This is a genomic window from Allobosea sp. P4_H5 (genome assembly GCF_056400825.1).
Genome location: NZ_JBFUKM010000003.1, coordinates 55,745 through 112,053, shown reverse-complemented (window position 1 = coordinate 112,053; position 56,309 = coordinate 55,745). Strand labels below are relative to the sequence as shown.

Annotated in this window: 51 protein-coding genes and 2 tRNA genes (2 of these 53 running past the window's edge); 29 read left to right on the top strand and 24 right to left on the bottom strand. The window is 65.4% G+C overall.

Going from position 1 to position 56,309, the window contains the following annotated elements; genetic code table 11:
• The 11 genes from AC1DS0_RS07015 to AC1DS0_RS06965 all read left to right on the top strand — a co-directional run.
• Positions 1-283, top strand: the 3' portion of a protein-coding gene (locus AC1DS0_RS07015) for a ketopantoate reductase family protein (RefSeq protein WP_476813657.1). Its footprint begins 641 nt before the window's first position; the window shows 283 of its 924 coding nt (coding positions 642-924); the start codon falls outside the window, past its left edge; its stop codon occupies positions 281-283.
• 51 nt (positions 284-334) lie between these two features.
• The gene (locus AC1DS0_RS07010) at positions 335-883 is read left to right on the top strand and encodes a TRAP transporter small permease (protein WP_476813656.1); all 549 of its coding nucleotides are present in this window, start codon (positions 335-337) and stop codon (positions 881-883) included.
• Positions 880-2,214 carry a TRAP transporter large permease gene (locus AC1DS0_RS07005; RefSeq protein WP_476813655.1) on the top strand — a complete coding sequence of 445 codons (1,335 nt, stop codon included), beginning with the start codon at positions 880-882 and terminating at the stop codon, positions 2,212-2,214. The genes AC1DS0_RS07010 and AC1DS0_RS07005 overlap by 4 nt, the downstream gene beginning before the upstream one ends.
• Positions 2,215-2,275: 61 nt before the next feature.
• Positions 2,276-3,337 (top strand): TRAP transporter substrate-binding protein, encoded by a 1,062-nt coding sequence (locus AC1DS0_RS07000; RefSeq protein ID WP_476813654.1) that lies wholly within the window; start codon positions 2,276-2,278, stop codon positions 3,335-3,337.
• Positions 3,338-3,411: 74 nt separating this feature from the next.
• A complete protein-coding gene (locus AC1DS0_RS06995) occupies positions 3,412-3,579 on the top strand; it encodes a hypothetical protein (protein ID WP_476813653.1) in 168 nt (55 codons plus the stop codon).
• A gap of 320 nt (positions 3,580-3,899) precedes the next feature.
• Complete coding sequence (locus tag AC1DS0_RS06990; RefSeq protein ID WP_476813652.1) at positions 3,900-4,112, top strand: hypothetical protein; 213 nt, start codon at positions 3,900-3,902, stop codon at positions 4,110-4,112.
• Between the two features lie 262 nt (positions 4,113-4,374).
• Positions 4,375-6,993, top strand: a complete 2,619-nt coding sequence (locus tag AC1DS0_RS06985; RefSeq protein WP_476813651.1) for an ATP-binding protein — start codon at positions 4,375-4,377, stop codon at positions 6,991-6,993.
• A 373-nt stretch (positions 6,994-7,366) separates the two neighbouring features.
• The gene (locus AC1DS0_RS06980; protein ID WP_476813650.1) at positions 7,367-7,789 is read left to right on the top strand and encodes a GFA family protein; all 423 of its coding nucleotides are present in this window, start codon (positions 7,367-7,369) and stop codon (positions 7,787-7,789) included.
• Between the two features lie 187 nt (positions 7,790-7,976).
• Positions 7,977-8,996: an OmpA family protein gene (locus AC1DS0_RS06975; RefSeq protein ID WP_476813649.1), complete on the top strand. Its 1,020-nt coding sequence runs from the start codon at positions 7,977-7,979 to the stop codon at positions 8,994-8,996.
• A gap of 179 nt (positions 8,997-9,175) precedes the next feature.
• Positions 9,176-9,658, top strand: coding sequence for an Hcp family type VI secretion system effector (locus tag AC1DS0_RS06970; RefSeq protein ID WP_476813648.1), 483 nt, complete (start codon positions 9,176-9,178; stop codon positions 9,656-9,658).
• 582 nt (positions 9,659-10,240) lie between these two features.
• Positions 10,241-10,924: a Crp/Fnr family transcriptional regulator gene (locus AC1DS0_RS06965; protein ID WP_476813647.1), complete on the top strand. Its 684-nt coding sequence runs from the start codon at positions 10,241-10,243 to the stop codon at positions 10,922-10,924.
• A 32-nt stretch (positions 10,925-10,956) separates the two neighbouring features.
• Here AC1DS0_RS06965 and AC1DS0_RS06960 read toward each other — a convergent pair whose 3' ends face one another.
• The 4 genes from AC1DS0_RS06960 to AC1DS0_RS06945 form a co-directional block, all read right to left on the bottom strand.
• Positions 10,957-12,693: a cache domain-containing protein gene (locus tag AC1DS0_RS06960; RefSeq protein WP_476813646.1), complete on the bottom strand. Its 1,737-nt coding sequence runs from the start codon at positions 12,691-12,693 to the stop codon at positions 10,957-10,959.
• 34 nt (positions 12,694-12,727) lie between these two features.
• Entirely contained in the window at positions 12,728-13,738 is a 1,011-nt protein-coding gene (locus tag AC1DS0_RS06955) for an ABC transporter substrate-binding protein (RefSeq protein WP_476814017.1), read from the bottom strand.
• 247 nt (positions 13,739-13,985) lie between these two features.
• A complete protein-coding gene (locus AC1DS0_RS06950; protein WP_476813645.1) occupies positions 13,986-14,828 on the bottom strand; it encodes a class I SAM-dependent methyltransferase in 843 nt (280 codons plus the stop codon).
• A gap of 92 nt (positions 14,829-14,920) precedes the next feature.
• Complete coding sequence (locus AC1DS0_RS06945; RefSeq protein ID WP_244624158.1) at positions 14,921-15,286, bottom strand: DUF1127 domain-containing protein; 366 nt, start codon at positions 15,284-15,286, stop codon at positions 14,921-14,923.
• 173 nt (positions 15,287-15,459) lie between these two features.
• On the opposite strand from AC1DS0_RS06945, the gene AC1DS0_RS06940 reads away from it, so the two are divergent.
• Positions 15,460-15,612, top strand: coding sequence for a hypothetical protein (locus tag AC1DS0_RS06940; RefSeq protein ID WP_476813644.1), 153 nt, complete (start codon positions 15,460-15,462; stop codon positions 15,610-15,612).
• 283 nt (positions 15,613-15,895) lie between these two features.
• Here AC1DS0_RS06940 and AC1DS0_RS06935 read toward each other — a convergent pair whose 3' ends face one another.
• Positions 15,896-17,338: a DUF1254 domain-containing protein gene (locus AC1DS0_RS06935; RefSeq protein WP_476813643.1), complete on the bottom strand. Its 1,443-nt coding sequence runs from the start codon at positions 17,336-17,338 to the stop codon at positions 15,896-15,898.
• Positions 17,339-18,090: 752 nt separating this feature from the next.
• Between AC1DS0_RS06935 and AC1DS0_RS06930 the strand changes: the two genes are divergently transcribed.
• Positions 18,091-19,617 (top strand): hypothetical protein, encoded by a 1,527-nt coding sequence (locus AC1DS0_RS06930; RefSeq protein ID WP_476813642.1) that lies wholly within the window; start codon positions 18,091-18,093, stop codon positions 19,615-19,617.
• A 169-nt stretch (positions 19,618-19,786) separates the two neighbouring features.
• Here AC1DS0_RS06930 and AC1DS0_RS06925 read toward each other — a convergent pair.
• Positions 19,787-19,861 (bottom strand) — tRNA-Gln (locus AC1DS0_RS06925).
• A 178-nt stretch (positions 19,862-20,039) separates the two neighbouring features.
• On the opposite strand from AC1DS0_RS06925, the gene AC1DS0_RS06920 reads away from it, so the two are divergent.
• Positions 20,040-20,116, top strand: a tRNA-Pro gene (locus AC1DS0_RS06920).
• Between the two features lie 164 nt (positions 20,117-20,280).
• Here the strand turns inward: AC1DS0_RS06920 and AC1DS0_RS06915 are convergent.
• Together AC1DS0_RS06915 and AC1DS0_RS06910 are read right to left on the bottom strand one after the other, a co-directional pair.
• Positions 20,281-21,738 (bottom strand): methyl-accepting chemotaxis protein, encoded by a 1,458-nt coding sequence (locus tag AC1DS0_RS06915; RefSeq protein WP_476813641.1) that lies wholly within the window; start codon positions 21,736-21,738, stop codon positions 20,281-20,283.
• Positions 21,731-22,048, bottom strand: coding sequence for a hypothetical protein (locus tag AC1DS0_RS06910; protein ID WP_476813640.1), 318 nt, complete (start codon positions 22,046-22,048; stop codon positions 21,731-21,733). The genes AC1DS0_RS06915 and AC1DS0_RS06910 overlap by 8 nt, the downstream gene beginning before the upstream one ends.
• 322 nt (positions 22,049-22,370) lie before the next feature.
• Here AC1DS0_RS06910 and AC1DS0_RS06905 point away from each other — a divergent pair, with 322 nt between their 5' ends.
• Positions 22,371-22,514, top strand: coding sequence for a hypothetical protein (locus AC1DS0_RS06905; RefSeq protein ID WP_158673395.1), 144 nt, complete (start codon positions 22,371-22,373; stop codon positions 22,512-22,514).
• A 79-nt stretch (positions 22,515-22,593) separates the two neighbouring features.
• On the opposite strand, the gene AC1DS0_RS06900 is transcribed toward AC1DS0_RS06905, so the two are convergent.
• Complete coding sequence (locus tag AC1DS0_RS06900; protein WP_476813639.1) at positions 22,594-23,220, bottom strand: biotin transporter BioY; 627 nt, start codon at positions 23,218-23,220, stop codon at positions 22,594-22,596.
• 109 nt (positions 23,221-23,329) lie between these two features.
• On the opposite strand from AC1DS0_RS06900, the gene AC1DS0_RS06895 reads away from it, so the two are divergent.
• Positions 23,330-24,268, top strand: coding sequence for an MBL fold metallo-hydrolase (locus tag AC1DS0_RS06895; protein WP_476813638.1), 939 nt, complete (start codon positions 23,330-23,332; stop codon positions 24,266-24,268).
• A 4-nt stretch (positions 24,269-24,272) separates the two neighbouring features.
• On the opposite strand, the gene AC1DS0_RS06890 is transcribed toward AC1DS0_RS06895, so the two are convergent.
• From AC1DS0_RS06890 to ilvD, 5 genes are all read right to left on the bottom strand, one after another.
• A complete protein-coding gene (locus AC1DS0_RS06890; protein WP_476813637.1) occupies positions 24,273-25,049 on the bottom strand; it encodes a DUF1499 domain-containing protein in 777 nt (258 codons plus the stop codon).
• Positions 25,050-25,094: 45 nt separating this feature from the next.
• Positions 25,095-26,432 (bottom strand): hypothetical protein, encoded by a 1,338-nt coding sequence (locus tag AC1DS0_RS06885; protein ID WP_476813636.1) that lies wholly within the window; start codon positions 26,430-26,432, stop codon positions 25,095-25,097.
• A 9-nt stretch (positions 26,433-26,441) separates the two neighbouring features.
• Positions 26,442-28,490, bottom strand: a complete 2,049-nt coding sequence (locus tag AC1DS0_RS06880) for a caspase family protein (protein WP_476813635.1) — start codon at positions 28,488-28,490, stop codon at positions 26,442-26,444.
• A gap of 102 nt (positions 28,491-28,592) precedes the next feature.
• Positions 28,593-29,492, bottom strand: coding sequence for a DMT family transporter (locus tag AC1DS0_RS06875; RefSeq protein ID WP_476813634.1), 900 nt, complete (start codon positions 29,490-29,492; stop codon positions 28,593-28,595).
• A gap of 29 nt (positions 29,493-29,521) precedes the next feature.
• The gene (ilvD, locus tag AC1DS0_RS06870; RefSeq protein WP_476813633.1) at positions 29,522-31,363 is read right to left on the bottom strand and encodes a dihydroxy-acid dehydratase; all 1,842 of its coding nucleotides are present in this window, start codon (positions 31,361-31,363) and stop codon (positions 29,522-29,524) included.
• A gap of 75 nt (positions 31,364-31,438) precedes the next feature.
• Here ilvD and AC1DS0_RS06865 point away from each other — a divergent pair, with 75 nt between their 5' ends.
• From AC1DS0_RS06865 to AC1DS0_RS06850, 4 genes are all read left to right on the top strand, one after another.
• Entirely contained in the window at positions 31,439-32,359 is a 921-nt protein-coding gene (locus tag AC1DS0_RS06865; RefSeq protein ID WP_476813632.1) for a LysR substrate-binding domain-containing protein, read from the top strand.
• 472 nt (positions 32,360-32,831) lie between these two features.
• Positions 32,832-35,036 (top strand): methyl-accepting chemotaxis protein, encoded by a 2,205-nt coding sequence (locus tag AC1DS0_RS06860; protein WP_476813631.1) that lies wholly within the window; start codon positions 32,832-32,834, stop codon positions 35,034-35,036.
• 101 nt (positions 35,037-35,137) lie between these two features.
• Positions 35,138-35,923 (top strand): alpha/beta fold hydrolase, encoded by a 786-nt coding sequence (locus AC1DS0_RS06855; protein ID WP_476813630.1) that lies wholly within the window; start codon positions 35,138-35,140, stop codon positions 35,921-35,923.
• A gap of 186 nt (positions 35,924-36,109) precedes the next feature.
• Positions 36,110-37,684 (top strand): EAL domain-containing protein, encoded by a 1,575-nt coding sequence (locus AC1DS0_RS06850; RefSeq protein ID WP_476813629.1) that lies wholly within the window; start codon positions 36,110-36,112, stop codon positions 37,682-37,684.
• A 73-nt stretch (positions 37,685-37,757) separates the two neighbouring features.
• On the opposite strand, the gene AC1DS0_RS06845 is transcribed toward AC1DS0_RS06850, so the two are convergent.
• Both AC1DS0_RS06845 and AC1DS0_RS06840 read right to left on the bottom strand, forming a co-directional pair.
• Positions 37,758-38,543, bottom strand: a complete 786-nt coding sequence (locus tag AC1DS0_RS06845; RefSeq protein ID WP_476813628.1) for a bestrophin-like domain — start codon at positions 38,541-38,543, stop codon at positions 37,758-37,760.
• A gap of 98 nt (positions 38,544-38,641) precedes the next feature.
• On the bottom strand, positions 38,642-39,391 hold the full coding sequence (locus AC1DS0_RS06840) for an SDR family NAD(P)-dependent oxidoreductase (RefSeq protein WP_476813627.1): 750 nt from the start codon (positions 39,389-39,391) through the stop codon (positions 38,642-38,644).
• Between the two features lie 825 nt (positions 39,392-40,216).
• Between AC1DS0_RS06840 and AC1DS0_RS06835 the strand changes: the two genes are divergently transcribed.
• On the top strand, positions 40,217-40,606 hold the full coding sequence (locus AC1DS0_RS06835) for a hypothetical protein (RefSeq protein WP_476813626.1): 390 nt from the start codon (positions 40,217-40,219) through the stop codon (positions 40,604-40,606).
• Between the two features lie 36 nt (positions 40,607-40,642).
• On the opposite strand, the gene AC1DS0_RS06830 is transcribed toward AC1DS0_RS06835, so the two are convergent.
• Entirely contained in the window at positions 40,643-42,265 is a 1,623-nt protein-coding gene (locus AC1DS0_RS06830; RefSeq protein ID WP_476813625.1) for a long-chain-fatty-acid--CoA ligase, read from the bottom strand.
• A gap of 117 nt (positions 42,266-42,382) precedes the next feature.
• Here AC1DS0_RS06830 and AC1DS0_RS06825 point away from each other — a divergent pair, with 117 nt between their 5' ends.
• The 3 genes from AC1DS0_RS06825 to AC1DS0_RS06815 all read left to right on the top strand — a co-directional run bounded on the left by AC1DS0_RS06825 (position 42,383) and on the right by AC1DS0_RS06815 (position 45,274).
• Positions 42,383-42,859 carry a MarR family winged helix-turn-helix transcriptional regulator gene (locus AC1DS0_RS06825; RefSeq protein ID WP_476813624.1) on the top strand — a complete coding sequence of 159 codons (477 nt, stop codon included), beginning with the start codon at positions 42,383-42,385 and terminating at the stop codon, positions 42,857-42,859.
• A complete protein-coding gene (locus AC1DS0_RS06820; protein WP_476813623.1) occupies positions 42,859-43,707 on the top strand; it encodes a patatin-like phospholipase family protein in 849 nt (282 codons plus the stop codon). The genes AC1DS0_RS06825 and AC1DS0_RS06820 overlap by 1 nt, the downstream gene beginning before the upstream one ends.
• Positions 43,708-43,810: 103 nt before the next feature.
• The gene (locus AC1DS0_RS06815; protein ID WP_476813622.1) at positions 43,811-45,274 is read left to right on the top strand and encodes an amidase family protein; all 1,464 of its coding nucleotides are present in this window, start codon (positions 43,811-43,813) and stop codon (positions 45,272-45,274) included.
• Positions 45,275-45,276: 2 nt separating this feature from the next.
• Here AC1DS0_RS06815 and AC1DS0_RS06810 read toward each other — a convergent pair whose 3' ends face one another.
• Genes AC1DS0_RS06810 through AC1DS0_RS06800 form a run of 3 tightly spaced genes read right to left on the bottom strand, consistent with a single transcriptional unit; the run spans position 45,277 to position 47,270 of the window.
• Positions 45,277-46,305: a DmpA family aminopeptidase gene (locus AC1DS0_RS06810; RefSeq protein WP_476813621.1), complete on the bottom strand. Its 1,029-nt coding sequence runs from the start codon at positions 46,303-46,305 to the stop codon at positions 45,277-45,279.
• Between the two features lie 18 nt (positions 46,306-46,323).
• A complete protein-coding gene (locus AC1DS0_RS06805) occupies positions 46,324-46,722 on the bottom strand; it encodes a VOC family protein (RefSeq protein WP_476813620.1) in 399 nt (132 codons plus the stop codon).
• Between the two features lie 17 nt (positions 46,723-46,739).
• Positions 46,740-47,270 carry a hypothetical protein gene (locus AC1DS0_RS06800; RefSeq protein ID WP_476813619.1) on the bottom strand — a complete coding sequence of 177 codons (531 nt, stop codon included), beginning with the start codon at positions 47,268-47,270 and terminating at the stop codon, positions 46,740-46,742.
• Between the two features lie 367 nt (positions 47,271-47,637).
• Here AC1DS0_RS06800 and AC1DS0_RS06795 point away from each other — a divergent pair, with 367 nt between their 5' ends.
• From AC1DS0_RS06795 to AC1DS0_RS06785, 3 genes are all read left to right on the top strand, one after another.
• Positions 47,638-49,020 carry an aminotransferase gene (locus tag AC1DS0_RS06795; protein WP_476813618.1) on the top strand — a complete coding sequence of 461 codons (1,383 nt, stop codon included), beginning with the start codon at positions 47,638-47,640 and terminating at the stop codon, positions 49,018-49,020.
• 87 nt (positions 49,021-49,107) lie between these two features.
• Positions 49,108-49,524, top strand: a complete 417-nt coding sequence (locus tag AC1DS0_RS06790) for a hypothetical protein (protein WP_476813617.1) — start codon at positions 49,108-49,110, stop codon at positions 49,522-49,524.
• A gap of 27 nt (positions 49,525-49,551) precedes the next feature.
• A complete protein-coding gene (locus tag AC1DS0_RS06785) occupies positions 49,552-50,448 on the top strand; it encodes a metallophosphoesterase (RefSeq protein WP_476813616.1) in 897 nt (298 codons plus the stop codon).
• Between the two features lie 111 nt (positions 50,449-50,559).
• Here AC1DS0_RS06785 and AC1DS0_RS06780 read toward each other — a convergent pair whose 3' ends face one another.
• Entirely contained in the window at positions 50,560-51,156 is a 597-nt protein-coding gene (locus AC1DS0_RS06780; RefSeq protein ID WP_476813615.1) for a L,D-transpeptidase, read from the bottom strand.
• 233 nt (positions 51,157-51,389) lie between these two features.
• Here AC1DS0_RS06780 and AC1DS0_RS06775 point away from each other — a divergent pair, with 233 nt between their 5' ends.
• A complete protein-coding gene (locus tag AC1DS0_RS06775; RefSeq protein ID WP_476813614.1) occupies positions 51,390-52,319 on the top strand; it encodes a histone deacetylase family protein in 930 nt (309 codons plus the stop codon).
• Positions 52,320-52,484: 165 nt separating this feature from the next.
• Here AC1DS0_RS06775 and ribB read toward each other — a convergent pair whose 3' ends face one another.
• Positions 52,485-53,771: a 3,4-dihydroxy-2-butanone-4-phosphate synthase gene (gene ribB / locus AC1DS0_RS06770; RefSeq protein ID WP_476813613.1), complete on the bottom strand. Its 1,287-nt coding sequence runs from the start codon at positions 53,769-53,771 to the stop codon at positions 52,485-52,487.
• Between the two features lie 84 nt (positions 53,772-53,855).
• Positions 53,856-55,061 carry a serine hydrolase domain-containing protein gene (locus AC1DS0_RS06765; protein WP_476813612.1) on the bottom strand — a complete coding sequence of 402 codons (1,206 nt, stop codon included), beginning with the start codon at positions 55,059-55,061 and terminating at the stop codon, positions 53,856-53,858.
• Between the two features lie 74 nt (positions 55,062-55,135).
• On the opposite strand from AC1DS0_RS06765, the gene AC1DS0_RS06760 reads away from it, so the two are divergent.
• Positions 55,136-55,759: a TetR/AcrR family transcriptional regulator gene (locus AC1DS0_RS06760; RefSeq protein WP_476813611.1), complete on the top strand. Its 624-nt coding sequence runs from the start codon at positions 55,136-55,138 to the stop codon at positions 55,757-55,759.
• Positions 55,760-55,763: 4 nt separating this feature from the next.
• On the opposite strand, the gene aroC is transcribed toward AC1DS0_RS06760, so the two are convergent.
• Positions 55,764-56,309 carry the end of a chorismate synthase gene (aroC, locus tag AC1DS0_RS06755; protein WP_476813610.1) on the bottom strand. Its footprint extends 573 nt past the window's final position, so the window shows 546 of its 1,119 coding nt (coding positions 574-1,119); the start codon falls outside the window, past its right edge; it ends in the stop codon at positions 55,764-55,766.

Genomic DNA, 56,309 nt, shown 5'->3' with positions numbered 1-56,309 from the left:
AGGGCGCCGGCTCGCCCATGCCGTCGCGAGCGAGGCTCTCGCCGTGGCGCAGGCGGAGGGGCTCGCGGTCCTGCCGGAGCGGACCCATGCGACGATCGACCATGCGCTCGACCATCATGGCGGGCACAAGCCCTCGATGCTGCAGGACCTGCTGGCGAAACGCCCGACCGAGATCGAGACGCTGAACGGTGCGATCGTTCGTGCCGCCGAAAGGCACGGCATCGCCGTTCCGCGGACCGAGACGCTCTACGCATTGGTGAAACTGGCGGAACACGCCGTCTGACGACCGGACGCGAGAAAGCTCGCGGCGGCAGGAATGAGGGGAGAAGCGCAGATGCAGGAACCCGTGCCGGGCGCGCCGGCGAACGATCCGATCGTCTTCGGACCGTCCGGGCGCGCGCTGCTAACCGTCGCGAAAGTCCTGGCAATCGTCGGAGGGCTGCTGTTCGTCGGTCTCGTCGTGATGTCGATCGTCTCGATCGTCGGCCGGAAGCTGTTCTCCGCCCCCGTTCCCGGCGATGTCGAGCTCTTGCAGATGATCGCCGCTGCCGCCTCCGCAGCCTTCTTCGCCTATTGCCATCTCAACCATGGCGACGTGAAGGTCGATTTCTTCACGGCCGCGGCCCCGCCCTGGGTCAATCATGCGCTCGACGCCTTCGGCTCGCTGCTGATCGGGCTCGTCGGCGCGGTCATCACCTGGCGCGTCTATGTCGGCGCGATCGGTGTCCGCGAGGACGGAGAGACCTCGGCGATCCTCGATATCCCGGTCTGGTGGGCGCAGATCGCGATGGTGCCGGGCTTCGCACTGCTGGCGCTAGCCGGCTTCTACATGGCGACACGCCATGCCCAGGAAGCGACGCGCCGCGGGGAGATCCGTCGATGAGCGGGATCTCGATCGGCTTCACCATCTTCGGCTGCCTGCTCGCGCTGATGGCGTTCCGCGTGCCGATCGGCATCGCGATGTTCGTCGCGGGCTCCGGCGGCTATGTCTACCTGATGGATGGCAACTGGGCGCCCTGGCTCAACATCCTGAAATCCATTCCCTATGCCCGCCTGTCGAATTACGACCTGACGGTCATTCCGCTCTTCCTGCTGATGGGCCAGTTCGCCACCCATGGCGGCCTGTCGGCGAGCCTGTTCCGCTGCGTCAGCGCCTTCATCGGCCATCGCCGCGGCGGCGTCGCCATGGCGGCGATCGGCGCCTGCGCCGGCTTCGGCGCGATCTGCGGCTCCTCGCTCGCCACCGCAGCGACGATGGGCCAGGTCGCCCTGCCGGAGCTGCGCCGCTACCGCTACTCGGGCAGCCTGGCGACCGGCGCGCTCGCAGCCGGCGGCACGCTCGGCATCATGATCCCGCCCTCCGTGCCGCTGGTGATCTACGCGATCCTGACCCAGGAATCGATCGGCAAACTGTTCATGGCCGCCGTCCTGCCCGGCCTGATCGCGATGTTCGGCTACATGTTCGTGGTGCAGCTGGTCGTCAGGCGCAATCCGGAGGCCGGCCCGGCCGGCCCGCGCGTACCCTGGCCGGAGCGGCTCAAGGTGCTCGCCGGCGTCGTCCCGGTGATCCTCGTCTTCGTGCTCGTCATCGTCGGCATCTATGGCGGCTGGGCGACGCCGACAGAGGCGGCCGCGATCGGCGCTGCGGCCTGCGGGGCGATCGCGGTCATCAGCGGCGGCATGCGCTGGCGCGGCCTGATCGACAGCGCGCTCGGCACGGCGCAGGCGACGGCGATGATCCTGCTCGTCCTGCTCGGCGCCGACATGCTGAACACGGCGCTGGCCCTGTCGCAGATGCCGGCCGAGCTCGCGGCCTGGGTCAAGGATAGCGGCCTCGCCCCGCTCTTCGTGCTGGCGATAATCCTGGTGATCTACATCCTGCTCGGCTGTGTCATGGATTCGCTGGCGATGATCCTGCTGACGATTCCGATCTTCTATCCAATGATCGTCGGTCTCGATTTCTACGGCATGTCGGTCGAGGACAAGTCGATCTGGTTCGGCATCCTGGCGCTGATGGTGGTCGAAATCGGCCTGGTGCATCCGCCGGTCGGGATGAACGTCTACATCATCAACCGCCTCGCCAAGGACGTGCCGCTGGTCGAGACCTTCAAGGGCGTGATGCCCTTCCTCGCCTCCGACCTCGTCCGCATTGTCGTCCTTGTCGCCTTCCCCTCGATCTCGCTCGTCCTGGTCAAGGCATTCGGCGCGCTGTGAGGCCGTTCACAACCAAGCAGACAACGACAGCACAGGCAGAAAACACACAGGGAGGTGCAGCATGAGCAAGCAGCAGACATCCATCCTCGGCCGGCTCTGCGCCGGTCTCGTCCTCGGCGGGCTGGCGAGCCTCGCCGGCCTCTCGCAGGCGGCGGCGCAGCAGGTCATCATCCGCGTCCACCATTTCCTGCCCTCGACCTCGAGCGCGCAGGTGAAGCTGATCCAGCCCTGGTGCGACAAGATCGCCAAGGAGTCCGGCGACAAGCTGAAATGCCAGATCTACCCGGCGATGCAGCTCGGCGGCACTCCGGCACAGCTCTTCGACCAGGTGCGCGACGGCGTCGTCGACGCGATCTGGACCGTGCCGACCTATGCGGCCGGCCGCTTCGCCAAGTCCGAGGTCTTCGAGCTGCCCTGGATGGTAGTGAGCGCCAAGGCCGGCAGCAGCGCTTTCTGGGACTATGTCGAGAAGAACGCGCAGGACGAGTACAAGGGCGTGAAGCGCCTATTCACGCATGTGCATGACGGCGCGCTCTTCCACTTCACCAGCAAGCAGCCGAAGACGCTTGCCGACATCAAGGGGCTGAAGATCCGGGCCGCGACGCGCGCCAATTCGAAGATGATCGCGGCGCTCGGCGCGACCCCGGTGCAGATGCCGCTGCCGGCCGTGCCGGAATCGCTGGCCAAGGGTGTCGTCGACGGCGCAGCGGTGCCGTGGGAAGGATCGCCAGCGATCAAGCTGGCCGAGATCGCCAAGTATCACCTGAACGTGCCGGCCGGGGCGCCGCGCATCTCGAACACGATCTTCCTGTTCGGGATGAACCAGGCGAAATACGATAGCCTGCCGGCCGACCTGAAGAAGGTGATCGACGCCAATAGCGGACCCGGGACCTCGGCCTGGGCCGGCGAGACTGGCTTCGACGCGGTGGTCGAGCCCTTCAAGAAGCAGGCGGCCGATCTCGGCGGCGTCTTCTATGACCTGCCGCAGGACGAGTACAAGCGCTGGGTCGACGCCACCGCCTCGGTCGAGGAGGAGTGGGTCAAGGAGGTCGGCGCCAAGGGCGCGGACGGCAAGAAGCTGCTCGCCGACGCGCGCGCGCTGATCCAGCAATACGGCAAGTAAGCTGGGGCGAGGTCGCGTCGAGACGCCATCCGAGCAGGCAGACGCACCCGGAAGTCAGGTGCGGCTCCTGCAGGGTGATCAAGCAGACCCCATGGCGCCTGTTGCCGGGCGTCATGGGAAGCGACCGGCTAACGGATCTCGCCGCGCACATGGTCTGCAAGAAATGCGGAACCCGGCCGGATCCCAAGACCGTCAAGCCCCGGCTCGGTCTGACGCCCCGCTATGCCCGCAAGTTCTATTGAGGGGGGCAAAGATCGCGCCGGGCTACACAGAATGCAGATGCGCGCCTGCAGGGACTTCAGGAGAAGGTGGCTGGGACACCAGGATACCCAGCTTGTTTCAGGGCACCAATTTCTTCAAGCGGTTACGACTGCCGGGATGAACGAAACAGGTCGGTTTTGTAGCAACCGATTGTAGCAAACGTGGCAGGAGCTAACGCCCGCCTTCCCCGCGAGCTGGCAGGTAAGGGGCCGTTTCCGGGCGGTTCAGTTCGGGGAGGGCAGCGCAACCGGAACTGGCCCTTGGCTAACGGTCAGCTTATCCGCTTTGCAGCCCTGAACTCATGTTCGACGACGCCGAAACAGCTTCAGAGCCGGCCAAGCCGATTGTCCAGGCCGGCCACGCCGAGGTTCGGCCGGTTTTCCAAATCGGAGCTGTGAAGCATGATTGCTCGCCACGACCTCTTCCAGGCGTGGCGCGTCTCGGCTTCGGCATTGGCAGCTCGTCCAACCTGTCGCCGCCGATCGCCAAACCGGCTAAGGCCGCAGAAGTGTGATGTAGATCACATACAGTGTCGTGATGCCGCTCACATGATGGCACATGCTATCAAGGGTCCCGAACAGATTACAGCCGTGGCGGGCGTTCAAGATGCGGCGCTCGCGACGCCATGGCCTTCTCTCGGACAAGGCGGATCTCAGTGAAGCAGCCGCATCATCTGTCGCCTGGCGCGGCCTGCCCATGGAAGGCCGGGCGTTGAGCCTGGATCCGGGTGCCCATTGAACATTCAACGCATCCACCGCTACCCACCGGGATTGCCGTTGGAGCTGCTCGAACGAGAGGCAGAGCTGGAAGCGCTGGAGGCCGCACGCCGCGAAGCGATCGCCGGTCAGGGGCGGATTGCGTTGATCAGCGGCGAGGCGGGCATCGGGAAGACGTCCCTCGTCGATCGCTTTCTTGCGACCAGCGGTCACGCAATGCGCATACTGAAGGGAAACTGCGATGCGCTTTTCACGCCTTCGCCACTCGGCCCGCTCTACGACATAGCTCCGCAGCTGGGGGGGCGGCTGCTGGCGCAACTGGAGAGCGATACGCCGCGCGCCGCCCTTTTCTCCAACGTGCTCGATCAGATCCGCGATCCGGCGCAGCCTACGCTCCTCTTCATCGAGGATATTCACTGGGCCGATGAGGCGACGCTCGATCTCATCCGGTTTCTCACCCGTCGCCTCGCGCAAACCAGCATTCTCATCGTCGTGACCTATCGCGACGACGAGATTGGCGCACAGCATCCGCTGCAGATCCTTCTGGGCGAACTGGCATCGTCAAGAGCGGCCATCCGCATCGAGTTGACGCGGTTGACGATCGATGCCGTGCGCATCCTGGCGGTGGATCAGCCGCTCGATCCCGCCGCGTTGCACCGGCTGACGTCGGGCAATCCCTTCTTCATCACGGAGGTTCTGGCCAATGCCGGGCGCGGCATACCGAAGACGGTGCGAGACGCCGTCCTGGCCCGAGCCGCGAAGCTGAGTGCGGCCGGCCGCAATGTCCTGGAAGCCGCCGCCGTGATTGGCAGCCGGATCGAGTACAGCCTGCTGGAAGACGTCCTTGGCGGTGCTGCCGAAGGCCTGGCGGATTGCGTCAGGCACGGAATGATCGAGGCCGCAGGATCGGGCATCGCGTTCCGGCACGAGCTGGTCCGCGACGCGATCCTGACCCATCTCGACCCGAGACGTCGTCGCGAGCTCAACCGGTTGGCGCTCGACGGATTGAAAGCCTATGGGGGCGGGCGCGGCGACCTGGCGCTGCTGGCCCATTTCGCCGAGGGTGCCGGCGACACAGAGGCCGTCCTGGAATTCGGGCCCGCTGCGGCCCGCGCCGCCGCCGCTGCCGGCGCTCATCGCGCCGCGGCCGCGCAGTATCTCCGCGTCCTCGACTTCGCCGGCGCTCAAGCGCCCGCCGAACGAGCACAGCTTTTTGAAGCCTATGCCCGGGAATCCGCCACCGTCGATGAGCTGATCGAGGCCAGCGAAGCGCATCGCAAGGCGGCCGAATGCTGGCGGCAGGCGGGCAATCGCCTGAAGGAGGGCGAGAGTCTCGCGGCTCTCGCCTTGCCCCTCGTTCGGAGCGGCCAGAACGCCGCCGCAGAAGCGGCAAGCCGGCGCGCCATCGAGGTGCTGGAGGTGATGCCTCCCACACGCGAGCTGGCAACTGCCTACCAGGTCCAGGCCCATCTGCGGATGCTGAATCGAGAATGCCTGATCGCCATGCGCTGGGGGAAGAAGGCGATCGAGCTCGCTTCCCGCTTCCACGATAAGGCCATCATCGCCGCGGCGGAGAATACCGTGGGGTCGGCGATGCTTGTATCCGGAGACGAGAGAGGCCGTCCGTATATGGACAGAAGCCTCGCCTTCGCCCGCCAGGCCGGGCTCGAAGACCTGATCGGCCACGCCTACACCAATCTGGGCTCGTGCTATGGTGAGCAGCATCAGTTTTTCGAAGCTGAACGACATCTCGTCGAGGGCATCGCCTACGCAGCCGATCGCGACCTGGATCGTGCCAGTCACTACATGGGCGCCTGGCTCGCGATCACGCGGCTCTATCAGGGGCGCTGGAACGAGGCCTGCGACATCGCAACCTCGGTTGTCGAATGCCGCAACATCGCGGCCATAAGCCGGATCGTGGCCTTGGTCGCATTGGGCCGCTTGCGCGCAAGGCGCGGCGATCCCGGTGCGACCGCGGCTCTCGACGAAGCGCTCGAGCTATCGTTGCAGACAAACACCCTGCAGCGCCTCGCGCCGGTTCGTGCGGCGCGCGCCGAGATCGCCTGGCTTGCCGGCGACCATGAGACCGCGAGGGCAGAGGCAATCGCGGTCTACGATCTCGCCACCCGGTGCCGGCACAACTGGTACGCCGGCGAGCTCGCGTTCTGGCGCTGGAGGGCCGGCGGCCCTGTCGTCGCGCCGGAGTACAGCGCACCGCCCTTCCTCTTGCAGATCGAGGGGAATTGGCAGGGCGCAGCCGAAGCATGGCGACGCCTGGGCTGTCCCTATGAGGAAGCTCGCGCTTTGACGGATGGCGACGCGCCGGCACAGCTGGCCGCTCTCGAGATATTCGACAGGCTCGGTGCCGCGCCTGCAGCCGCGATCCTGCGGCAGAAGATGCGCGGCAACGGAATGCTCAGGATTCCGCGCGGCCAAAGAGCGTCCACGCGCCAAAATCCGTTCGCATTGACCAGGCGCGAGATGGAGATTCTCGGCTGCCTCGCCGATGGTTTGAGCAATGGCAGGATCGGCGCGCAGCTGCACATCTCTCCGAAGACCGTCGATCACCATGTTTCCTCGGTGCTCGGCAAGCTCGAGGTCGGGACGCGCGCCGAGGCGGCCCGGATTGCCGGCGAGCAGAAATTGCTGCCGCAGAACAGAGAGAGCGCCGCAAAATAGGAAAAGCGCTTCCGCTGCTCCCGCCCGCCGCGCCACATGGCTTGATCGAGTTGGTGCAGTCCAACGGGATCGAGGCGGGACGCAATGGCTCCTGTCGGAGACGCTCTTGCCGGGCCGTCGTACTCGACCTCGCGGACTGCGCCCGGCACCTCAGGATCATTACGGCTTCCGTTTTCCGGCGCATCTGCCCGGACCGCGATGCGAGGAGCGGCCACTCAGCGGCCCGGTGAGGCAGGGCATCGAACTCATCGTGGCAGCGACAAAATAGGGAGGTTCAAGCCGCAAAATAGGGAGCCCTTCCCGATGCCGCCGCCTGTCAGGGAGCCTAGCGTGATCAGGTTGACAGAGTTCAATCAGCTGAAAACGGGACGCCATGACGCACTTTGGAAAATGCTTTTGCGGCGCAGTCGAGCTTGAGGTCAGCGGCGAGGCGGAGGCGATGGGCTATTGTCATTGCAGCTCCTGCCGCTCGTGGTCCGGCGGTCCCGTGAACGCTTTCACCCTGTGGAAGCCCGAGGCGGTGCGGGTCACATCCGGGGCCGAGCATGTCACGACCTTCCAGAAGACCGCGCTGAGCCAGCGTCAGTACTGTTCGAAATGCGGCGGGCATCTGATGACGAACCATCCGCCCCTGGGGCTCGTCGACGTCTTCGCCGCGACGCTCCCGACGCTGCCCTTTTCGCCCGGCGTCCACGTCAACTACGCCGAGACCGTGCTGCCGATGCGGGACGGCCTGCCCAAGCTGAAGGACTTCCCGGCGGCGTTCGGCGGCTCCGGCGAGGAAATCGCGGAGTAGCCCACGACATCGTCGAAGGCATTCGGGCCGGCGGTGGACGCGACTGCTTCAGCGGCTCAGCCGGCTGATGAATGCCGGGGACGATCGCCGGCGCTGGCAGGCCTCTGCTTGAACGAAATGAATGAGGCGGCCTGAGTATTGTCGTGCAGGCGCGTGAATTTAATCTCCTCGATGCGGAAACGGCGCCATGCAAATTCATAGACCAAACAATTATATTGGAAAAATAAATGTAGATGCAAGCGTCTTAATTATTGGAGATGTTACTCAGGAATTGAATTTTACTGGATATAATGCAATCTTTTTGGCAAGATACTGGCACATAGACTGGCAAAAAGTAAAAGAAATAAAAATTAATATTAATATTGATTACGCGTTGCATGAAGACACGGTTGCAGGCGCCGTCATGGGGGGTGTCATGCAAAGTCCTAAAGTTCAGAAAGATTACCCCAATGCACCCGGGACCGGGCACTATAAATTTTCCGCGTCGTGGCTTGTACACTATGGATCCGATGGACTCACGTTCGATCCGCAAGATCCGGTTGATTTGGGCTCGATCGGTGGATCGGCGGGCATCACCGTTGCCGTCGAACTGGCTCAGAAGCAGAATACGCATGAAGCCGATGCGGCGTTCGTTTCTCTTCTCGTCAAGATGAAGATGGGCTCATCCAGCGATGGTATCGGCTTTGGCATAGGTCCCGTCGGCCTCAGTGGAATCGGCGCTTCGAAGTCGGGCTATTCGATTGATATGCCGCTCAAGGTATTCCTTCACGCGGTCAATCGCCCAAGCAAGGAAAAGCAGGTCACGATCCCCGAGGATCTTCTGTCGTTCTCCGTCCGTTTCGTGGAGAACGAGCGGGTCATCAGCGATGCGCATCTGTCCCGGCTGGACGACTGGATCGGCCGCTTGAAGCGGGATGCGCCGAGCCTGACCGGCGCCATCAAGGGCGGCAAGGTGCCGATCCTGCTGTCGGGCTATGCGAGCACGACCGGCTCGACCAAGGTCAACGACAAGATCAGCCTGGATCGCGTCACCTCGCTGGAAATCGAGATCAAGCGAAAATTCGAGAGCCGGACCATTCGCTTCGTTCGGCAGGCCAAAGGCAACCGCGAAGCGGAGCAGAAGGGCGCCGTGCCGGCCGAGAGGCGGGTCGACATCAAGCTCGATCGCGCGGAGGCGCTCAAGGCCGTCCAGGCCGGCGGGCCTTGAGGCTGGCCGATGCCTGGCGGCGGCGCTTCCGCGCGCTGCCGGTGCTCTAGCTAACCATCGAACTCGTCTGCCCCGCGCCTGCCGCGCGGGCTGAGGAGCCGCACGCCGATGCGACCTGGCGAGCGACGCGCTTCCACCACCGCCCCTCGTCTCATGACGATCAAACACCGGAGATGAAAATGTCCAGCGACTTTCTGCTCGAGATCGATGGAATCAAAGGCGAAAGCCAGGATTCCAAGCACAAGGAAACGATCGAGGTCGAATCCTTCTCCTGGGGCGCGAGCAACTCTGGAAGCCACGCCTCTGCAGGCGGCGGGGGCTCTGGCAAGGTCAGTTTCCAGGATCTGCAATTCACGGCCAATGTCAGCAAGGCGTCGCCGGTGCTGATGCTGAAATGCGCCACCGGCGAGCACATCAAGAAGGCCGTGCTGCATGTCCGCAAACAGGGCAAGGGCCAGCAGGAGTTCTACACGATCACCCTCGAGGATCTGCTCGTGTCGAGCTATCAGTCGGGCGACTCGACCGGTGGTAACCCGGTGCCGACCGACCAGTTCTCGCTGAACTTCGCCAAGATCAAGTATGAGTACAAGCCACAGAACAAGGACGGCTCGCTCGGCTCGACCGTGACCGGCACCTACGACCTGAAAGCAAACAAGGAGTAACATGCCCCCCCGGCCGGCGCCCGCGCGAGCGGACTTCGGCCGGGCCGCCGGCGTTCATCCTCCCGTTTTCTGAGGACCATCGTCATTGGGCGCTTGCGCAGCCCCGTCGTCGCCACGTCAGCAGCCGGACCGAAACGATCCAGGCAGGACAGGGCGGCACTTCCGGGATGATAGCGGCCTCAAGTCGCGGACCCCCATGCGCGACGGGACGATGTCGTTCGGAGTCCTGCCGTCGAGGGGCGCTGCGCCGTAGCGAAAGCGTCGGCTTCCGAGAGCCTGGGCAAGCCCCAGGCGCAGTTTCCGGGCTGCGCGAGATAGTCGCGCCAGGAATGGGCATTTCCGCCCGCGTGCCGCAGGGTCGCCTCTCGTGCAATGGTCGAAGGCCTGATCGCTGCGCGAACCTATGACGGTTCGAGCCGTCCGGCAGTGTGATACTCTCCTCAGGATCGACCGTATATGACCTCAACACAGCCGCGGCAGCCGATCGTCTCGGGTTTCTGCACAATTCCGACCAGGCGTTCTGTGCGCCGGATCACAGAGGCTGCGGAGGGCCCCGTCGCGGTCCAATTCTGGAGGTCACCGATGAGCGACGCCGTTCATCGCGTCGTGAATATCTTGTCCGCGAACCCATTCTTTGCGGGCTTCGAGCCGGACGCCCTCGAGAAGATCGCGGCGGCCTGCAGGCCGCGGCACCTCGCTTCGCGGGAGATACTGTTTCTGAAAGGCGACCCGAGCGACGGACTCTACGCCATCAGGCGCGGCCTGATCCGCATCGGGACAACAGATAATCTCGGCCAGCAGATGACGATGAACGTCCTCGGCGGCGGCGATGTCTTCGGTGAAATCGCGCTGCTCGACGGCCAGTCCCGGACCGCCGATGCCGTGGCGATGGATGAGACCGACATGTTTTTTCTGCCGCGACGCGAATTCTTGAGCCTGCTGGCTCGCGAGCCTTCGATCGCGCAGCAGGTCATCGGCCTCCTCTGCGCCCGGCTGCGCGATGTCATAGACCGCATGGAGGAGACGAGATTCCTGCCATCCGCAATTCGGCTTGCACGACGCATTCTGGTGCTCGCCGCCGACTACGGCACGGATGTCCGTGCGTCTCAGGAGGAACTGGCATCGCTCACCGGCGTGACGCGCGAAACAGTCAACCGCCACCTCCAGTCCTGGAAGCGCAGCGGCGTCATTTCCTTGGGACGAGGACGACTGCTGATCGAGGATATCGACGATTTGCGGCGTCTGGCAAAAGTCGATGCCGGCTAGCAGCGGCGTAAACACTGCGGCAGCTCGAGCGCTTACCCAGCTGCCCCTATGTCAGCGGCGAAAACCCGAACAGGTTGGTCGAACCCCTTCAGAACATGCGCATTCAATTCAACCAGGGGCGCTCGCCCATCGATGGCCTCCGCGGCGACCACATCGATCAGGACTTCGGCATTACCTGCGCTTGCGCATAGGCGCGAGGCGAGGTTCACGACGGTTCCAATCGCGGTGTATTCGAGCCGGCCTTCGGAGCCGATACGCCCCACCGTCGCAGGTCCCATCGCGAGCCCGATCCCGAAGCCAAGTTGGTGGTCGAGGCTCCGTCGATCGTGCAAAAGGGTCTGGACGGTCTTCTGCATGTCCCGCGCCATATTGACGGCGCACAAGGCCGGATCCGCACGGGTCACCGGGGCATTGATCAGGACCATCATCCCGTCACCTGAAAAATGCGTCAGCGTGGCCCCGTGATCGATCACCACCCTGTCCAGAGCATCGTAGTAGTCACTTAGGAAGCTCATGACGATTTCGGGCTCGGCACGCGCCGAGAAGGCCGTGAAACCGCGCAGATCGCCGAAAACGACGACCACCTCGATGCGCCGACCGTCGAGCACGCTGTCGTCGCCAGACCGGTCGACCAGTTCGGCCACCTGCGGTGCGAGAAATCGCTTCAACCGGCCGATCCGCTCCGAGCGCTCCTGCGACACGGCCAGATCGGCGGCCATCTCGTTGAAGCGTGCCGCCAGCCGCTCGAATTCGTCGCCTGTGGCGATGTCGATCCGATGGCCGAATTGCCCGGCGCCGATCCGCGCCACGCCGTCTTCCAGAATGCGGATCGGCTCGATCATGCGCTGGGTGAGCCAGTAGGCGAGCGCCGCCGCGAGGCCGGAACCAACAATGAGGACTGCTCCGGTACGCCACAGAGCGGCATAGATCGGCTCGAAGGCCTCGGCGACCGGTTGCTTGACGACGACGCTCCAGTCGACGCCGGGTATCGGCGCCATCGCGGCCAGAACCATATGGCCGCCGATGTCGCGTCCTGACGTCGCCTGGCCGCTTTGCGCCGCAATGCTCGCTCGAAGAGTCTGGAGCGGCTGGATTGCGGTCTGGTCGGCGCGCAGAACCAGACTGATATCGGGATGAGCGATGAGGCGCCCCGGCTGGTCGAGGACGAATGCTGCTCCCGTTCGGCCGACCCGGATCGCCGAGATGACGTCCCAGATCAGCTTGAGATTGACCTCGGCGACTGCCACGCCGACCGCCGAACGGGTGCCGGCTACGGCAATGGTCAAGAAGGGCTCGGAACCGCCATGGAAGGTCACGGGGCCGTACCAAATGCCGCCCGGGCGGACATTCTGGAGCGCGGGACTGACCGAGTGGTCCGCACCGCCCTCGACCTTGTTGAGTCCCATGCGCGAGACAAATATGCGCTCCCGCCCGGTGGCGTCGACAAGGGCCAGGCTGACGACGGCAGGAACCTGACGCAACAGACGAAAGGCGTCGAGCCTGCGTCTCTCGTCAGCGCTGTCGGACCAGGGCAGCTGGACCGTCCACGCCAGTTGATCGCGGATCCCGTCCAGGAAATCCTGAATTTTCGCAGCGGCGGATCGGGCTTCTGCTTCGAGAAGGTCGTTCAGCCTGGCCTTCTGGTCGCGATGACCAAACCAGGCTTCGCTACCGCCGGCAACGAGAAGGGGCACGACGACAGCCGCGAACAGCGCGATGAAATACTTCGCGAAGAGCGAGCTCCGTGGAGCGGATGGCGATTGAGTCACCGTGGCAGCTCATGCGCCGGTTTTCCGGCCAAGTCTATTCGATCACTACGTCCGCGCTGCTCAAAATTGAAGGCGGCATGGTCAGTCCGAGCTGCTCGGCCGCCTTCAGATTGACGAACAGCTCAAGCTTCGTCACGCGCTGGACCGGCAGATCGGAGGGCTTCTCGCCCTTGATGATCCGGCCGGCATAGATTCCGGTATGGCGGTGGGACTGCCCGAAGTCGCCGCCATAGCTCATCAGGCCGCCGGCGTTCGGGAAATCCCGCGCCTGGGTAATGGCGGGCACTTTGTAACGCATGGCAAGCTCGGCGAGGCGCCGGCTTCGGTAGGCGAAATAAGGATCGGAGGTGAAGACCAGCCCGGGCAGCTGCATCTGGGGTACGGCCGCGAACAGAGCCTCCAGTTCCGGCTCGCTGCTGGCATTGAGGAGGCGCAGCCCCAATCCGAGACTGCCCGCAGCGGCCTGCAGGTTTCTCGATTGCGAAGCCGAGGTCGGGCTCGTCGGATTGACGGCGACGGCAAAGGTCCTGGCGGCCGGAAACAGCTCGCTCATGAACTCCAGCCGTTTCAGCGAGACTTCCACGCTCAGGCTGCTTACGCCGGTGAGATTGCCGCCGGGCCGGGACAGGCTGGCGACCAGCCCCAGCGCGACAGGATCGCCCCCCAACTCGAAGACGATCGGGATCGTCTTGGTGGCGGATCGTGCGGCGAGCGCGACCTCCGCACCGCCTGGCGCGACCATGACAGTGACCTGGCGATCCGCCAGATCCACCGCGAGTGCCGGCAATCGGCTATATTGGCCTTTAGCCCAGCGAAAATCGATCGCGACATTGCGGCCGTCGACATACCCGGCTTCGGCCAGCCCCGCGGCAAAGGCGGCGAGGCGGCTGGCATAAGGCTCGGGCGATTCCGAGCCGAGATAGCCGATGACCGGCGTGGTTTTCTGCTGCGCACGGGCCGAGATCGTGGATGCCGCCATCACGCCGAGCAGAGTGATGGTCTCGCGCCGCGTCGCTGGAACAGCCTGGCGCAAGATGCAGGGCATAGAACGCACGGCCGCTCCCCTTCCGACCGAGATCTGTGCAGGTCGGAAAGCGCCGAACCCGCACAGATGCCCTTATAGCATGCCGGATGAGCCGTGTCGTTGAACCAGTCCGCAGGGGGGCGATCCGAGGGGCCACGAAGGTCGTGGATCCTCGGTTCGAGCGGCCTGGCCTAGTCGATACGAAAGACGCGTTAGCGTGTGGTTGGAGCAGCCGCCCGGGCGCAGGCGCGGACCGAGGCGGCCGAACTCATTTCAGCCCTCGCGTGACGACGACCTCGAGATAGCTGCTCGGCACCACCACGGTTGCATCGCCCGATCGGTTGAACTGTTCGACAAGCGCCATCAGATCCAGCGCCAACGCCGCCTTGGCAGGCTGGTCCAGCGCCCCGAAGACCTTGAGCACCGGTCCGTAGTAGCTGCTGAAAACCTGGAGCCAGTGCTCCGGCGAGCGATAGCGGAAGACGAAGTCGCGCCGCGTCGTCCGGATCGACACGCCGGGCGACCCGAACAGCTCGGCCAAGCGCTCCTCGGTGCCCCAGAGCGCGGGCGAACGCAGCCCGGGAGCCGGTGGGACATGCTTCCCGATCGTTTTGAAGAGCTGGCCGATGAAGCCGTCCGGCGTCCAGTTGGCCAAACCGATCTTGCCGCCATGCCTGCAGACCCGCAGAAGCTCTGCGGCCGCGCGCTCCTGATCGGGCGTGAACATCACCCCGAAGGTCGACATGACCGCGTCGAAATGGCCATTCGCGAACGGCAAGGCTTCGGCATCGGCTTCGCGGAAGGAGATGTCGAGCCGCTCGGCCGCAGCGCGCTCGCGGCCACGATCGAGCAAGGCCGCGACATAGTCCGTGCTGGTGACATCGCACCAGCGGCGAGCTGCGGCGAGGCTGGCATTGCCGTTTCCGGCGGCGACATCGAGCACCGCCTGGCCGCTGTGCAAATCGAGCGCCTCGCACAGGCGTTCGCCGACGATCTGCAGGGTCGTTCCGACGATGGCGTAATCGCCGGACGACCAGGCGCCATGCTGGCGCAGCTTGATCGCTCCGTGGTCGACCTTCTGCGGGGCAGCGGCTTGAAGCATGCTGGACATTGGATGTTTCTCCCTGTGGGTTTTGCTCGGCAGGCTCGAATGAACGGGTGACGCATGGCGCTTCGGGGGGCCTCGCGCCGTGCAGCGAGCTGTCATGGCCGCGGATCGGCGCGCCGAACGCTGAACTCGATCTCCGAACGGCTGATGCCGATATCCTTCAGCATCCTGTCGTCGAGACCCGACAACGCGTTTGCCGCGTGGCGTATCTGCACCCCAAGGGCGATCTTGCGCAGCCGTCCCGACAGCGCCTCGATCAGCCTGGTCGTCAGCGGGCGCCGGGCAGGCTTTTGATGCGGCGGGACGAAGGGGCCGTGGACCTCATAGAGGAACTGATCGCCGAAGATCTGCCCGACCGCCATGCGCCCGACCAGCCGATCGAGCACCGACTTGGTGCGAGGCCGCAGCATGTCGGTCAGGTCGTCGATGTCGTGAAGAAAGTCGCTTCTCAGCGCATACATTGTGCCGCTCCATTGCTTTGTCCGCCGCCTCCTCGGGCGGTGTTGCAGCGTTGTGGCGGTTCGGGGGGCATCTCGTCCGTGAGGTGCCGCACACAATCGACTCAGCATCCCGGCGAGGCCGATTGTGGAACTGTGGGCGATCGGAAAGCCTGCAGACGACGACGGGCGAGGCCTTGCGAGCGAGCGCTCGCGCCAAGGACTGCAAGGTCGGCGCGATCGTATTCTCCCGGACCGGCGCCCCGACCTCCGGCGACTGGGATGATACCGTCATTCATGAGCAGTGGGATGAGACCCCCGCCGGCTTCGAGGACATGGCCGCGGCCTGATGGAGACGGTCGACGACCCCATCGAAGCGGGGAAGACACATCTGGAGATGAGGTGCGGGCCCGGCAGGGTGCTGAAGCAAATTCCATGGCGCCCGTTGCCGGCGTCATGGGGAGTAATCGGCCAACGGATCTCGCCCGGCACCTGGTCTATGAGAAATGCGGAACCCGGCCGGATCCAGCGACCGTCAAACCCCGCGCTCAGTCTGATGCGCCGGGGTATGTGTGCAAGCTCTACTGAGGGCGATCTGCAGGTGGTAGCTTTGGGTGGGGAACTGTCGTTCTATCAGTTTGACTTTTTGACCGCCGGAGGCTCCCATTTGCCTTCTAGGAACTCCTCGCGCGGCGAATAGAGACGCATGAGGAGCGTGAACGGAGCCTTGCTCACGGGCAGCCAGTTGGCCTCCTTGTCCTTCCCGGGAGAGTCGGCCTGGATGTAGAGATCCACCGAGCCGTCGGCGTTCGTGACGAGCTTGTCGCGGTCGCCAATTGCCTGTCGCTTCAGCACATTCGGGATGAAAAACCCATCGCTATCGTAGGCCGTCACTGACCAGAACGCATCGACCGGCGGCAGCTTGCCCTTGTCGAAACGCAGCACGTAGCTCGCGTTACCGTTGAGTGGGCTGCCGTCACTGTCGGTTGAAAGCGCCGGATAGACCGCGTCCTGCGGCAGGTTCTCGCCGAGGCAGCACTGCGCGATTGCCGCGCGGTAGAGGTAGTCTGCACCGTAGGTGCCGCTGCGAGTGGTGTAGATCCAGCCCTTGCCGCCGATGCCCCCCGCTTTCTTGCCCTCTTGCTGCACCATGGCTTTGCCATCGGCATAACCATGCTCGAAAGCCTGACGGATGTTCGCGGGGACCTTGGCGAGATCGAAGCTCTGGCCGACCTTGAAGCCCGCCCGCTCAAGGCGATGGATCATCGGGTAGTCGACCTGGTTCGGCGGATTGTCCTTGAGGAGCTCGGCGAAGCGGGCGAAGAAGGTCGCCGCATCCATGCGGTCGACCACATCCGGTGGGCCAGCCTTCATGTCGACGCCGGGATCAATCTTGCCCTTCGCGGGCACGTAATTTTTCTTGCCCCAGGTGGAAAGCGGCCGGAACTCCATCTTATCCTGGATCTTGTGGACGTTCTCATAGTCGCCGGCACCGTTGGTCTGGGTGCGGCCGATGACCCAGACGTAGCGGGTCGGACTCCTGATAATCTCCAGACCCGCGGGAGCCTTGCCGCGCCATTGCGGCCCTACGACGAGGAAGTTCCGGGCCGTGTTCTTGCCGGTCGTGCGCGGACCGGCCACGGCGAACACGTCCGACCACAGGCTGAGCATCGGCAGCAAGAAATAGCGATCGGTCGCAGGCACCGAAAGGACAACGGGCTCGGCCTTCAGGTCGAGGCTGGCACCCGAATAGAGCGTGTCCACGTTCATCCGGATGACGATCTTGTCGTCGGCGCTGGGGAAGGCACGCGCATGGTGGAGCTGATTGGGTGGCCCCGCGGTCGTCCCGGGAACCGGATCGACGAAGTTCGTTTGCTTCTGGAATGTCGCGTAGGTCAGCATCAGTGGATAAGCGTAGACATATGCGTCCCTGCTGAGCGCGCGAGCTTCCTCCTCCGCCATTTGGGCCGTTGTCGCGACGGCTGGCTTGGGGCGGTCCTGAGCAATAACGGGAAGGACAGGGCTTACCGCCAGCGCCGCCATTGCGCCCAAACCTGCGAGTTGCCTCTGGATCATGATGACAAGCCCCCCATAAGAAGATCGGACGCAGCTTCGGGCTGGGCAGGGTAAGGGTCAACTCCCGAGCTGCGAGCTTCCGCTTTGGGTCGTAAGCGGACGCATAGAGGGTGCAAAAGATCGCTGTGGGGCACCCAGTTATACTGGACCGGCGTTGATCGGCCCCGCCTAGCGGTAAGCATTTGACAACAAAGGGCTTCACAACATCCGAGCCTACACGGGAGTTCTGGACGATATCGACCGAAAGTGAGCGGTTCGCCGCGATCTTCTGGACAAATGCGTTCGATCAGCGCCGATAACGTGCAATCCGGCTCAGATGGCAATCAAACCCGCAAATCGCGCACACTCGGCCCACTGGGCAGGGCGCGGCGTCGGTCCAGCGCGCGCAGCGCCGTCACAGTTGGTCAGGCGGAACTGTGACGAGCGCGTCACGGTTCGGCTAACAGCGTCACAGAATGCCGGGTTGCGCAGCGGGCACCGGCTTTTCGCTGCGCTATCCGGCCGCGCCGCCGATCCTCGGCCGAACGCAAACTGTGACGCTCAGCAGCGGTCGTCGCCCGTGCGGGTGAGCAGCAGGACAGCACCGATCGCGGGCGTGGTCAGCTTCTTGCCGAAAGTCGCCCAATTGCGGGCGCCGAGCGCGTTTGCCGGCAACGTCTCGCCGGCGGATTCTTAGACGTAGCGTCACTTACGCATTTTTGCTTAGATCACCTGCAGATCTCAACGATAATCTTGTGTGCAGGGAAAGTCCGATGCGTGCGCTTCTCGCAGCTTTCATTGTGCTGGCAGCCTGTCCCAAGGCGTCAAATGCTCAGACCGCACCAGAATACACCGACCCAACAATGCCATGTGTTAAATTTAAAACCTGGAAACCCCACGGCTCCGTTGATGAAAATAAAGTAAGTATACGAACATTCACAGACGGCGTTCAATTTAATTATAAAGCAAATAAATCGGACGATAATTTTAACGACATCATGTTTTATTCGTCAGCCGATATTACCCCCGGAACGTACACACTGAGAGGGTCCGTAGAAAATAAAAAATACAATACTTATTCGATTTCACTATTTAAACCAGGAGAGAAGATATTCCCCAAATACATTATCGAGCAAAATGGAAAAAAGGACGATTTTGAATTAAAGTATATGACACCTGCATCTGCGATTGCGATTGAGTTTAAAATTCGCTCCGAGACGGCTGAATATTTTATCGAGAACATGAGTCTATGTAAGGTATCAAATCAAACGACCATTCGCCCCATCATTGTAACACCGGCACCGGCACCAGCGGCAAAGTCGCCTAGCGCGACTGACATGCAGATCGTGGGAAAAATGAAGCCCACCAGCAAGCCGTCTACAACGTCGGACCAACCGGCCGCGCAACCTGCAGCGGCTTCCGGACGCAAACTCTGGGCCCAGCAAAAACTGGCGACAGCTACGGTTGGGTACGATTCCCAAAAAGATGAAACACTACTAGCTTCATACTATTTGGCTGTGACTGGACCCGCATCCATCCAAGCTGAAGTGTGGAATATCGCACGAGATTGCATCACCAGCTCGCTGTATGCCGCCTACCAAACATTCAATGGGACCCCTTCACCGGAGATTTCTGTCCGGGTAGGTGCTGCTATGGCGACGTTCCAAGCTTCGGCCCAAATATGTCTGTCGGCCAGCTCTCTAACCAAAGCGCTCGCGGACAAGTTTGATGTAGGCCTAGTGAACCGCGCAGAGTGGACAAAAGGCTTATCGTTGCAGTTTTCGGCTGATAATCCGACCGCTCAGAACTACGAAAAGCTCCATGAAATCGTAAAAAAGCAACTCCCCGAGCCGCTAAACCAGATCATAAAGTTTTACATCGACACACAAAAGATCCCAGCGGTCGATATTAAAATCGAAGTGCCGGATTTTGTGAGGAAATTCGTAGTCGTTGCGCCTCCCAATGCCGAAATTCTAAAATTCCAGAACGAGGCAATGGAAAGAATGGTGACAGGAAAGAAGCTAATCTCGAAGAGCATCTCCGCAGTCAAGAGTGGATCGCTAGCCGACATCAAAGATGCCGGGGTTGCAATCATGAAATATCTTCAACTCGATGAAAAGGCCGCGGAATACATCAAGTCAAACGCACCTAAGCTCGCAGAGAATATAAAAAAAGAAATCGATAATTTCGTTCAGAATGTAGGCAAGGAAGCTGAGAAACTCGGCAAGCAAGTGGAGGAAAAGGTCGATGAATGCGCGAAATATCCTGGACGGTGCGCGACGGGAGGCCTGTTGAGATAATCGCTCTCTCGGATCGCTTGGCGGAGGCTCACGCCGCGTCAAAGGCCAGGCGCGCTGTGTGGTGGCAGAGCTTCCTTGTCCAGAAAATCGCGTCGAACTGTCCAGAAAATTGCGGCGCGCTACAGCCGGGCTACAAGAACCGCTTGTAAATCAGCGCTTTACGGGAAAGTGGCTGGGGCGCCAGGATTCGAACCTGGGAATGGCGGTACCAAAAACCGCTGCCTTACCGCTTGGCGACGCCCCAATCTGCGCTGCGCTTCTAGAGCGCGCCGCCGCGGCGCGCAACAGCGGATCGCCCGTCCCCGGCTCGGCATCTGCGCAGCACCGCGCATCCAGGCCTTTGCGGAAAAAGATCGCACGACCCATCTCCTTGGCTGTTGCGCTGCGGCGAGCGGCTGGCTATAAGCCGGCCACCAGTTGATCGGAGTGTGGCTCAGCCTGGTAGAGCACCTCGTTCGGGACGAGGGGGTCGCAGGTTCAAATCCTGCCACTCCGACCAAATTTTCCCGAGATAGTCCAAGACGTTGCGAAAACAGCCCTTCGGGGCTTTTTTCGTTTCCGGATGGAGATGTCGACGGTTTCGACGAGCGCGGCCTGGTTCCTACGCTCCGGAGCCCACCCATCCCCGTTCCGATGCCGCCGCGCTCCAGCCGAAAAGCCGCCTCAGGCGACCCGGATCCGGCCGAGGAAATCGGCGACTTCGTTGTCGAGATCGGCCGACTGACGCGACAGCACATCGGCCGAGTCCGCCACGTGATTCGCCGCCTCGCCGGTCTCCTCGGCGACACGGCTGACGATGTCGATATGCCCGCCGGCCGTGACGGTCTCGTCCGCGGCGCGCCTGACATTCTCGGCAATGCCGGCCGTCGCCACGTTCTGCTTCTCCACGACCGCCGCGACCGCGATCGAAATCTGGTTGAGCGTGTCGATCGTCGCCGTCATCGCGTCGATCGCATCGATCGCGTCGGCGCCGGAGAGGCCGATCGCGTCGATCTGGCTCTGGATCTGCTCGGTCGCCCGCCAGGTCTCGTCGGCAAGCCCCTTGATCTCATGCGCGACCACGGCGAAGCCGCCGCCCATATTCCCGATCCTGGCGGCCTCGATCGAGGCGTTGAGCGCCAGCAGGTTGGTATGCCGGGCGATGGTCGAGATGACATTGGTGACGTTGCCGATCTCGTGCACCTTGCGCGAGAGATCGCCGACCCGGTCGAGCACGGTCAGCGCCTGCTGCGTGGTGTCGCCGACGAGCCGGGCCGCCTCGTTCACCTGGCGGTCGACCTCGGTGAAGGAACTGGCGAGCTCCGAGGTCGCCTCGGTGATGGCGACGACATTCGACGACGAGGAGCGCGATGCCTTCGATGCGGCGACGGAGCGCTGGGACACCTCCTCCGCGCCGGTCCGCATCTGTACGGATGCGGCTCTGAGCGAGGCGATCGAGGCGATCACCGCCCGCGCGATGCCGGCGATCTTGCGCTCGAACTCGTTGGCGAGGTCATGCAGGATGCGCCGCCGCTCATGCGCCGCCCGCGCCGTCGTCTCGGCGACGTCCCGGCGCGCCTCGTCGGCGATGGAACGTGCCGCCAGCGCCTCGCTCCGCTCCCGCTCGGATGATTCGACTGCAAGCCGCAGCGACCAGACGATCCAGCTCAGCGCCCCCGCCTGCACGGCCACGATGGCGCCATGCAGGAAAGCCCGCTTGATGTCGCTGCCGCCGGGAAACACGCCCATCGAGTTGAAGGTGCTAAGCGCGAGATGGTGGGCGGTAATGGCGAGGGTCGCCGGCAGGAAGATGCGCCAGTCCAGCCAGCCGGCCAGCACCGCCAGCATGGCGAAGAAATACATGTGCAGGTCGGCCTGGTAGGGATGCCCGGCGAAGGCATAGACCAGCAGCATGACCTGGCCGACGAGCGCGACGCTGGTGACCTGACGCGTGATCCAGCCGATCCGGTCGATGCGCCAGGCAAGGGTGCTCAGGATTGCGAGAGCCCCACCCATCACGATGAGGTTCGACTGGGCAGGCCCGCCGGGCGGCGTTCCGACCAGGAGCAGTCCGACATTGGCCCAGAGGATCGCGATCAGGAACCTGGCGAACCGCGTCCGGAGGCGCTCGACTTCACCCATTTGCAGGGCTCCTCGCCTGGCGGATGCAGGATTGAGCCAGCGAACCGTCGATGACGAGCCAGGCACCGGCCCGATAGAGCGAAGCGGCATAATCGCGGCCGTCGCCGACGCTGATCGCGACGGCCGCCGCAGCGTCGAGCTGGAGGATGCTGCCGCCCGCCTCCGCGACGGCGCGCGCCATCTCCGGCTGGGAGGTGCCGTTGGGAAAGAAGGCAGCGATCGGCTGCCCCGGAACCGGCCAGGCCGCGACGAGGAAGGCGGCCAAAGCCATGGCCAGGCTGAACATCAGGCCGAAGCCGATTTCACGCATCGCGTGCCCCCCGGCATCCGATCCGCAGTTAAGAAACTGTCCAAAAGAGTGCGACTGCTGGGCTTTACAACAGGTAAACGGCAGCGATTACTGTGAACCAGTGTTCACTTTCTCACCAGATCTGGATGTGCACGAACAAGCGCCTTCGCCGCAGCGTCTCGCATGCAAGCCTGGGGAGAAGCCGCCGCAAAGACCGTCTCGCATTTATCGATCTGCCGTAAGGGCAATTCGTCGCTCTCGCCTGTCCGGCGGCAAGGGCATCGCAGTGGCGCGCAGCAGGCTGCTTCGCTATGCTCCCGCCGCAATCTGGAGCCGCGCTCGCATGAAATCCGCCTTCCGCCTCATCGCCGTCCTCGGCCTCACGACGCTGCTCGCCGGCTGCGACCGCTGCGGCAACATGATGGAGCTCGACATGTTCCTGCAGCCGGTGAAGAAGGTCTGCACCGGCCAGAAGCCGGCAGGCTGACACCGAACGCCGGAAGCTTCCGGACAACAAAAAAGCCGGGGCAACGCCCCGGCTTTCTGATTCTGTGGGGCCTACCGGCTCAGCCGCGGCGCTTCAGCACCGACCAGCCGGCGCCGACCAGGCTCGCAGCCAGCGCCGCCTTGATCAGGTCGCCGAGCAGGAAGGGCTCGACGCCCGCCGCCCAGGCCTTGGCGAAGCCGAGGCCGGTCGCCCCGCTCGCCATCTGCGCGCCGAGCGCCAGCCAGGCGAAGCCGAGCGCCATCAGCACGATCTCGGCCAGCACCACGCCGCCGGCGAGCCGCAGGAGCGAGGCGCCGCGCGAGCCGGCCCAGCCGGCGATCGCGGCTGCGGCAACGAAGCCGATCAGGAAGCCGCCGGTCGGTCCGAGCAGATAGAGTGGGCCGGCCGCGACCGGCGGGGTGTTGGTGAAGACCGGCAGGCCGAACAGGCCATAGGCGATGTAGAGCGCGACGGTCGCAGCGCCCAAGCGCGCGCCATAGGCGGCGCCGAGGCCGAGCACGGCCAGCGTCTGCAGCGTCATCGGCACCGGCCAGAACGGCACCTTGACCTTGGCGGCGGCAATGATCAGCAGGCTGCCGACGACGGCGAGCGCGACATTACGCAGGATGCGCGTGCGCGGATCCGACAGGGCCGGCAGGGCCGCGTTGACCATGGAGGTGGCGGGCAGTGGCAGCGTCTCGGCCATCGGATCTCGTCCTTCTTCTTCGGGCGCCGTCGACGCCCGGCCTGTTCGTCTATAGGAAATGGCCCGCCGGCCGACAAGCCGGTGATCATGCTCGCTTCCGGATGTGCAGATGACCAGCGCCGACAAGGACACGACCGACGAGCCGCTCGATTTCGACCGCGACCCCGGCGCCGCCTCCGGCGAGCTCGTCCAGCTCTCGCCGCTGGTGCGCCGCCTGATCGCCGGCAATGGCGGGCCGATGACCTTCACCGGCACCTGCAGCTACATCGTCGGCCGCGGCCGCATCGCGATCATCGACCCCGGCCCGGACGATTCCGGCCATGTAGAGGCTTTGCTCGCGGCGATCGCCGGCGAGACCGTCACCGATATCGTCATCACCCACACCCATCGCGACCATTCCCCGGCGGCGCGGGCGCTGAAAGCGGCGACCGGCGCCCGCATCGTCGGCTGCGGCCTGCACCGGCCGGCGCGCGAACTCGTGCTCGGCGAGATCAACCCGCTCGACGCCTCCGCCGACCGGGACTATGCGCCCGATCTGATCATGGCCGAGGGCGATGCCGTCTCCGGCCCGGGCTGGACGCTTGAGGCATTAGAAACGCCCGGCCACACCGCCAATCACCTCGCCTTCGCCCTGCCGGAGGAGAACACGCTGTTCTCGGGCGACCATGTCATGGCCTGGTCGACGACGATCGTCGCCCCGCCCGACGGCTCGATGGTCGCCTATATGGCCTCGATCGAGAAATTGCGCGGGCGCGAGGACCGGCTCTACTGGCCCGGCCATGGCGGCCCGGTGCGCGAGCCTCAGCGCTTCCTGCGCGGGCTGGTCCAGCACCGCCGCCTGCGCGAGGCCGCAATCCTCAGCCGCCTGCAGGCCGGCGACGAGACGATCGCCGAGATGGTGCCGCCGATCTATCAGGAACTTCCACCTCGCCTGCTCGGCGCCGCCTCGCTCTCGGTGCTGGCGCAGCTCGAGGATCTGGTCGAGCGTGGCGTCGTGCTCTGTGACGACCGAGCACCGCTACTGGCAAGCCGCTACCGGCTGGCTTGAGCGCTTACCGAAGCTCCACCAGCAGCTTCACCTCCTCCTCAAAGGCGGCGATGCGCCTGGCATTGGCGCCGAAATCGAAACCGCCCAACCGCGAAGACGAGCGGATGTCGATACGGCTGCCGTCGGCGCGCGGCCGGATGCGGATGGTGATGTCATCGACGAGACGCAGCACGCGCGAGCGTGCCACCGCGTCGAGCCGCCCCGCCCCGCTGCGCCCGCCCGGCGCGGCGCCTTCCAGCACCTGCCAGCCGAGCGTGACGCAGGCCTTGCGGGCAATGTCGTAGGCGATTTCGGCCGGCAGTTCGAGCACGATCGGCAACGCCTTCGGATAACCCTGGCGCTGCGCCTTGCGCCGCTCGACCGGGACATCGGGCGGCACCCGCCCCTCGCGCGCCGCCAGCGCCACGCGCGAGCGGCTGAAGGCCGGTGGCTCGTCGATATCGGTCGAGACGTCGGCGAGAAACGGCAGCGTCGCGAGTTGGAAGCCGCCATAGGCGACCGGTGCCAGCAGCAGCAGGCAGAGCATGAAGGCCTGCACCGCAATGCCGATGCCGCGATGCCCGTCCTGCCAGATCCTGACAAAGGCGGCCAGCGCCAGCAGGAAGGCGAGCCCGACGAAAAGATAGGCACCGGCGATCGGCGCCAGCCGCTCGACCGAGGGCTGGCCGAAGCGAAAGATCAGCACGGCGAGGACGACGACCGTCAGCCCGAACAGCGCCAGCCGCCGGCTCCAGATCGCCGCGCGCGAGATTGGCTCTTCGAAGACAAGCCGCCGGTGCATGCTCTCTTAGGTGGCGGAGCACCAGGAGGAAGGCAAGCGTCCTCGTCAGCGCACGACGATCGGCACCGTCGCTTCGACCACGCCCGGCACGGCCCGCAGCGTCTCGATCAGATCGAGCACCTCGCCCGGCGACAGCGTCGCCGCATCATCGTTCGCGCTCGGCGCCGCCTTGAGCCAGCGCTCGCGCAAGACTGCCGGCAGCTCGGCGTCGGTGCCGAAGCAGGCAAAGAGGTTCTCGAAGGCGGCGTCGAGCACGATGTCGTTCAGCCCGAAATCATAGGGGTAGGATTGGCCGCCAACGCGCAGCACGCTCCTGCCCTCCTCGCCGCGCACCGGCAGCACCACGGAGGCCGTGCCGTCCGGCGCCAGCACCCAGCAGGACAGCCGCGTCCCGGCCTTGCCCTCGATGCGGACATCGAGCCGCCTCCCTTTCGCGAAGGGCGAAGCCGCCGGCAGCAAAGCGAGCCGGGCCCGCTCCGAGCCGGCGGTGGCGGCGACATGTTCGAGGAAGGGCCTCACCGCCGGGTCACAGCCTAGCCCCTCGACCGGGATACGATTGCGCCCGCTCAGTGCCAGCACGGCGCCGCCGCGACGGAACTCAAGCTCCATCCAGCTCTGGCCGTCGCGGTCTCTGTCGAAACGGCCGCGCGTCGTCACCTCGCCGCTGGACGCCGCACACTGGCCGGGCGCCGCCTTGCGGATCTCCAGCGGCCGGGCGCGCAGGACACGGTCGTCGGAACGCGATTCAGCGTCGAGCGCCAGCAGCAGCCGCTCGCCGAGCGCTGCGCTGCAGGTGCTGTAGCCGCTGACCGCGGCGAAGGGGCAGATATCGACCCGCTTGAGATCGGGCGCTGCGCGCACGAGGTTCGCGACCGCCCGGCTCATCACCTGATCGACGTCGACCACGCCGGGCTTGATCCGGATCGCGATCTCCACCGGCTCGCTGGTCGCCTTGCAGTCGCCTGTCTGGGCGATCGCCTGCAGGCGGAAGCTCGCTTTATCCTCCTGCCTCGCGGGCGCGGTGAAGAACACGCTGGCATCGCCGTCGAACGCCCGCCGGATCTGCGCCTCGGCTTCGCCCGGCTTCTGCAGATTGAGACTGTCGCGCAGCGTCTTGATGCGGACGACGTCGGCACTCGCTGCCAGCCTGACCCGCCCTTCGCTCTGCAGGCGGCTCTCGATGGCGAGCCGGACCTCGTCGGCCTGGGTGCGCGACAAGACCTGCTGGCCGGCATCGAAGCCGACCACGGCGAGCGAGAGATCGCGCTTGCCCGAGCAGGCCGCGATGGTGTCGAGCCAGGCCGAGAGCGCATCGGCGCGTGCGGCGCAGCTCCCGGCGACGACCAGTCCGGCGACGAAGAGGCTACGCAGCAAACCGCTCACGGCCGGGTTCTAGTGCTCCTGCTCCAGCGACCGCGCATAGCCGTCCAGCGCCCGCACGAAAACGGGATTGAAGCGGCCATCGATCGCGCCGCTGTAATGATCGGCCTTCTGGGCGGCGCGTTGCAAGGCCCGCACCGTGTCCGGCTTCAGCTTCTGCTCGGAAACGTCGCTGGCGGAAATCGCCGCGGCGCCAGCCTCGCCCTTTTCCAGTGTCTTCATCAGCATCTGCAGCGAGTTCGTGCCGGGAAAGAAGGAGCCGAAGCCATTGTCGATCAGCGTCGCCATCGAGACCATCGCGATCGGATCGCCCTTGTCGGCCGCCTGGCGGAACAGATCGAAACCCTTCTGCGGGTTCTTCGGAAAGCCCGGTCGGCCTTCGAGATAGGCCGGTACCAGCTTGGCGATCGAGAAGGCGTCGCCCGCCTCGGCCGCCTTCTGGTACCAGCGCAAGGATGCCACCTCGTCGCGCGGCCGGCCGCGGCCATATTGCAGCATGCGCCCGACATTGCTCATCGCGATGGCGTTGCCGGTGCCTGCCGCCTGCTCGTAGAGCGTAAAGGCCTTCTGCAGCTCGACCTTGCTGCCCTGGCCGTTCTCGTAGAGCGCGCCGAGATTGTTCATCGCCGCAGCGCTGCCGGCATCGGCCGCCTTGTCGTAGGCCACGAGCGCGTCCTTGTAGCGCTCGGCTTTGTCATAGGCCCGGCCGAGCTGGTAGGAGAGCCGCCTGATCTGCGGCTGCGACTCCGCCGCCTGCTTGCAAGCCGCGATCGCGGCGCGGGCATCGATCCGCGCGAACTTCACGCCCTTGACGCCTTCGCGCCTGTCGGGATCGCTGGGATCGCCGGCGAGCTCGTCGCAGTCCTGCACACGCGGATCGCGCGAGGCATCGGTGCGGCCGAGATAGCCCTCTGCCAGCGAGCGATAGGCGCAGACCGTGCCGCAGCCCTTGAGATAGTCCTCGTACTTGCCGGAGCCGCCGAACCTGATCCAGTTCTGCTCGTCGGTCGCGGCTTCGCCGCTGCGACGCTTGTCGAGCAGCAGCGCCATCGCCGCCTCGCGATATCCGCAGGTCTCGCCGCAGAGCGCGACATAACCCTCGAGCGCGCTGCGCTCGCCGGCGGCCTTGGCCCGCTGCCAGTTGGCCTCGTCGCGTGCCAATGCCACGGCGCGCGCCACCGCCGGCACCGGCTGCGCCACCGGCAGGGCGATCGAGGCAAGGTCGATCTCCGGCACCTGCTCGCGCCCGCTGTCGCGCCGGGCCGCGGCCTCGACGCTGTCCTTGAGATAGCGCTGCAGATCGGACCAGGCGAGCGGCCCGGTCTCGGGAGCGCCGGCCGGCCGCGCTAGCCCTGCCGCGCCCATCAGGAAGCGGCTGGTGAACAGGCCGAGTTTCTGGCCTTCGTCCCAGTTCGCCGGCGTCGTGCCAGAGGTCGCGACCAGCTTGACGATGCCGGTGCCTGTACGCGGTTTTGCCGGCGTGAAGCCCGGTGCCGAGACCGCGAGCAGGCTCTCGCCCTTGCGACCGGTCTCGCCGGTGAAGCAGGCATCGATCATCACGATCAGCTGGCGCTGCGCCCCGATCTTCTGCCGGACCAGCTCGAGATTGCGGTAGAGCGTCTGCAGGGCATAGCCGCTCTCGCTCGCATTGGGATTGCCGTCCTGCGGCAGCAGGAAGGGCTGGCGCGTCGCAAGATCCGGCACGCCATGGCCGGAATAGTAGACGAAGACGTTGGAACGGCCCTCGACCGCGCTGCGCCAGAGCTTGCCGCCCTGCGGATTGGCCTCGCTGCCGAACATCTGGGTGAGCTCGCCGAGCGTCGCATCCTTCAAGAGGAAGACGTTCTGCTCGCGGAAACCCAGCGTGCCGGTGAGCCAGGCCTTGATCGCCTCGGCGTCGTTATGGGCGAAGTCGACCGTGCTGGTCTGCTTGTAAGCCTTGTTGCCGATCACCACCGCGATCGAATCGGCGTTGTCGGAGAGGATTGCCGGCGGCGCCTGCGCGATCGAACTGGAGGCGAGCCCAAGCCAGAGCAGGATCGCGATCAGGAATGCCGGCAAGATCGCCTCCGAAATCAGGGCGCGCCAGCGCGGGACCGCACGGGTGCGTCGATGCGGCTTTTGTCCGGACGATCCGTGGCGAAGATGTGACGCCCGGTTCGTTCAACCTGCACCTTGCCGGGTCGAACGATCCTGCCCGTCCGTCGTCGCGAGCCAGATGCCGATCCCAACGAAGACGATCCCGATGACGAGATTCCAGCCGATCGGCTCGTTCAGCAGCACGGCGGCCACCAGCGAGGCCGTGACCGGGTTGACCGTGACGGTGACCGCGACGCTGGTCGGCGACGCCCGCCCGAGGGCGAAGGCCCAGAGATAGAAGGTCAGCGCGGCGCCGATCACGCCGAGATAGAGCGCCGCCGACCATTGCGGGACGGCAAACTGCGCGATCGCATCGAAGCTGCCGCGCACGGCCGAGATCAGGACCAACGCCGAAGCACCGACCGCCATCGCGACCGCCGTGAACGGGATCGGCCCGCAGCGGCGGATCACCGGCTTCGACCAGATGCCGTAAAGCGCCATGCAGAACGCCGCCGCGATCATCAGGAGATCGCCGCGCCAGGCCTGTGGCGGTGCGTGACCGAGGCCGGAGAGCAGCGCGAAGCCGACGCCCGCCATGGCGACCAGCACACCGATGGTCTTGCGCGCCGTCAATCGCTCGCGGCCGAGCGCCGCGCCGACGACCAGCGACAGCAGCGGCAAGGTAGACAACGCCAGCGCCCCGCGTGCGCTGCTCGTATAGATCAGCGACGCGTTGAACAGGATCGGGAAGATCGCGAAGAAGAGCAGCCCGAGCCCGGCGGTCTGGAGCCAGTCCTTGCGATCGGGCCAACGCCGGTCGCCCAGCAGGGCAACCGGCACGAGCAACAGGCAGCCGATGCCGAAGCGGAAGGAGCCGATCGCAAGGGGATCGAGATGGCCGACGAGATAGCGGGTCGCGGCGATGGAAGTCCCTCCAAGCGCGCTCGAGGCTGCCGCAGCCACCACACCCCAGAGCTCGCTCATGCCGGGGCCTCCGCAGGCTCAGGTCGGGTTCAATCGATCGCGCGCACCGCCCCCTTGGCCGCGCTGGTCGCCAGCGCCGCATAGGCTTTCAGCGCGGTCGTGACCTTGCGCTTGCGCGGCGCCGCCGGCTTCCAGGCATCCTTGCCCTTGGCTTCCATCGCCGCACGGCGGCGCACCATCTCCTCGTCGGAAACCTTGAGGCTGATGCCGCGATTGGGGATATCGATCTCGATCACGTCGCCGCTCTCGACCAGGCCGATCGCGCCGCCTTCGGCCGCTTCCGGCGAGACATGGCCGATCGAGAGGCCCGACGAACCACCGGAGAAGCGCCCGTCGGTGATCAGCGCGCAGGCTTTCCCGAGTCCCTTCGACTTCAGATAGCTCGTCGGATAGAGCATCTCCTGCATGCCCGGCCCGCCGCGCGGCCCCTCATAGCGGATCAGCACGATCTCGCCGGCCTTGACCTTGTTGTTGAGGATGCCCTCGACCGCCGCGTCCTGGCTCTCGAAGATCACCGCCTTGCCTGAGAAGGTCAGGATCGAGGCGTCGACGCCGGCCGTCTTCACGATGCAGCCGTCGAGCGCGATATTGCCGTAGAGCACGGCGAGGCCGCCATCCTGCGAATGCGCATGCGCCTTGTCGCGGATGACACCGGTCTGCCGATCGAGGTCGAGTTCCTCATAGCGCCGGTCCTGGCTGAATGCGACCTGCGTCGGCACGCCGCCGGGCGCAGCGCTGTAGAACGAGCGCACCGCCTCGCTCTGCGTCTGCCTGATGTCCCAACGCTCCAGCGCCTCGGCCATCGTGGCGCTGTGGACGGTCGGCAGCGAGGTATCGAGCAGCCCGGCCCGATCGAGTTCGCCGAGGATCGCCATGATGCCGCCGGCGCGATGGACGTCCTCCATATGCACGTTGGCGACGGCCGGGGCGACCTTGCACAGCACCGGCACGTTGCGCGACAGCCGGTCGATATCGGCCATGGTGAAGTCGATCTCGGCCTCATGCGCCGCCGCCAGCAAATGCAGCACCGTGTTGGTCGAACCGCCCATCGAGATGTCGAGCGTCATCGCGTTCTCGAACGCCGTGAAGCTCGCGACATTGCGCGGCAGCACGCTCTCGTCGTTCTGCTCGTAATAGCGCTTGGCGATGTCGACGATCAGATGGCCGGCCTCGACGAAGAGGCGCTTGCGGTCGGCATGGGTCGCCAGCGTTGAGCCATTGCCCGGCAACGCCAGTCCCAGCGCCTCGGTCAGGCAGTTCATCGAATTGGCGGTGAACATGCCCGAGCAGGAGCCGCAGGTCGGGCAGGCCGAGCGCTCGATCACCTCGACTTCGCTGTCCGAGTATTTGCTGTCGGCGGCGGCGACCATGGCGTCGACCAGGTCGACCTTCTTCAGCACGCCCTCGGCGATGTATTTGCCGGCCTCCATCGGCCCGCCCGAAACGAATACGACCGGGATGTTCAGGCGCATCGCCGCCATCAGCATGCCGGGCGTGATCTTGTCGCAATTGGAGATGCAGACCATCGCGTCGGCGCAATGCGCATTGACCATGTATTCGACGCTGTCGGCGATCAGCTCGCGCGAGGGCAGCGAATAGAGCATGCCGTCATGGCCCATGGCGATGCCGTCATCGACCGCGATGGTGTTGAACTCCTTGGCAACGCCGCCGGCCTTCTCGATCTCGCGCGCGACGAGCTGGCCGAGGTCCTTCAGGTGGACGTGGCCCGGCACGAACTGGGTGAAGGAGTTCACCACCGCGATGATCGGCTTGCCGAAGTCCGAGTCCTTCATGCCGGTGGCGCGCCAGAGCCCGCGGGCACCGGCCATGTTGCGGCCGTGGGTGGTGGTGGCAGATCTCAGCCTCGGCATGCTTGACCTCGTTGACGCGACGCCCGAACAGAAGGGTTTGCCCTATAGCTAGCGGGCGCGCACGGCCAGCCAAAATTGAATTATTCGATTTGGATGATCGGCGCCGTCCATGCTGCGGGCGCGAAAGGCTTCGCAATGCTGCGCAATATCGACATCGACCTGCTGCGTTCCTTCGTCACCATCGCGGAGCTGCGCTCCTTCACCCGCGCCGCCGCCGCGCTCGCCCGCACGCAGTCGACGATCTCGACGCAGGTGCGCAAGCTCGAGGAGATCGCCGGCCAGACCCTGCTGCAGCGCTCGCCGCAGGAGGTGCTCCTGACCCGCGCCGGCGAGGATTTCCTCGGTTACGCCCGCCGCATCGTCGCGCTGCATGACGAGGCGCTCGACGTTGTCAGGGCACGAAACGTCTCCGGCCGCGTCCGGCTCGCGGTGATGGACGATTACGCCACCGTCGTCCTACCCGAAACGCTCGCCCGCTTCGCCCGCTCGCATCCGGAGGTCGAGCTCGAGGTCACCACCGGCTTCACCCGCGACCTGATCGGCAGCCTCGGCGAGGCCTTCGACCTCGTATTGGCGACGCAGAAGGCCGGGGACGGCAGCGGCGAGGTGCTGCGCAGCGAGCGTACCGCCTGGGCCTGGTCCGACCGGCACGATTTTCCGCCCGCCGGGCCGCTGCCGCTGGCGCTGCTCAAGGCGCCGAACATGTACCGTGAATGGGCGCTCGCCGCGCTGAACGAGGCCAGCCGGCCCTGGCGCATCCTGTTCTCCTCCTCCAGCATCGGCGCGGTCGAGGCGGTCGCCGCCGCTGGCGGGGCGCTGACCGTTGTCAAGGCCGGCACGGCGCGCGAAGGCCTGCGCCTGCTCGGTGAGGCGGACGGGCTGCCGGCCCTGCCGGCCTCCGAGATCGCGCTGCATCTTGCGCCGGGACGCCCGACGCCGGCCGTGCGGGCGTTGGCTGGCTTCCTGGCCGAAGCGCTCGAAGTCGAGACCGGCTGAAACAGCTGGCTGCCCCCGTGGCAATGGCGGTCAGCAACTCCGGCATTTGACCACCAAGAATAGCTAAAGTTGAATTCTGAATTCAAAACACGCACAGCGCGCAATTATACCTCTGGCAGCAAATCGACATCACTAGAAACGAATCAAGCAGAAACATGCACAACCATAGATGGCGCCCTTCGTAAGAAACTAGGGCAGCACGATCGACCCAAGAAAAGTATTTAGTAAAAATTTACTATCTAAGAGCACGATTTGCCTAGAAAATTGGCACCCTGGATTTCCCAGCATGCTCTATCGCGGCCACGTTGCCCGACCAGATAAACATCTCCCCTCCGACGACCATCTGTCCTTTCCGATCGGCGTGACCACGCCTGCGATGTGGCGCCCCGTCGATTGATGCTCCCCGTTCAAGCCGCGTTGCGACGCGCGCGCCCGATCCCCCCTTGTTCCCACACTGTCTAGGACCATCAGCATGCGCCTGGCCGCCAATCTCTCCATCAAGCAGATATTCCTGTGCATCGCAGGGCTCTACGCTGCCCTGATCGCAGCCATCATCGGGGCGTGGTATTTCCAGCAGCAGGCTGTCGATGCCCGGGCCGGCGCCTATCGCCAGGCCTACGCATCCTATCTGCTCGCCGACGAGTTCCGGCAGAGCTCGGACGATCTGACCCGGCTGGCGCGGACCTTCGCGGTCACCGGCAACCCGCGCTATGAGCAGCAATATCTCGAAGTCATCGCCATGCGCAGCGGCGAGAAGCCCCGTCCACTCGAGCCGCACCGGATCTACTGGGACCTCGTCCTCGACAATGCCGTGCGCCCCCGCGGCCCGGGCCAGACCAAGGCTCTGCTGACCGAGATGAAGGAGGCCGGTTTCACCGAGGCTGAATTCGCCAAGCTCGGCCAGGCCGCCGCCAAATCAGATGGTCTCGTCGCACTCGAAACCCGCGCCATGAACGCCGCCAAGGGCCTGTTCGAGGATGGCAGCGGCAAATACACCGTCAAGAAGGAGCGTGACCTCAACCTCGCCCGCGAGCTGCTGTTTTCAGCCGATTACGATCGGATGAAGGGCGAAATCATGAAGCCGGTCGACGAGTTCTTCGGGCTGGTCGAGGCGCGCACCAACGCACTTCTCGCCGCGACCGGCGCCACCGTCAACCGGATCCAGTGGGTCTTCAACGTCCTGCTGGCAACGCTGGTCGCACTGATGCTTGCGACTGGCGCCGTGATCGTCTCGCGCGTCATCCGGCCGCTCGCCGCGGTCAGGACCAGCATCGACGGGCTCTCTAATGGCGAGCTCGAGACGCCGATCCCGCAGACCGGGCGCAATGACGAGGTCGGCGCCGTCGCCACCGCCTTGCTGCTGTTCCGCGACAAGCTGGTGCAGATCCGCGCGCTCGAGGCGCAGGAGCGCGCCGAGGCGGCAGCCCGCGCGGCTCGAGCCGAGGCGATGTCGCGCGTCGTCTCCGATGTCGGCGAGGTCGTCGCCGCCGCGGCCGATGGCGATTTCTCGGCCCGGCTGCAGATCGACGATGCCGATAAGCAGATGCAGAAGCTGGTCGCCGGCATCAACGAGATCAACGCCGTGGTCGACGGCGCCACCACTGAGTTCGTCGCCGTGCTGCAGCGCGTCGCCGAGGGCGACCTGACGCAGGACATCGCCACCCAGTATCGCGGCCGCTTCGGCGAGCTGAAGAGCGCGGTGAACGAGACCGTCGAACGCCTGTCCTCGACCGTGAAGACGATCCAGCTCACCTCCGCGGATGTCGGGCTCTCGGCACGGGAGATCGCGACCGGCGCGGATGATCTGTCGAAGCGCACCGAGGAGCAGGCCTCCTCGCTGGAGGAGAGCGCCGCGACGACCGAGGAGCTCGCGGCCTCCGTCAAGGCGTCTGCCCAAGCCTCGCGCCAGGCGGCGACCACTGCCGAGGAGGCGATGCGCGCCGCCGAGGGCGGCGGCGTGATCGCCGGCAAGGCGGTCAGCGCCATGGCCCGGATCGAGGACGCCTCGAAGAAGATCTCCGACATCACCCGCGTGATCGACGACATCGCCTTCCAGACCAACCTCCTCGCCCTCAACGCGGCTGTCGAGGCTGCCAGGGCGGGCGATGCCGGCAAGGGCTTCGCGGTCGTCGCCTCGGAAGTGCGCACCCTGGCGCAGCGCTCGGGCGAAGCCGCCAAGGACATCTCGACGCTGATCTCCTCCTCGAACGTCGAGGTCGGCGAGGGCGTCAAGCTGGTCCGCCAGGCCGGTGACGCGCTGACGCAGATCCTGGCGGCCTCGCAGAAGGTTGCCTCGACCATCGCCGACATCTCCTCGGCCGCGGCCGAGCAGGCCAACGGCATCGAGGAGATGAGCCAGACCGTCGCCCATATGGACGAGATGACCCAGCAGAACGCCGCACTCTCCGAGCAGAGCGCCGCCAGCGCCAATGCGCTCAACCAGCGCATCACGCAGCTCAATGACCTCGTCGCGGCCTTCAAGACCGGAGGCGACGCTGCCGCCGCGTCCATGTCTCACGCCGCCCCGGCCCGCCCGGCCGCCCGGCCTGCAGCCGCGCGCAAGCCTGCAGCCGAGCCGCAACGCCTGCAACAGCTGGCCGCGACAGCCTTCAGCCCGGCCCCACGCAAGGTCGCCAATGCCGGCAAGCATGGCGACAGCGGCTGGGCCGAGTTCTGACCACGCCGCCGGCCGCCTCAAGGGTGGCCGGCGTCCTTGCGGACGGGTCAAGGCCACAGGCAGAATGAGCGCTTCGACAACGGCCGACAGGGCTTTCCCGGGTGACGACGATCGACCAACGCGACGTCCTGCTCCGCCTCGGCGAGCACCAGATCTTCACGCGCAGCTGGACGCCCTCGGATCCTGAGGCGGACCGGCTCACGCCGGTTCTGCTCTTCCACGACTCGCTCGGCGCGATCGAGCTCTGGCGCAGCTTCCCCGAAAAGCTGGCAACCGCGACCGGCCGGTGCGTCGTCGCCTATGACCGCCTCGGCTTCGGCCGTTCCGATCCGCATCCGGGAACGCTCGGCCTCGATTTCGTCGCGGACGAGGCGGAGAGCGTCGTCCCGCAGCTCTGCGACCAGCTCGGCCTCGGCGATTTCATCGCCTGCGGCCATAGCGTCGGCGGCTGCATGGCGATCGAGACGGCAGCGCGCTGGCCCGGCCGCTGCCGGGCCCTCGTCACCATCGCCGCCCAGACCTTCATCGAGGATCGGACGCTGGCCGGGATCAGGGTGGCGCAGCACGATTTCCAGAACCCGGACAACCTCGCCCGGCTGGCGCGCTATCACGGCGACAAGACGCCCTGGGTGCTCGATGCCTGGATCGGGACCTGGCTCTCCCCCGCCTTCGCGGACTGGACGCTCGACCGGCCGCTGGCCGCGATGCGCTGCCCGGTCCTCGCCGTCCATGGCGAACTGGACGAATACGGCTCGCTCCGCCATCCCCCGCGCATCGCCGAGGGGCGCGGCGAGACGCTGATCCTGCCGGGAGTAGGCCATGTCCCGCATCGCGAGGCGGAGGGCACGCTGGTCGCGGCGATCGCGGGGTTTCTGGCCGCAATCTAATCCGCGGCGTTGCCCTCATCCCCGCTCCCCGCGATTTTCTTCCCGACAACGCCTCGACGAAAGATCGCCGCCTTACGGTTATCGAGCTCTTTCATTAAAGTATATAATTACACAAACACAACCAAACTGAACATCTCACGAATATATGCTAGGATAAACCCGGATATTATCCGGAAAGGTATTTTGATGCGCCGCCGCTTGATCCTGCCCATCGCGATTGGGCTTGGCATCAGCTTGGGTCTGCTACCTCTGGCAGCTGCCTATTACCTGTCGCAACGGCGGGCCATTGCGACCGAACGCGTACATTTGAAGGATTATGCGAGGTGGACCTTGCAGCGGGCCGACCTGGTGGTCACGCGAGCCAAGGATGCTTTGCGCCGGCTGGTGATGGAAAACCATGCGCTGTGCTCACCGCTCCACCTGGAGCGATTGCAGCAATTGACCAAGGATGTCCTCTCCGTAGAGAAAATCGATGTTTTCAAAGATGGGACGTTGGTCTGCGACAGTTGGGGGGCCTCGACGAGTCCGGAGCCGATGCGAAAGCCGGATATCGTCCTGTCGCAAGATTTTGGCCTCGTCATAGGTTCGGGGCCGACGTTGCAGCACCCGCCCGCCGAGATGGTAGCGGTCGCATACGGGCCATACCAGGCGCTCATCAAGAAGGAACGCCTGATCGACGTCCTGTACGACACCCCGATGGTTATCGGGATCGCCACACATGACGGCAGACTCCTTGCCTTGTCAGGGCGCACCGATCCTCGTCTGGCGCGGCAGCTCTCGCTGGAGGAGACCAGTGGAACGACCGGTCAGAAGGTGTTCTCGTCGCTGCGCAGCGCTGATTTCATTGCTTTCGCCATCTCTGATCACAGCGTCGTCGCCTGGCGCGCCGATAGCGAGCTTTGGAAGCTCATCCCGGTCGGCGTGGCGATGTCGGCCGGCATCATCGCGTTGATCGTCTGGGCATCGCGCCAGCGCATGTCGCTGGCAGGCGAGCTGAAGACCGGAATCGCCTACCGCGAGTTCGTGGCGCACTATCAGCCCATCATCGAGCTTGCGACCGGCAGATGCGTCGGAGCTGAAGCGCTTATCCGCTGGCCGAAACCGGACGGCACCTGGGTCCGGCCGGATCTTTTCATCACTTATGCCGAAGACCATCACATGATCGCACCCGTGACCGACATCATGATCGCGCGGGTGCTGGAAGACATGAAGATGGCGCTGCGAGCCGATCCCTCGTTGCACATCGCGATCAACATCTCGGCCGAAGACATCCAGAGCGGCCGCTTCCTGGACGTGCTGTCCCCCGCCCTCGAGACAGCGCAAGTCGACCCGGCGCAAATCTGGCTCGAGGCAACCGAGCGCAGCTTCATCGAAGCCGATGCGGCTCGCGCCACGCTCAAACGGGCACGGCAACTCGGGCACACCGTCGCGATCGACGATTTTGGAACGGGGTATTCCAGCCTGTCCCTTCTGGAAAGCCTGCCCCTCAATGCGCTCAAGATCGACAAGTCATTCATCGATGCCATCGGCCGCGAGGCTGCCACGAGCATCGTGACGCCATCCATCATCGACATGGCGCATACCCTGACATTCGTCGTCGTGGCGGAAGGCGTGGAGAAGGCGGAGCAGGCAGCCTATCTGAAAGCCGCCGGTGTCGAGTTCGCGCAGGGCTGGCTCTACTCCAAGGCCTTGCCACCCGGAGAGTTTCTCCGGTTCTACAGGCAACGCAACGAAGGGGCTCCGATACCGGAAGCAGCGTGACGGCTGAACCCGCTCAGTCGCACGCCTAGGCTCTCCGGCGCTCATCATCCTTGGAGGAGTTCGGCGCGTCGCCCTAACGCGACATGTCGGCAAGTGCCTCGCGCATCGCCGTGCTGGGGATGTGGAACACGCCCTGATAGGGCAGGCTGAGATCGACGATCACGAACATGATGCTGGAGACGGAAAGCACGCCAATCGCCAGCACGATAGCACTCAGGGCCCGGCGCGGAATCTGCAGGCCGAAGCTCAGGAAGACCAGGCTGAGCCAGAAGCTCAGGATCCCGACGAAGAAGGCGCCGGACGGAGCGTTCGCGTCCTCGATGACGCTCCACCTCGCGGATGACGCTTCCGCATAGGCCGCACGGCAGCGGGTCGCGGAATGGTCGAGGCCCGTGGCCGAAAGGGCGTCCACCTCCGCGCCGACCTCGCTCATCAAACGCGCGAGACTCCGATCCTCGCCGCGAACCGCCATGCCGCGCGCATCGGGCATGCCTACAACCTCGGGCGCCGCTTCATGGGGCCAGGTGCTGGCGATCACCGCGGCCGTGTACTGTTGAAGTTTCAGCCTGGTCGGGTCGGCCGCCGTTTTGAAGATGCGCAGGCACTGATCGAGATTGGCGAGCCGAGCCGCATAGGCGGAGCGGTTGCCGCTGGTGACGTCGAAATGGGTCCGGGCCGTCGACAATTGCAGGCTGAGAATGAGCGCGGCAAAGGTGACCATCAGCCCGGTCACCAGCCTGATCGAATCCATGTTCTCGCTGGTGAGATGGCGCTCGTGCAGACGCGTGCGCAAGGCGATGCCGACCAGCGCGCTCAAACTGAAAAGGGCGAGGAACGCGAGGACCAGGAGGAATTCCATGCGCTCTCCTTGGTTCGGCCTCTGGATCGGGACACCCGGTCGGTGTGGCCTTCACTTTCCCTACGCCAATCGCTGCCGCCCCGAGGGATGAGCCGGAATCAGGGTCCGACGAGCTGCCCGCCATCGACCACGATGGTCTGGGCGGTGACCCAGCCGGCCTTGTCGGAAGCGAGGAAGAGCACAACCTCGGCGACCTCCTCCGGCTTGCCCATCCGGCCGAAGGGGATGCTGGCCAGGGTCGCCTGGTAGAGTTCGGGGTTCGAGGTCTTCCGACCCTCCCACGTCCCGCCGGGGAACTCGATCGAGCCGGGCGCGACGCCGTTCACCCGGATGCCCTGCTTCGCCAGCATCTTCGCCTGGCTCGCCGTGTAGTGCATCACCGCCGCCTTGATCGCGCCATAGGGCGCCGAACGCGACGACGCCCGCAGGGCCGAGATCGAGGAAATGTTCACGATCGATGAGCCCGGCTTCATATGCGGGACCGCCGCATGACTGCCGCGGACAATGGCCATCATGTCGACGTTGAGCGAGGCGGCCCAGCCCTCCTCGTCATCCGAATGGCCGAAGCCGGAGGCGTTGTTGACGAGGACGTCCAGGCCTCCGAGAGCCTTGACCGCCTGCGGCACATAGGTCTCGATCGCCTTTGCATCGGCGAGGTCGACGCTTGCCGCATGCGCGGTTACGCCGAGTGCTTCGATCTCCCGGCGCGTCGCTTCGAGCGGCCCCGGATTCCGCGCACAGATCGAAACCGCGGCACCTTGCGCTGCAAACCCCAGCGCGATCGCGCGGCCGATACCGCGGCTGCCGCCCATTACGATCACGCGCTTGCCGGCGAATTCCTTGGCCATGCGGACGATTCCCTGCTGATTTGCTGGAAGCTAGATAACCGCGGCGGAAGGCTTGGCTTCAAGGCCCACCGCCCGCCGCCCGCGCATGGCAGCCTCTCACCCCGGCAGCCGTTACTCCTCAGTATCTAACTGAGCATCGTCTTGGTGACCGGCAGGATTAGAGGCGCTTATCCGAGACCGTCGAATTAATCTCGCAACCTTAGCTCAACAACGTTATAATCTGGCAGGCCTCGGTTGATGTTGCCGAGCAGTCGGTGATCATGAGCTATCCGAGTAGAATCATCCGTCTGACTCTCGGTCTCCCATTCAAATTGGCGATCCTTGCACTGATCGCGAATACGATTGGCGGCTGGTGGGGGATTGCCCTGCTATGCGGGTTGGGATTGGTGATCTACTGCGTGGCACGAAAACGCGGGCAAGCATCCGCATGAGCCGGCCGAGGATGTCGACTCCCGTGGTAGCCCTTCTCCTTGGATGGGTGGGGACGGCCGTATTGGTCTCACCTGCAATGGGCAATGACCCGCTGGTCGGCTCAGGAGGCTGTTGGCAACGAAGCAATGTATGGGGGGCTGACCGACTCTGTTTCGCGCGCGTCGGGAGCGTCGAGGCGTGCTCTTTCAGTCGAGAAGAAGGCCTTTGCAGTTTTGGCAGATGGAGAAGGCGAGACTCGGTACTGACCCTGACGATGCAGCACCCAGCCGAGGGCTGGCCGGTGAACGCTGCGGGCGATCGTCTGTCGCGCTATCGATGCGGCCTAGATGTTTCGAAGGATACAATCGAGCTACGGGGCTGCGGATTGCCCGGACGCTGGCAGCGGGCATCGAGATGAGCGCCTTTCAACGAATGATCAGTAGCGGGGTGGTCTTTCTTTTTGCGGTTTGCGGGACTGCACATGCTCAGGGCGACAGCTTTCGCGTGGATCGGACCCTCGTTTTCCCGTTTGAAGATCGGGAGGGCGACGGAAAAGTCGTCAAGCGAGATGGGATTCGCGTCCACATAATCAGTCCGCAAGATGCTTCGCGCGATGCAATGGATCGCTATGCGGATACGGTTCAGGAACGCTTTGCGGTCGATGCTGCTTCCGAACATCAGAGGACATTGTTCGTCGTCAGGTTCTACAAATCAGATGGCACAACACCACGCAGCGTCTATGAAGTTCTCTACTTCTATGAGGCTAGGCACGGCTGGGTTCGCCTTCAGCAGAGCAGGCCATGACCTGACTAGTCTATTGCCCGTGGTCAAAGGGGGATCTCATCCCGGCAGCCGATATTCCCGGAACATCTCCCTGAGCGCCGTCTTCTGGATCTTGCCGGTCGCGGTGTGCGGGATCGCCTCGACCAGCACGACATCGTCAGGCAGCCACCATTTCGCGACCTTGCCGGTCATGAAGGCGAGCATCTCCTCGCGGCCGGGCGTCTTGCCGGGCTTGGGCACGATCACCAGCAGCGGCCGCTCGTCCCATTTCGGATGGGCGACGCCGATAACCGCGGCTTCCGCCACATCGGGATGGCCGATGGCGAGGTTTTCGAGCTCGATCGAGGAAATCCATTCGCCGCCGGATTTGATCACGTCCTTGGAACGGTCGGTGATCTGCATGTAGCCATGCGGATCGATGGTCGCGACGTCGCCGGTGTCGAAGAAGCCGTGCTCGTCAAGGATCGGCTGGTCATGCCTGTAATAGGCGCCGGAGACGGCCGGCCCGCGCACTTTCAAGCGCCCGAAGGTCTTGCCGTCCCAGGGCAGGTCGGTGCCGTCATCGTCGGTCAGGCGGAACTCGACGCCGAACTGCGGATGGCCCTGCTTGACCTTGAGATCGTAGAGCGCCTCGCCCTGGAGCTCGGAATAGATCGGCTTGATCGAGCAGAACGAGCCGATCGGGCTCATCTCGGTCATGCCCCAGGCATGATCGACGGTGACCCCATACTTTGTCTCGAAGGCCTCGGTCATCGCCCGCGGGCAGGCCGAGCCGCCGATCACCACGCGCTTCAGCGTGTCGAGCTTGCCGCCGGTCGCTTCCAGATGCTGCAGCAGGCCGAGCCAGACTGTCGGCACCGCCGCGGTCAGCGTCACCTTTTCAACGTTGAGCAAGTCGAGGAGCGAGGCGCCGTCGAGCTTCATGCCGGGCATCACCAGCTTCGCCCCGCTCATCGGCGCGGAGAAGGCGAGCGACCAGCTGTTGGCGTGGAAGAGCGGCACCACCGGCAGGACGACGGTCCGTGCCGACAGGCCCATATAGTCCGGCTGCGCGCAGCCCATGGCGTGCAGCACGTTGGAGCGGTGCGAATAGAGCACGCCCTTGGGTCCGCCGGTCGTGCCCGAGGTGTAGCACAGCCCGGCCGCAGTGTTCTCGTCGAACGCGGCCCAGGCGAAATCGGCATCGGCCTCCGCGAGCCAGTCCTCGTAAGCGACGGCGTTCCGGAGCGAGGTCTCAGGCATATGCGCGGCGTCAGTCAGGACGATGTAGCGCTCGACTGTTGGCAGCTTGTCCTGCAGGCCTTCCATCAGAGGCACGAAGGTCAGGTCGAGGAAGACCAGCCGATCCTCGGCATGATCGATCAATTGGGCGATCTGCTCCGGGAACAGCCGCGGATTGACGGTGTGGGTGATCGCACCAATGCCGCTGATGCCGTACCAGAGCGCAAGATGCCGGTCGGTGTTCCAGGCGAGCGTCGCGACGCGGTCGCCGAGGCGGATGCCTTCGCGCGTCAGCCTCTTGCCGATCCTGAGCGCGCTTTGGCGGATCTCGGCATAGGTCGTGCGCCGGATCGGCCCTTCGACGCTGCGGGAGACGACTTCACGCGTGCCATGCTGGATCGCTGCATGATCGATGATCCGGTGGATCAGCAGCGGCCAATTCTGCATCAGCCCGAGCATGCGTTTCTCCCTGTCGTCTTGCTTCGCTTTTTGGCAGCATAGCCAGCGGACGGCTCGCGGCGAAAGCCCTCGCCTCCGACTAGGAGATGAGTTAGTTTACAAGTAAACGATCTAGGGATGAACGCCTTGTCAGTGCCGCGCCCAATCCCCGCCCCGGAACCCATCGAGCCGGATCGCGTCTGGTTCCGCTTCATGCGCCTGCATCAGCGCATGCTCGGCCAGATGACCGCGCGCATCCGCGAGCTCGGTCTTTCCATCCCGCAATTCGACCTGCTCTCGACCCTGACCGAGCGCGAGGGCATCAGCCAGAGCGAGCTCGCCGAGCGGCTCTACGTCACCAAAGGCAATGTCTCCGGCCTGGTCGACCGGCTGGTGCAGGCGGGTCTGGTCGAGCGCCGCGCCATCGTCGGCGACCGGCGCTCCTATGCGATGCACCTAACACCGGAAGGCCGGCGCCTCGCCGACGCCGGCATGACGACGCAGCGCGATTATGTCGCCCAGACGCTCGGCAAGCTCCCGCACGAGGACCTCGCCGAGCTCGACCGGCTGGTGCTGGCCTGGCGCGAGCGCGCCCGCGCCCTCGACACACCCTGATGTTCGCCGGCCTGGCTTATGCCGGCGGTGGCAATCGCTGCTACTGGCAGGGCGGCTTCTACGAGACCGTCGCGCCGCGGATCGGCCTGACGCCGCGCCGCATCGTCGGCGCCAGCGCCGGCGCCGGGGCGATGCTCTACAATGCGCTCGGCGTCGGCCCCACCGTGCGCGAGATGTTGCGCGAGGCCTGCACCGGCCGCACCTCCGAGGTCGACTGGGCCGCCTTCCGCCGTGGCGGCCGGCTCTTCCCGGTCGCGGAGATGTACCGCAGCATGCTCGCGAGCCTGTTCACGCCGGAGCGGCTGGCGACGCTGAAAGCCCAGGCTGATTTCCTGATCGCGATCTCGCGGCCGCCGCGGTTCTGGCCATTGCCGGTCATCACCACCATCGGCATCGGCGCCTACCAGCTTGAAAAGCGCCTGCGCCGACCGGTCCACCCGACCGTCGGCCGCAAGCTCGGCTTCCGGCCCGATTTGATCCGCATCGCCGACTGCGCCGATCCCGAGCAGCTGGTCGACGCGCTGATGGCGAGCGCCGCCGTGCCGCCCTTCATGCCGGCGGGCAATATCGGCGCCCGTGCCGCGCTCGATGGCGGCCTGGTCGACAGTGCTCCGGCCTGGGCACTCGCCGAGATGGAGGCGGCCGGCGAGCAGACGCTGGTGCTGCTGACCCGGCCTTTCGCCGAGGTGCCTGATATCAAGAACCGCACCTATGCCCGCCCCTCGCAGGTGATCCCGGTCAGCCAATTCACCATCCGCAACTGGGACGGCATCCGCTTCGCCTACGAGCTCGGCGTCAGGGATGGCGAGGATTTCCTGCGGGCGATGGAGCGGCGGAAGGCGGGATAGCGCTGTCGCCAGCGCAGCGGAGCAGGCGGGCGGTGCAGGAAGGCCTGTTTTCATCGGCGGCTGCATTCGGCTACGAATTCCGTCCCTCCCGCCGGACGTCCCGATGGCTTCGATCGATCTGACCGCCTCCGCCACCAGCCTGCGCGCCGGACTACTCTCCCGCCGCTTCAGCGCCATGGATCTGCTCGAAGCGACCTTCGCCCGCATCGACGCGCTGAACCCGTCGCTCAACGCCATCGTCGCGCAGGATCGCGACGCGGCACGAACGATGGCGGCGGAATCGGACCGGCGCATCGCCGCCGGCGAGGCCCGGCCGCTCGAAGGCCTGCCGATCACGATCAAGGACGCCTTCGACGTCGCCGGCCTGTCCTCTTCCGGCGGCCTGCCGGCCTATAGGGAGCGCATCCCGCAGGAGGATGCCGCCGCCGTCGCCCGCCTGCGCGCCGCCGGCGCGGTCATCCTCGGCAAGACCATGGTTCCGGTCTTCTCCGGCGATTTCCAGAGCTACAATCCGGCCCATGGCGTGACCAACAACCCGTGGAATCCCGACTATTCGCCCGGCGGTTCCTCGGGCGGCGCGGCGGTCGCGGTCACCACCGGGATGAGCGCCTTCGAGCTCGGCTCCGATCTCGGCTCCTCGATCCGCTGGCCGGCGCAGGCCTGCGGCGTCTTCGGCCTCAAGACCAGCTGGGGCCTGGTCTCGACCTGGGGCCTGATCCCGCCGCCGCCGGAGCGGCGCACGCTGCGCAATGCCGACCTTGTCGTCGCCGGCCCGATTGTCCGTGCGAGCGAAGACCTCGAATTGATCCTGCCGGTGCTGACCGGCCCGCGCGATCCGAACGTCGCTGGCGCTCCCCTGCCCGCCCCGCGCAGGACGGATGCCAAAGGGCTGCGCGTCGCGATCTGGGCGCAGGAGCCATTCGCGCCGGTCACGAAGGAGGTCTCGGACACGGTGTGCGAGGCCGGCCGCCGCCTGGCTGAAGCTGGCGCGCTCGTTGGCGAAACGGCGCGCCCGGGCTTCCGTTTCAGCGAGGCTTACGAGGTCTATGCGCTGCTGAACCACGCAGTCGTCGCCTATGGCCTGCCGCCCAAGGTGCGCGCCCGCATCCAGGCGCAAGCCGCGAAGTTCGCGCCGGGCGATCTCTCGCATCAGGCATTGCAGGCGCGCGGTGCCCGGATGACGCCCGGCCTCTACCAGCAGCTCCACCAGCGCCGTCTCGCCCTGAAGCGGCAATGGGCCCGCTTCTTCCAGAGCTGGGACGTGCTGCTCTGCCCGCCCGCACCGGTCGCAGCGCAAAAGCACGACCATCTGCCCGATTTCCACGCCCGCCGGCTCGACATCGACGGGGTGGAGCGGCCCTATCTCGACTTCCTGTGCTGGGCGAGCCTCGCCACCGGCGCCGACCTGCCCTCGCTGAGCGCACCGGTCGGGCTCTCGCACGCGGGATTGCCGGCCGGCGTGCAGATCATCGCGCCGTTCGGCGAGGACCGGACGGCGATCGCAGTCGGCGCGATGCTGGAGAAACTGGGCGGCGGCTATCGCGTGCCGCCAGTCGCCGCCGCCTGAGTCTACAGGCAATCCGCCAACGACGGCCGTCGGTTGCCGTCACGCCCGACCGTCTCCGGCGCGGCGAGCATGGCGTTCAGCACCGCCTCCTGCGTCGCCTCGGCTGCGGCGCGGAAGGGCAGGTCGATCCGGTTCTCGTTGAGGACGATGAGCGGCGTGATATCGGCCTCCTCAAAATGTCCGATCCGGTTCGCGGTCGAGAAGGCGACGGCGATGTCGCCGCTGCCATTGCCCCAGAAGGCGCCAAGGCGCGCCAGCCCCGCGCCGCAGCGCCGGGCGATGCGGGTGAGCTGCCGGCTCTCCAAGGGCAAATCGGTCGCCAGCAGGATGATCACCGAGCCACGCTCCGGTGGCTGGGCCGGGCTCGCGGCCGCTGGCACCGGGCGACGCCCATCCGGCAGGACGAGATCGCCGGCATTACCGAAATTCGCCTGCACCAGCACGCCAACAGTGAAGCGGCGGCCATCGAGCTGGATCAGGCGCGAGGCGGTGCCGATGCCGCCCTTGAAGCCGAAGGCGCTCATGCCGGTGCCGGCGCCGGCCGCGCCCTCCTCGACCGGTCCACCACTGGCCGCATTGAGCGCCGCGTCGGCATCGTCGATCGTCAGGCGCCGCGCCCTGATATCGGAGAGGAAGCCATCATTGCATTCGAGCACGAGCGAGTTGACCGTGCCCGTGCTGCAGCCGATCTCCGGATTGCCGGCGAGCGCCCGCCCGACCAGCGCCTCGATTCCCGTCGCGACCGAGAAGGTGTTGCCGAGCAGGATCGGCGTCTCGATCTGGCCGAGCTCGGCGAGCTGCATCAGCCCGGCGCTCTTGCCGAAGCCGTTGATGACGTCGACGCCGGCCCGGACTTTCTCACGGAAAAGGTCGCCGCCATGCGGCAGCACCGTGGTGAAGCCTGTGCGGATATCGCCCTCGCGGATCGTGCAATGACCAACGGCGACGCCAGCGACATCGGTGATCGCATTGAGCGGGCCGGGCGGCAGCGCGCCGCAAACCAGGCCGTAATCGCGCGCCCGCTTGCTCAAGGGAATCTCCTGTTCCGGTCAGATGGCCGCGTCGAACACGGCTTCGATATTGTGGCCGTCGGGATCGATGACGAAAGCGGCATAATAATGCGGGCCGTAATGCGCCCGCAGCCCCGGCGCGCCATTGTCGCGCCCGCCATGCTGGAGAGCTGTCAGATGGAAGGCATCGACCGCTCCCCGACCGGGAGCCGCGAAGGCGACATGGAATCCCGGCCCCGGCGGCCGCTGCCCGTCCGGACGGTGCTTCAGCGCCAGACCATCGCCACCGCCTGGAACACCGTAGCCGACCGCCTGATTGCTCTCGCCGGGTCGAAGGTCGCTCCAGACCCGGACGTAACCCAGCGGGGCGAGCACGGCATCGTAGAAGGCGGTCGCGCGCTCGATATCGACCACTCCAAGCGACAGGTGATGCAGCATCGGCCGCTCCGGCACGCTCACGCTGCCGCCTTGACCTTCGCCACGGTCACACGCGGCCGTCCGCCCGCGAGCTCCTCGCGCAGGACCAGGCGCTCGTCCGCAGCGAGTATACCGAGCGGCACGTCATGCTCCGGCATGACGGCGGTCGCCGACTTGTTCAGGAAGACGATCACCGGGCGATTGCCGGCGGCGGCCCAGCGGCGCAGCTGCGTCAGATAAGGTTCCTTGCGCCAGGCCTGCGGCGCGCCGGGGTCGAGCTGAACGAACAGCCAATTCGTCGCCGGGTCCATGGTCAGCACGAAACGCGCCTTGTCGGGCTTCCATTCCGGCCCGAGGAAGGTCTGCGTCATCCAGAGGCAGAAGAAGGCGCGGCAATGATCCGGCCGCGTTACATGGATGCCGCAGCCCCTGCCGGGCAGGCAATGCTTGCACCAGCTGCCGGCGAGGCTCTCGACCGCCGGCACATCATAGACCTTGCAGCATAATGTGCACGTGCCGCAGTCACGGCCGGGCGCCGGCTGGTTCACCATACGGGCGGGATCGATCATCGGATTCTCTCGAAAGCGCGCGGAACCATGCGCATCACCACGGCGGCTGGCAAGCCGGTTTGGAAGCGTTCGAAGGAAACCGGGCTTCCTTCGGCTATGTTTCAATCACTCGGTCATCCCCGGCGGAGCGCAGCGGAGACCCGGGATCCATGCCGGAACGGTTCAGGAATGGATCCCGGATCGGCGCCTCCTGCGGCGGCTTGTCCGGGATGACCAAGTAAATGCTGTATAGGTCATTCAAGATTCCGACGAGCCGGGCCCGTCCCGCGCCAGACTCTGCCCCGATCTGCAGGAAAATCGCTCAGCGCTTGCGCAGGTCGCGGTCTATGCTCGCATAAACAACGCGTAAATAAGCAGGAGCCGGGAAATGCTGACCAACCTCGCCGTCCGCGACATCGAGACGCTCGTCCACCCCTACACCAACCTGGCGACGCATCGCGAAGTCGGCCCGCTGGTGCTCGAGCGCGGCAAGGGGGTCTTCGTCTACGACACCACCGGCAAGGACTATATCGAGGGCATGGCCGGGCTCTGGTGCACCTCGCTCGGCTATTCCAACCAGGAGCTCGCCGAGGCTGCCTATGAGCAGCTGAAGAAGCTGCCCTTCACCCATCTCTTCTCCGGCCGCAGCCACGACCCGGCGATCGAGCTGGCCGAGAAGCTGAAGGAAATCGCGCCGGTGCCGATCTCCAAGGTGTTCTATGGCGCCTCCGGTTCGGACGCCAACGACACCCAGGTCAAGCTGGTCTGGTACATGAACAATGCGCTCGGCCGCCCCAAGAAGAAGAAGATCATCTCGCGGCTGAAGGGCTATCACGGCGTCACCGTCGCCTCGGCCTCGCTGACCGGCCTGCCGGCCAACCATACCGATTTCGACCTGCCGCTCCCCGGCATCCTGCACACCTCCAGCCCGCACCATTACCGCTTTGCGCAGCCGGGCGAGAGCGAGCTCGACTTCTCGGCGCGTCTCGCCGCCGAGCTCGACGAGATGATCCAGCGCGAGGGCCCGGACACCGTCGCCGCCTTTATCGCCGAGCCGGTGATGGGCGCCGGCGGTGCGGTCACTCCGCCCGAGGGCTATTTCGAGGCAATCAACGCCGTCCTCGCAAAATACGACATCCTCTTCATCGCGGACGAGGTCATCACCGGCTTCGGCCGCACTGGCGAGATGTTCGGCACCACCACCTACAAGATGAAGGCCGATACGCTTTCCTGCGCTAAGGCCCTGACCTCGGCCTATTTCCCGCTCAGCGCAGTGCTGATCAACGAGTCGGTCTATGAGGTGCTCGTCGACCAGAGCAAGAAGATCGGCACCTTCGGCCACGGCAACACCTATGCCGGCCATCCGGTCGGCTGCGCGGTCGCGGTCAAGACGCTGGAGATCTACCAGCGCGACCGGATCATCGATCACGTCCGCAAGGTCGCGCCGAGGTTCCTGCAGCGCCTCACCAAGCTCGCCGAGCACCCGCTGATCGGTGAAGCCCGCGGCGTCGGCCTGATCGGCGGCATCGAGTTCGTCAAGGACAAGGCGAGCAAGGCGCAGTTCGAGGCCAAGAAGGGCGTCGCCCTGAAGTCGACCAGCTTCGCCCAGGAGGAAGGCCTGATCCTGCGCGCGCTGGGCGGCGACCGCGTCGCCTTCTGCCCGCCGCTGGTGATCAACGAAGCCGAGATCGACGAGCTGTTCGACCGTTACGAGCGGGCGCTGGGCAAGACGCTCAACTGGGTCAAGGCGGAAGGCCTGCTCGCGGGCTGAAGGCGAGCCCGAAACCAAGACCGTCATGCTCGCCCTTGTGGCGAGCATCCACGTCTTGGACACCCCATGCGATGAAGGAAGACGTGGATGGTCGGGACAAGCCCGACCATGACGGGAAAAAGCGGCCAGTGCGGATTTCAGCCTGACCACCCGCGAAACTGTGCCAAAGCTGACCAAAGCCTCGGTGTGACGATGAAAACGTCACAAGAAATTCAAAATGCCGCCGCCGGCCCGACCCGATCGGCAGCGACATTGGCGGTGCTGACGGCCAGGAACCGTCGGCGCCACAACTGGAAACCGAGGATCATGTCTACGCATAAGCCGCGCCACCCCGCGCACCGCTCCGCCAGCTTCCATGATGCCAGCGCACGTGAGGCCTATGCATCGCGCTTTCGTCCGATCGCAATTCCTGCCATTTTGGCGGGAACCCGCTGGACCCCGGCCGCGTTGACCTCGCAGCACAGGGACGTTCCGGCGCTCCTGCGCAACGGTTTCGAAGATTGATACGACGACCTCCCACTGAGACCCCAAATGCTTGACCGGCGCAGAGTTCTTCAAACTCTCGCCGGTCTTTTTTTGTCCAGCTTCGGCCTCGGCGGCTACGCCTACGCTTGGGAGCCCGCGCATCAGGGAGTGACCCGCTACCGGCTGAAGCCCGCCCGCTGGCCGGAAGGGCGCCGGCTGCGCCTCGCCGTGATCACGGATCTGCATGTCGGTGGCCCGCATATGCCGGTTGCGCGCGTGCGTGAGATCGTCGCGCAGACCAATGCGCTGAAGCCGGACCTGACCTTGCTGGTCGGCGATTTCGTCGCCAGCCGGGCCCGCCGCCCCGATGATCCCGCACCGTCCGAATGGGCCGCGGAGCTCGCCCGCCTGGAAGCGCCCGCCGGCCGCTTCGCCGTGCTCGGCAATCACGACTGGTGGCAGGACGAGCGCGCTCAGAGGGAGCTCCGCGGACCAACCCAGTCCACGGTCGCGCTCGAAGCGGTGGGTATTCCCGTCCTGGAGAACCGGGCGGTCAGGCTCGAAACCAGCGCCGGCCCGCTCTGGATCGCGGGGCTCGGCGACCAGGAGGCCTTCGTCCTGCGCCGTCGTCCACGCGGGCTGCGCTACGGCCTCGACGACCTGCCGGCCACGCTCGCCATGATCCGCGACGACGCGCCGGTGATCCTGATGGCGCATGAGCCCGACATCTTCGCCAGGGTGCCCTCTCGCGTCGCGCTGACCCTTTCGGGCCATACCCATGGTGGCCAGGTCAGGCTGCTCGGCTGGTCGCCGATCGTGCCCTCGCGCTTCGGCAATCGCTACGCCTACGGCCATGTCCGGGAAAACGGCCGCGACCTCGTGGTCTCGGCCGGGCTCGGCACCAGCAAGCTACCGATCCGGCTGGGCGCGCCGCCGGAGATCGTCCTGATCGAACTGGGTTGAGCAGTTCCGTCATTGCGAGGAGCAAATCGACGAACCAATCCAGGGGCCGCAGCGCGAAATCGTCTGGATTGCTTCGCTTACGCTCGCAATGACGATGAAGCGGGGACGCCCTTAGCGGACGATGACCTTCCCGCCGACCGCGGCGCGGTTGTAGAGGTCGATCGCATCGATATTGCGCATCCGGATGCAGCCGGACGAGGCCGAGCGGCCGATCGTCTCCGGCTCATTGGTGCCGTGGATGCGGTAGAGCGTGTCCTTGCCGTTCTGGTAGAGATAAAGAGCGCGGGCACCGAGCGGGTTCTCCGGCCCGCCCTCCATGCCGCCGGCGCGCGGCGCCAGATGCGGCCAGCGCGCGATCATCTCGGCCGGCGGCGTCCAGCGCGGCCACTCGGCCTTGCGCTGCATCACGGCCGTGCCGGTCCAGCCGAAGGCTTCGTCGCCGGTCGCGACGCCGTAGCGAATCGCCTTCTTGTTCGGCAGGACGAAGTAGAGGAACTTTTCGGTGGTATCGACCACGATCGTGCCGGGCTCTTCGCCGGTCGGGTCGGTGATCTCGTAAGGGAGATGCGTGAGCTGCGTCTCGAAATTCGGGACGAGCGCCATGTATTCGGCATCGCGCGCCGACAGCGACGGCGCATGAACCGTCTTGTACTGGCAGGCTCCGAGAAGCACCGACAGGCCGAGCACCGTAACGAGAGTCTGCTTCATGGGGTCCACCGCCGGCACCGAAACGGTGCTCGTTATGATGAATGCATCGTTAAAAAACGGTGACCCGACGAGACAAGGCCCGGGTCGAACACAAGCTGGTCTTACGGCGCAAATGACTCTCAGGCAATGAAGTTCAGCACCTGCTCTGGCGTCTTGCTGCATTGCAGTGACAATATGGTCACGCTTGCGGGCTACCCCGTCTGGAAAGCTTCGCGACTATCGGAGACTTGCGCGTGACGACGCTGCTGATCAGCCATCCTTCCAGCCTCCGCCATGTCACGCCGCCGGGCCATCCCGAGCGCGCCGACCGCATCCGCGCCGTCGAGCAGGCGCTGGAGGAGGAGCGATTCGCGCATCTGGAGCGCGTCGATGCCCCGGAAGGCACCCTCGCCCAGGTCGCGCTCTGCCACCCCGCCGCCTATGCGCAGGCGATCGTCGAGGCCGCGCCGCAGGAGGGCATCGTCCAGGTCGATGCCGACACCATCATGTCGCCAGGCACGCTCGCCGCGGCCCTTCACGGCGTCGGGGCTGCCGTCCACGCCGTCGACGAGGTCATGAGCCGGCGCGCAACCAATGCCTTCAGCGCCATGCGCCCGCCCGGCCACCATGCCGAGAGCGACAAGGCGATGGGCTTCTGCTTCTTCAACAACGCCGCCATCGCCGCCCGCCATGCGCAGAAGGCCCATGGCGCCGAGCGCGTCGCCATCGTCGACTGGGACGTCCATCACGGCAACGGCACACAGGAGATCTTCTGGGGCGACGCCAGCGTGCTCTACGCCTCGACTCATGAGATGCCGCTCTATCCCGGCACCGGCGCGCCCTCCGAACGCGGCGAGCACGGCACGATCGTCAATGCCCCGCTTCGGGCGGGCGATGGCGCCGACGCCTTCCGCGACGCCTTCGAGAGCGCGATCCTGCCGCGGCTCGAAGATTTCCGGCCCGATCTCGTGATCATCTCGGCCGGGTTCGACGCGCATTGGCGCGACCCGCTCGCCAACATCAACCTGAAGGAAGCCGATTTCACCTGGGCGACGCAGAAGCTGATGGAGATCGCCGACCGCCATGCCGGCGGGCGGCTCGTCTCGATCCTGGAAGGCGGCTACGATCTCGAAGGCCTGTCGAAATCGACCGCCGCCCACGTCATGGCGCTGATGCGGGGATAAGGCGCGGAGTCACGCCGTCTTTCCGGGGCTTCGCGCAGCGAAGAGCCCGGAACCCAGAACCGATGCGATCTTCGGACAAGCGCGGACATCGCCACCCTATCGGTGGACGGCATCGGCTCTGGGTTCCGGGCTCGGGCCTGCGGCCCGCCCCGGAAAGACGGCGCCTCACTCCAGCGGCGCGGTCTCGGCGATCTCGATGCCGAAGCCGGAGAGGCCGACGAAGGCGCGGGTCGAGGACGCCAGGTTGACGATCGAGGCGACGCCGAGATCGCGCAGGATCTGGGCGCCGAGGCCGACCTCGCGCCATTGCTGCGAGCGCAGCGCGTCCGAGCCCTCCTCGTCCTCGACGCTCTTGATCGGCACGCCCGCCGAGCCGTCGCGCAGATAGACCAGCACGCCCTTGCCCTCCTGCTGGAAGCGGCGCAGCACGCACTGGATCGAGGAGGCGCCGCCGAGCACGTCGGCGACGACATTGGCGCGGTGCAGCCGGGCCGGAACCTTCTCGCCATCGCCGAGCTTGCCCATGACGAAGGCGAAATGCTGCGTGTCGTCAAAGGGCGTGATGTAGACATGGCCGGTCATCTCGCCGAACTCGGTCTTGACCGGGAAGGAGTGCACGCGCTCGACCAGCTTCTCGCGCGCCTGGCGATAGGCGATCAGGTCGGCGACCGTGATCTGCTTGAGATTGTGCTTCTGGGCAAAGGCAGCGATCTGCGCGCCCTTCATCACCGTGCCGTCATCGTTGGCGAGCTCGCAGATCACGCCGACCGGCGGCAGATTGGCGAGCTTGCACAGGTCGACCGCGGCCTCGGTATGGCCGGAGCGCATCAGCACGCCGCCATCCTTCGCGATCAGTGGGAAGACATGGCCGGGCCGGACGAAATCGGCGGCGCCCATATTGCCGTTGGCGAGCGCGCGCACCGTGTTGGTCCGCTGCTCCGCCGAGATACCGGTGGTCAGCCCATGCTTGACGTCGACCGTGATGGTGAAGGCAGTGCCGAGCGGAGCGTCGTTGGAGGAGACCATCGGGTCGAGCCGCAGGCGGCGCGCCTCACCCGACGTCAGCGGCGCGCAGACGATGCCGCAGGTGTTGCGGATGATGAAGGCCATCTTCTCCTGCGTGCAGAGCGAGGCGGCGACGATGAGATCGCCCTCGTTCTCGCGATCGTCGTCATCGGTGACGATGACGACCTCGCCGCGCGCGAAGGCTTCGACGGTCTCGGCGACATTGCTTGCGGTCATGGCAGCCTCGCGCGGGCCCTGCAGGCCCAGAAAGTCGTTGGGGGTGACAGCGCCGCCGGTCGCGGCGGCGATGCGCTCGGCGCTCTCGCGCGAGATCCAGGCAGTGGGATCGTTGCAGAGCGCCGTGACGCTGGCAGGCGACAGGCCGACCTGCCGCGCGAAGGCGCTGCGGGCGGTCTTGGTTTGCTGGAGCCAGACGTCGAGTTTCATGGCATCATAGCTAGCACTGCCGCCCTTCGATTTCAATGAAGCGCATCGGACATTTTCAGTATTACTGAAAAGGGCATTCGGGCGTCATTTGGCAGCGCCATAAACCGCATCGCGCAACTGCGTCACGAACGGCCCCGCCATGCCCTCGAAGGTCGTGTTGGTCAGCGCGACCACGACGAGCTCATTGGCCGGGTCGATGAACCAGCTATGGCCATAGGCACCGCCCCATTGCAGCGTGCCTTTGGCCTGCGGGGTCGCGGCGGCTTTGGGGTCGTCGAGCACAGCCCAGCCATAGCCGAAGCCCCAGCCCGGCCCCTGCGTCGCCGCCTGCACGCCGACCTGATCCTGCATCATTGTCGTCACCGTATCGCGCCGCAGGATCGCTCCGCCGCCGGTTCTGATCGCTTCGAGGAACTGCAGGATGTCGCCGGCCGTAGCGACCATGCCGGCACCACCCGAGGGGAACGAGGCCGGATCGAAGATGCGGCTCGGCGAAAAACTGACCCTGCTCTCGCCGAACGGCACCAGCATGCCGTCCGTGATTTTCACCGGCTCTGGCTTGCCATCCGCATAGGCCACGGCGAGCCGCGCGGGATCGGCCACCGCAAAGCCGGTATCCTTCAAGCCGAGCGGCCCGGTGACAAGACGCTGGATGAGAGCCGGCACCCGCTCACCCGACGCCGCTTCCAGAATTCCGCCGAGTACATCGAGGCCGAGCGAATAGCCCCACTTCGTTCCAGGGGCGAAGGCGAGCGGCGCCTGACCGAGACGCTGCAGGTTCTCGCTTAGACTCAGCCCCGGCTGGTCCATCCCGTCGGACACATTGAGCGTGTGATAGGCGCTGCCTGGCGACTCGAAGAAGCGATAGCTCAACCCCGATGTGTGGGTCAGGAGCTGGCGCACCGTGATCGCCGGCCGAGTCTGGTCCGGGAGCACGGGCCGGAAGTCCGGCAGGAAGCGGGTCACCGGATCATCCAGGCGAAGCCTGCCATCTTCGATCAGCTTCATCGCCGCAGCCGACACCATCGGCTTCGTCACCGAGGCCAGCCGGAAGATCGCGTCCTCGAACATCGGTCGACCAGCCTCGCGATCGGCCATCCCGGCGGCCTGACGGTGGACGAGCTTGCCGCCGCGCGAAACCAGCACGACGGTCCCGATAAGCCGTTTCTCCGCGATGGCCTGCGCGACGACGCGCTCGACCCGGCCGGAGAGCGACGCATCGGGCGCCGGCTGCGCCATGGCTTGCGTCGAGAGCGCGAGTCCGGCCAACAGAATGGGAAAGCTACGCATGGCGATCGACTTTCGATATAAGGAGTGATCGCTCCTGATATCGCGGCCCCGAACTTAATTCCAGAGCAGTCACTGTGATAAATAAGGATGAGACGCATCGCCGCCCGCGCGGCCGACCGCGCGCCTTCGACCGGGGCCTGGCGCTGGCCGCCGCGGGCGAGACTTTCTGGAAACTCGGCTATGAGGGCGCTTCGCTCATCGACCTGACCGAGGCGATGGGGATTACGCCGCAGAGCCTCTATGCCGCCTTCAAATCGAAGGCCGACCTCTTCCGCGAGTCGCTCGGCTGGTATCTCGGTGAGGTCGGCTCGGCGGCGCGCGCAGCGCTCGACGAACCGGATATCGTCGAAGCCTTCAGGCAGTTCTACGCGGCGTCCGTGCGCCAGTTCTGCAGCGAGGGGCAGCCGAAGGGCTGCATGCTGTCAGCGGCACTGGTGAATTGCGGCAGCGAACACAGCGGGATCGCCAAGGAGGTGGCGAGCTACCGCGCCGCGAGCATCGCTCTCTTTCAGGCCCGGCTGGAGCGGGCTGTCGCCGAGCAGCAACTCGCAGGCGGGATCGATTGCGCGGCGCTGGCTCGCTATCTCGGGGCGATCCTGCAGGGGCTCTCGATCCAGGCCAATGACGGCGCCAGCGCAGCCGAACTCGACGCCGTCGCAGCGCTCGCTGTCACCACGATCGCAAGCGCCCGGCGCTGATCGATCACCCCTCGAACGGCCAGCGCGGCTCGATCACGCCGACCTGGGCGCGGTGGCGCAGATACTGGTCGGCGAGCACGCAGGCGACCATGGCCTCGCCGACCGGCACGGCGCGGATGCCGACGCAGGGGTCGTGCCGGCCCTTGGTGAACATCTCGGTCTCGCCGCCGGTGCGGTTCACCGTGGCGCGGGGCGAGAGGATCGAGGAGGTCGGCTTGACCGCAAAGCGCGCCACGATCGGCTGGCCGGTCGAGATGCCGCCCAGGATCCCGCCGGCATGGTTCGAGAGGAACAGCGGCTTGCCGTCATTGCCGGCGCGCATCTCGTCGGCATTCTCCTCGCCGGAGAGCTCGGCCGCGGCGAAGCCGTCACCGATCTCGACGCCCTTGACCGCGTTGATGCTCATCAGCGCCGCGGCGATCTCGGCGTCCAGCTTGCCGTAGATCGGCGCGCCCAGGCCCGCCGGCACGCCTTCAGCGACAATCTCCAGCACCGCCCCGATCGAGGAGCCGGACTTGCGGATGCCGTCGAGGTACTCGGCGAAACGCTC

What these genes read in the sequence shown, in the direction of transcription:
- AC1DS0_RS07010 (WP_476813656.1), top strand. Translation starts at nt 335, where the DNA reads ATGCAGGAACCCGTGCCGGGCGCGCCGGCGAACGATCCGATCGTCTTC.
- AC1DS0_RS07005 (WP_476813655.1), top strand. Translation starts at nt 880, where the DNA reads ATGAGCGGGATCTCGATCGGCTTCACCATCTTCGGCTGCCTGCTCGCG.
- AC1DS0_RS07000 (WP_476813654.1), top strand. Translation starts at nt 2,276, where the DNA reads ATGAGCAAGCAGCAGACATCCATCCTCGGCCGGCTCTGCGCCGGTCTC.
- AC1DS0_RS06990 (WP_476813652.1), top strand. Translation starts at nt 3,900, where the DNA reads ATGTTCGACGACGCCGAAACAGCTTCAGAGCCGGCCAAGCCGATTGTC.
- AC1DS0_RS06980 (WP_476813650.1), top strand. Translation starts at nt 7,367, where the DNA reads ATGACGCACTTTGGAAAATGCTTTTGCGGCGCAGTCGAGCTTGAGGTC.
- AC1DS0_RS06975 (WP_476813649.1), top strand. Translation starts at nt 7,977, where the DNA reads ATGCAAATTCATAGACCAAACAATTATATTGGAAAAATAAATGTAGAT.
- AC1DS0_RS06970 (WP_476813648.1), top strand. Translation starts at nt 9,176, where the DNA reads ATGTCCAGCGACTTTCTGCTCGAGATCGATGGAATCAAAGGCGAAAGC.
- AC1DS0_RS06965 (WP_476813647.1), top strand. Translation starts at nt 10,241, where the DNA reads ATGAGCGACGCCGTTCATCGCGTCGTGAATATCTTGTCCGCGAACCCA.
- AC1DS0_RS06955 (WP_476814017.1), bottom strand. Translation starts at nt 13,738, where the DNA reads ATGCCCTGCATCTTGCGCCAGGCTGTTCCAGCGACGCGGCGCGAGACC.
- AC1DS0_RS06950 (WP_476813645.1), bottom strand. Translation starts at nt 14,828, where the DNA reads ATGTCCAGCATGCTTCAAGCCGCTGCCCCGCAGAAGGTCGACCACGGA.
- AC1DS0_RS06945 (WP_244624158.1), bottom strand. Translation starts at nt 15,286, where the DNA reads ATGTATGCGCTGAGAAGCGACTTTCTTCACGACATCGACGACCTGACC.
- AC1DS0_RS06935 (WP_476813643.1), bottom strand. Translation starts at nt 17,338, where the DNA reads ATGATCCAGAGGCAACTCGCAGGTTTGGGCGCAATGGCGGCGCTGGCG.
- AC1DS0_RS06930 (WP_476813642.1), top strand. Translation starts at nt 18,091, where the DNA reads ATGCGTGCGCTTCTCGCAGCTTTCATTGTGCTGGCAGCCTGTCCCAAG.
- AC1DS0_RS06915 (WP_476813641.1), bottom strand. Translation starts at nt 21,738, where the DNA reads ATGGGTGAAGTCGAGCGCCTCCGGACGCGGTTCGCCAGGTTCCTGATC.
- AC1DS0_RS06910 (WP_476813640.1), bottom strand. Translation starts at nt 22,048, where the DNA reads ATGCGTGAAATCGGCTTCGGCCTGATGTTCAGCCTGGCCATGGCTTTG.
- AC1DS0_RS06905 (WP_158673395.1), top strand. Translation starts at nt 22,371, where the DNA reads ATGAAATCCGCCTTCCGCCTCATCGCCGTCCTCGGCCTCACGACGCTG.
- AC1DS0_RS06900 (WP_476813639.1), bottom strand. Translation starts at nt 23,220, where the DNA reads ATGGCCGAGACGCTGCCACTGCCCGCCACCTCCATGGTCAACGCGGCC.
- AC1DS0_RS06895 (WP_476813638.1), top strand. Translation starts at nt 23,330, where the DNA reads ATGACCAGCGCCGACAAGGACACGACCGACGAGCCGCTCGATTTCGAC.
- AC1DS0_RS06890 (WP_476813637.1), bottom strand. Translation starts at nt 25,049, where the DNA reads ATGCACCGGCGGCTTGTCTTCGAAGAGCCAATCTCGCGCGCGGCGATC.
- AC1DS0_RS06875 (WP_476813634.1), bottom strand. Translation starts at nt 29,492, where the DNA reads ATGAGCGAGCTCTGGGGTGTGGTGGCTGCGGCAGCCTCGAGCGCGCTT.
- ilvD (WP_476813633.1), bottom strand. Translation starts at nt 31,363, where the DNA reads ATGCCGAGGCTGAGATCTGCCACCACCACCCACGGCCGCAACATGGCC.
- AC1DS0_RS06860 (WP_476813631.1), top strand. Translation starts at nt 32,832, where the DNA reads ATGCGCCTGGCCGCCAATCTCTCCATCAAGCAGATATTCCTGTGCATC.
- AC1DS0_RS06850 (WP_476813629.1), top strand. Translation starts at nt 36,110, where the DNA reads ATGCGCCGCCGCTTGATCCTGCCCATCGCGATTGGGCTTGGCATCAGC.
- AC1DS0_RS06845 (WP_476813628.1), bottom strand. Translation starts at nt 38,543, where the DNA reads ATGGAATTCCTCCTGGTCCTCGCGTTCCTCGCCCTTTTCAGTTTGAGC.
- AC1DS0_RS06840 (WP_476813627.1), bottom strand. Translation starts at nt 39,391, where the DNA reads ATGGCCAAGGAATTCGCCGGCAAGCGCGTGATCGTAATGGGCGGCAGC.
- AC1DS0_RS06835 (WP_476813626.1), top strand. Translation starts at nt 40,217, where the DNA reads ATGAGCGCCTTTCAACGAATGATCAGTAGCGGGGTGGTCTTTCTTTTT.
- AC1DS0_RS06830 (WP_476813625.1), bottom strand. Translation starts at nt 42,265, where the DNA reads ATGCTCGGGCTGATGCAGAATTGGCCGCTGCTGATCCACCGGATCATC.
- AC1DS0_RS06825 (WP_476813624.1), top strand. Translation starts at nt 42,383, where the DNA reads ATGAACGCCTTGTCAGTGCCGCGCCCAATCCCCGCCCCGGAACCCATC.
- AC1DS0_RS06820 (WP_476813623.1), top strand. Translation starts at nt 42,859, where the DNA reads ATGTTCGCCGGCCTGGCTTATGCCGGCGGTGGCAATCGCTGCTACTGG.
- AC1DS0_RS06815 (WP_476813622.1), top strand. Translation starts at nt 43,811, where the DNA reads ATGGCTTCGATCGATCTGACCGCCTCCGCCACCAGCCTGCGCGCCGGA.
- AC1DS0_RS06805 (WP_476813620.1), bottom strand. Translation starts at nt 46,722, where the DNA reads ATGCTGCATCACCTGTCGCTTGGAGTGGTCGATATCGAGCGCGCGACC.
- AC1DS0_RS06800 (WP_476813619.1), bottom strand. Translation starts at nt 47,270, where the DNA reads ATGATCGATCCCGCCCGTATGGTGAACCAGCCGGCGCCCGGCCGTGAC.
- AC1DS0_RS06795 (WP_476813618.1), top strand. Translation starts at nt 47,638, where the DNA reads ATGCTGACCAACCTCGCCGTCCGCGACATCGAGACGCTCGTCCACCCC.
- AC1DS0_RS06790 (WP_476813617.1), top strand. Translation starts at nt 49,108, where the DNA reads ATGGTCGGGACAAGCCCGACCATGACGGGAAAAAGCGGCCAGTGCGGA.
- AC1DS0_RS06785 (WP_476813616.1), top strand. Translation starts at nt 49,552, where the DNA reads ATGCTTGACCGGCGCAGAGTTCTTCAAACTCTCGCCGGTCTTTTTTTG.
- AC1DS0_RS06780 (WP_476813615.1), bottom strand. Translation starts at nt 51,156, where the DNA reads ATGAAGCAGACTCTCGTTACGGTGCTCGGCCTGTCGGTGCTTCTCGGA.
- ribB (WP_476813613.1), bottom strand. Translation starts at nt 53,771, where the DNA reads ATGAAACTCGACGTCTGGCTCCAGCAAACCAAGACCGCCCGCAGCGCC.
- AC1DS0_RS06765 (WP_476813612.1), bottom strand. Translation starts at nt 55,061, where the DNA reads ATGCGTAGCTTTCCCATTCTGTTGGCCGGACTCGCGCTCTCGACGCAA.